The sequence below is a fragment of the Lutibacter sp. Hel_I_33_5 genome (assembly GCF_007827455.1).
Lineage (GTDB): Bacteria > Bacteroidota > Bacteroidia > Flavobacteriales > Flavobacteriaceae > Polaribacter.
On the sequence record NZ_VISM01000001.1, the window covers coordinates 3015686 to 3073356 of the forward strand.

Below are 57671 nucleotides of genomic sequence, written 5' to 3' on the forward strand. Positions count from 1 at the left end.
AAATTATTTTAAAGACTGTAATAACTTAAAAGAAGCTTAAAATGTTTATTATTTTTCAAAATTTTAAAAGACATTTATCGTCTCATTTTAATTGAAACTTTTATTGTTTTAAAACTTACTCTTTTTAGAAAAATAAAACATGTTGTATTTTCTTATCATGTTACTTTTTTGAATAAGAAAACAAAGGGCTACTAAATGAAGTTAAAATAAAATCTATTTCCCGATACAAAACGAAGAAAAAATATGCCCAAGAATATCCTTGTCAACATCATATTCTCCAGTAATGTTTCCTAAATGACGTAAACATTCTCTAATATCAATAGAAAATAAGTCGGTAGAGATTTCTAAGTCAATACCTTCCTGAACAGAAGAAATGGCTTGTAAAGCATTGTTTAAGGCTTCAAAATGACGAGAATTAGAAACAATGGTTTCATTATTACTTAATGCGCCAATATTTACTAAAGAAGTTAATTCGTTTTTCAATTCTTCTATACCTGTTTTTTGTTTTGCCGAGAGTAGTATTAAATCTTCAATTTCCGATTGTAAGATAGAAGAATCATGACAAGATAATGTATCTACTTTATTAGCAATAACAAGCAATCTTTTATTAGGGAAACGTTCTTTAATTGTTTCAATTTCTTGTGAAAAATCTTCACTAGAATGGATGTACGTGTTTGAGTCTATTAAAAAAATGATTAGTTGAGCATTGTCAGCTTTTTCATAGGCTTTTTTTATCCCAATACTTTCAATTACATCTTCTGTTTCTCTAATTCCAGCGGTATCAATAAATCTAAAAGCAACACCGTCTATAATAATTTCATCTTCTATTGCATCACGAGTCGTTCCAGCAATATCAGAAACTATGGCTTTTTCTTCATTTAATAGCGCGTTTAGCAAAGTAGATTTACCAACATTAGGTTCACCAATAATAGCAACAGGAATACCGTTTTTCATGGCGTTTCCAAATGAAAAAGAGTCAATTAAACGTTTTAAAACAAACGTTATTTTTGATACTAGTTCTTTAAACTTAGTTCTATCAGCAAATTCTACATCTTCACCAGAAAAATCAAGCTCTAGCTCAATTAAAGCAGCAAAATCTAATAATTGAGCGCGTAATTCTTTTAATTCGTTGGTAATACCGCCACGCATTTGCTGAATTGCCATTTGATGACTTGCAGCCGAATTCGAAGCAATTACATCTGCAACAGCTTCAGCTTGAGATAAATCCATCTTGCCATTTAGAAAAGCACGCATGGTAAATTCACCATTATCTGCCATTCTACATCCTTTTTGTAAAAATAACTGAATAATTTCTTGTTGAATAAAACTAGAACCATGGCATGATATTTCAACCACATTTTCTCCGGTATAAGAATTCGGATTTTTAAAAACAGAAACTAAAACTTCGTCTATAATTCGATCATTATCAATAATATGACCTAAATGAATCGTATGTGTTTTTTGCTTTAAAAGCGATTTTTTTGCTGAAACTGATTTAAAATTATGGCTTACAACATCAATAGCATTTTCACCAGAAAGTCTAATAATAGCAATGGCACCAACTCCAGAAGGAGTAGCCAAAGCAATAATGGTATCGTTAAAATTATCTTGCAAAATAATAGTATTTAAACACAGCAAATATACATAGTAAATTAAGTACTTAGAATTCATTTTTGTAACAAAACAAGAAATTAAGCGTCAAATTAATGTAGCTAAACAATAACAACACAGATGAAAGAAAATAAACAACTACTCGTTTTAACCCATTTAAGTCAACTTTTGGACTTTGTAACCGGAATTGGAGGATTTATAGTTCCATTAATTTTATGGATTACAAAAAAGGATGAAATTAGAAATATGGATCAACATGGAAAAGCAATTTTAAACTTTAGAATTTCAATGTTTATCTACGTATTATTATGTATTCCTGCGGTATTATTATTCGGATTAGGGCTTCTTGGGTTTTTAGTAATCGGAATTTTTTACTTAATATTTCCAATTATGAATGCTATAAAAGCAAGCAATAATGAAACACCTAGTTATCCGTTTAGTATCAATTTTATTCACTAAACATAACTTCTATATATTTGAATTAATGAATTATCGCTCTTTTTAAGGGCGATTTTTTTATGGCGTTTCCTTTCAGGTCAGGCTTTTCGCACTCGCTTTTTGTTCATGCTTCACAAAAGAGCTCAAACAAAGCTTCAATCCTTAACGCGGGCTTGTAAATAAAGGGTAGAGTAGTGGTGCTAATGAATTGCTTGTCTAATAAAGTCTTCGTATTCGTAGAAAAATAATTCTAGTTTCGGCATGGTATCAACATAGAATTCGTAACAATCTCTCCAAGTATTTTTATTGTGAATGCTAAATTTTTTATCAAAAGGAATATAAATTCTTTTGATAACTTTTCTATTATCTAGTTCATATGCTTCATTAAAAATTACTTCAGGAAGTTCGGTTTCTAATAATGCTTTTAAAGACAATAATTGATCGTACAGAAGTTCATTAGCGATTTCGTCAGGATGCTCTATATCTAAACACACCATTGCTTTTTTTCTATCAGCAACAAATTTAAAAGCAAAACCTTTAATTCTAGTGTGATAGAGTAGCCATTTTTTAGGAAACGACTTTCCAAAACTAGTCCAAAATTCTTTTCGTAGCTGTGCAGCTTCTTCTTTAGAGAACATCTACTCTTAGATTAAAAGGTTTTCATTTTTGATAACTGATAACTGATAACTGAAATCATCCGTGAATTTTAGCAGAATTTCCTCTTTCTTTCATCATTTCTGCTTCAAACTCTAAAAGAGCATTCCATTTTTCATCTACAATTGCTCTATCTTGATATTGTCTTGCAAATCCTAAAAATAACGTATAATGATTTGCTTCAGAAATCATTAAATCTTTATAGAATTTAGACAATTCTTGGTCTTCCATATTTTCTGAGAAAACTTTAAAACGCTCGCAACTTCTAGCTTCAATTAAAGCAGCTATTAATAATCGTTGTACTAAAGCATTAGTTCTGTCTTTTGTTTTTGTGAAGAATTTTTGAAGTCTTATAGCGTAATCATTTTTTTGCTCTCGACCTAAAACCATTCCGCGATTTGCCATAAAATCGTGTACCATTTTAAAATGCTGCATTTCTTCAATAGCAATTTCACTCATTGCTTTAACAAGCTCAGTTTCTTCAGAATAATTAATTATGATAGAAACTGCATTTGATGCTGCTTTTTGCTCTAAAAAAGCATGATCTGTTAATATTTGCTGTAAGTTATCTTTAGCAATATCTGCCCAAGAAGTTTTTGTTTCAAATTGTAATCCTAACATCTTTTATTTTTTTGTACTAATAGTCTTCGTTAAACGAACACCAAAATCTGCTAAAGATTTTATCTCTTTTACGCTAGCTAATCTTTCTTTACCAATGATTAAAAGCCCGTTATTAATAGCTTCTATATGATAGTATTGATTGCTTTCAAAAAATAAAACGAGCTCATCATTAAAAAATGATCTTATTTTTTCTTCATTTTTACCAGATAAGAAAAAGCGTTTAGAAAAATCGGGATGATTCTCAATATTAATGTCGTTATAACCTGCAAAATGATAAATGTATTCGAAAATACCTTCTTTATCTAACGTAAATTTAGGGATTTCCTCTTTCTGAATATCAATATAAAGCATGGTGGCTTTAATCACTTGTTTTGCAATCATCTCACCTTCAGAAAATTGAATATCAAAAAGAGAACAGTTTTCGTTTGATAAAATATTTGATACTTTATCTATTTTTCTTGTTTTAAAATAACCAAACTGTGGTAATTGGGTAACTTCTTCTAAAGGAAAAGCATCATAATTCCAATGCATTTCTTCACTAATTTTCTGAATAGATTTTTGTCGTTTTGTTAAAACTCCCTTAACAGGTATCATTTGTTTAGGTAAGGTTTTACGTAATGCAAAAGGATGCTCGCTTCCAGATTTAGAATCATCTAAACCAATAACTTCAAAATGACCACCTTTACGTTTAAAGCTCTCAGCATAATTACTCATGTTTTCCATTACAGAATGATCTACAAAATCACATAGAGAAAAATCAATTATTGCTTCTTCACTTTCCGGTATTTGATCCAATTTAGATTTTAGTTTTGTGTAGTTTAAAAAACTAGAAAAGTTCTTTACACTTACATAATATTTCTCGTCTTCTTTAAACATTAAAACATTCGGTTTTAAGGTATTCTTAAAAAAGAGTAATGCATTTTTATTAATGATGATATGAATGATAAATGTTATAAGTATACCTATAAGTATTCCTGTAATTAAACTAGTTGAAATGGTTGTAAATAAGGTGATTAAAAAAATAATTAACTGTTCTTTTCCTATTTTAAAAACCTTTCTTATATTTTCTGGAGAAGCTAATTTATAACCTGTATAAACTAATATTGCAGCTAAAGCAGGAAGTGGTATTTTTCTTAATTCTGATGCAAATAAAAGTATAAATAATATTAAGAAAGTTGCATGGAAAAAGTTAGCAGATCTATTGGATGCTTTGTTGTTTACATTCACCGAACTTCTTGCAATAACAGTAACAACATTTAGGCCTCCTAAGAAGCCGCTAATTACAGTTGCTAATCCTAAAGCTCTAATATCTTTATTTACGTTAGATCTTCGTTTTAAAGGGTCTAATTTATCAACAGCTTTAATGCTTAGTAAACTTTCTATACTTGCAATTAAAGTAATTGCAATGACAGCATTTATAAATTCCATTTGGTAAACTTTTCCAAAATCGGGAAAAGCAAAGTTTGATAAAATGTCATCTGGTAAATTAATTAATAAGCTTTTATCTATTGGATAATCGCTGGCTGAAAACATTTCAAAATAGTAATATAAACCCACACTTAGCACTACAATCCACATGGGTGCAGGTATTAGTTGAAAATATCTATTTCTTATCTTGCTATAAAAAACCATAATTAATAAACTAATAACACCTATTGAGCCTGCATAAAACATGCTTAAATCATCGGTTTTAAAAAAGTTTACAATTCCTTCTGGTACTTGAATTAATAAATCAATAATGCTCCCTTTTGCTTCTAGGTTTCCTAGCATTACGTGAATTTGTTTTGCGAAAATTCCAATACCAATTGCTGCTAACATCCCTTGAATGGCTGAGGCTGGAAAGAAATCACCTAAAGACCCTAATCTTAAAAACCCTAAAATTATCAACAAAGCGCCAGAAACAACAATGGCTGCAAGCGTAAAGAGAAAACCTTGGTGCATATCACCAGCTCCTAAAGTGGTAATAGCGGCAAGAATAACGACTACTAATCCGTTTCCTGGTCCCGTAATAGTTACGTTAGATCCACCTAGTAATGAAGCGACAATACCACCTACAATTGCGGCAATAACCCCAGAAATTGGCGGAGCACCAGAAGCAAGTGCTAACCCGAGTCCTAAGGGTAGTGCGATTAGTGAAACCACAAAACCAGAAAATAAGTTTTTTGGAATGTCGCCTACAAATGTTTTAAAGTTGCTTTCTTTTTTCATTATTTAACAATTAAAACATCGGTTGGTAATTCAGATAAAATGTGCTCAAGATCATGTGGGAAAATACGATCAATCAAACTTAATTTTGAAGGTGCATTCATAATTAGTAAATCTGCTCTTTTTACTTTTGCGTAATGTCCAATAGAGTATCCTCTTTTACCAAAAATACTTTGAGTTAGGATATTAATATTACTACAATCAATACCTTTAAGGATATTTTTAACTCTTAAATCTTCACGTTTTTTTAATCGTTCTTTTTCGATATTTACTTTTCTAAGAGATGTATCATCGTTGACTTTTGTATCAACTTCTGTTTGATTAATCTCTTCTACAATCGTAATTTTTTTACAACTTATTCGATTGGAAAATCGAAAAGCAAAATCAATTGTTTCTTTTGTTTTGTCATCTTTTAATCCATTAACTACTATGTGGTTACATTGTAGTTTGTTAACCGATGGTTTAATCATTAATAAGACAGAGCAAGGAGCTTTTCTGGTAAGTTTTCTAGCGATGGAACCTACATAATATTTTAATAAGTTTTCCTTCTGTAATGCACCTAAAATTAATAAGTCAATACTTTCTTCGGTGCAAGTATTTAAAATCACATCAACTGGATTTCCTTCTTTCCAAATGGTCTTAAAAGATGTATTTAATGTGTCAGCTTCTTCTAACAATAAAGATAGCTTATCTTGATTTTCTTTTGTTTTTTTTCCAACATGTACGCCAACCAATTCTGCATTTAGCATATTAGAAAGTCGAATTGCTTCAAATAAATTGGCTTTTAAATTAGGTGAAAAAGCAATCCCAATTAAAATTTTTTGAATCAAAATATTTTATATTTTTAAGATTCCGAATATAAAGGTTTATTATTGTTAAAAAAATATAATTATGATTGAATTAGCAGGTATTATAATTTTAGGGATTTTAGCGCAATGGGTAGCTTGGAAATTCAAAATTCCAGCAATTCTTCCATTAATATTAATTGGTCTTTTAGTAGGGCCAATTGCTGCTGAATTTTTTAGTGATGATGGTCAAAAATGGATAGAGCCAATTTGGAATGGAGAAAAAGGATTGTTTCCAAGAAATGGCTTGTACTACTTTGTTTCTCTAGCCATTAGTATTATTCTTTTTGAAGGTGGTTTGACCTTAAGAAAGAGTGAGATTGCTAATGTTGGTCCAGTTATTACTAAATTAATAACACTAGGTTCTGCGGTAACTTTTGTTATTTCTGCAATATTAGCTCATTATATATTTGATTTAGGTTGGGAAATCTCCATGCTTTTTTCAGCATTAATTATAGTTACAGGTCCAACGGTGATTTCACCTATACTAAGAAATGTTCCACTAAAGAAAGATGTAGCCACAGTATTAAAATGGGAAGGAATTTTAATCGACCCAATTGGAGCCTTGGTAGCCGTATTGGTTTTTGAATTTATAAGTGTTGGTGGTGGAAGTGGCTTTACTAAAACAGCATTAATGGAGTTTGGTAAAATTATTTTATTCGGAACTACCTTCGGATTTACCTTTGCACACGCACTGATATTTATTATCAATAAAAAGCTAGTCCCTCATTATTTATTAAATGTAGTTTCTTTATCTGCTGTATTGTTAGTTTTTGTGCTGTCAGATTTATTTGCTCACGAATCAGGTTTACTTGCGGTTGTAGTAATGGGAATGGTGATGGCAAATAGTAAGTTAAATAGCTTTGATGAGCTTCTATACTTTAAAGAATCGTTATCAATTTTATTAATATCAATCCTTTTTATTTTGCTAGCAGCAAACATGAATATAGATGAACTTTTATTAGTTTTTAATTGGAAGGCATTGCTACTATTTTCTTGTGTTGTCCTCGTTATACGACCGTTAGCAGTATTTTTAAGCACCTATAAATCAACCTTAAAACTAAACGAAAAACTATTTATAAGTTGGGTTGGGCCGCGTGGAATTGTTGCAGCTGGTATCGCTTCTTTATTTGGAACAAAATTAATGCAACAAGGAGTTCAAGGAGCAGAATATATTACGCCACTTGTATTTATGATTGTATTAGGAACTGTATTGTTAAATGCCACTACGGCAAGAATATTTGCAAAAATTGTAGGTGTTTTTCTTAAAAATTCTGATGCTATTGTTATCGTAGGTGCTTCAAAAGCATCGAGAGTGATTGCTGGTTATTTATTAAAAAATAATAGGAGAGTGGTGTTGTTAGATCAAAATAAAGAATATGTAAACAAAGCAAAATCAGAAGGAATAGAAGCGTTTAATATTGATATTTATAATGATAGTTTAGAAGGAAATATTGAGTTAAATGATGTTGGTTATTTAATCGCCATGACGGGAAGTGATGTAGTAAATGACTATGCAGTACATCAATTATCAGATATTTATGGAGAGCATGGAGCATTTCGATTAGCATCTTCCGTTGAGGTACGTACTAAGGAAGTTGAAAATAATGATATTTTGTTTACTCAGAAAGATGACTATATCAATTTAAATGAAAGTGCGCGTGATTTTCCTCAAATAAATGAAGTCCAAATAACTTCTGTAGAAGATTATACAACCAAACTTCAAAAAATAAATGATGAATTAAAGTCGATTCCATTATTTATTAAATCTGGAGATACTATTGATACTATTCCGAGAAAACCTATAAATAAAGTATCAGAAAATGATGTTATTGTTTATTTAGGAAAGAAATTAGAGATCTAATTCAAAAGATTGACGAAGTTTCTCCATTAATGGATTTTTCTCTTTCAATTTATTGTATTTTTCTAAAGGCGTATAGGCAAACTTTTTCTCAACGGTTTCACTTACTTTTGTAGAAATATCTAGACCGTAATTGTTTAGACTTTCCCTTAAGAACTGAATTAACTTAGGTTTTGCTCGTAACAATTGATCTTGCATTAACGAGTTGGGCAAGGTTAATTCGATACTAAAATTATCTAATAGTATGGGTTCTCCAGAAGCTAAAATAGACGCTAAACTTTTTTCTCCTTTTTCAGTTAGTTTTTCTTGATATTTAACCCAGTATTTTTCTAACTCTTTTTGTGTAAAAATATCTTTTGGGTGATTATCATAATTGATATCAATAGATTTTTTCTCTACATCTTTTTTAAGATGAACACTTTTTAAAGATAATGAAGACGTCCTTTTTGGAGCGTTCTTTAAAACAGGTTTTACAACAACTGGTTTCGGTTTTTCTAATATAGGTTTAGGTTCTTCAACAATAGAAGCTTTAGGTTTTAAAGATTTTGCTGCCGGAGAAAGAGACGTAAAAAAAGTTGCAGGAATTATGTAGTTAGCTGACTTTTTTTTTTCTCCATCAAAAGTGATAGAGGCAATTTGCATTAAAGTAAGTTCTACAAGTAGTCGTTGATTTTTACTCGCTTTGTATTTTAAATCGCACTCATTTGCTTTGTTGATGGCTTGTATTAAAAAGGTAATATTCGCCTTAGAAGATTGCTCTAAGTATCTCTTTTTTGCTGAATCTCCAACTTCTAGCAGTTCTGTGGTCAATTTATCTTTTGCAACCAATAAGTCTCTAAAATGACTTGCTAGTCCGTTTATAAAATGATGTCCTTCAAACCCTTTTGATAAGATTGAGTTGAATTCAACTAAAACATCCGGAATTTTATTAGTAAGTAATAAATCAGTCATCTTAAAAAAAGAATCATAATCTAACACATTTAAATTTTCTGTTACAGCTTCTCTTGTTAGATTATCACCAGAAAAACTAACCACTCTATCAAATATTGATAATGCATCACGCATTGCGCCATCTGCTTTTTGAGCAATAATATGCAGCGCATCATCTTCAGCAGTAATTTTCTCTTTCTCGCAAATAACTTTTAAATAGTTTTTTGCATCTAAAACACCAATTCTTTTGAAATCAAAAATTTGACAACGTGATAAAATTGTCGGTATTATTTTATGCTTTTCAGTAGTAGCTAAAATAAAGATAGCATGTGCTGGCGGTTCTTCTAAGGTCTTTAAAAAAGCATTAAAAGCTGCTTGAGATAACATGTGTACCTCATCAATGATATAAACCTTGTATTTTCCAACTTGTGGCGGAATACGTACCTGATCTGTTAAACTTCTAATATCATCCACAGAATTATTAGATGCAGCATCTAATTCAAAAATATTAAAAGCAAAATCATCATCGTTTGATGGATTGTCCTGCTGATTAATTTTTTTAGCTAAAATTCTAGCACATGATGTTTTTCCAACCCCACGTGGCCCTGTAAATAATAATGCTTGTGCTAAATGGTTGTTTTTTATAGCGTTTTCTAACGTATTTGTTATGGCTTGTTGCCCAACAACATCCTCAAAATTTTGAGGTCTGTATTTACGTGCAGAAACTATAAAATGCTCCATTTATTTTTTATAAAATTGAATAACAAATGTAGGTATCTACTTAATTTTTTACAAGAATGATTCTTAACAAAATACTAAAGTTGTAAACAATTGTATGAAGTTTTATATTATTACGACAAAGTGAATATAAGTTGTTTGTTAAACTTAAAAGTTCGAAAGTAGTATCAGGAATTTAAAACTCTTGATACTATTTTTATCATTTTAAATTACTTATTGATGAATTATATAAAACGTATTTTCCTTTGCTGTTTTGCAATTACCTTATTTTCTTGTTTTAGTTTTACTGAAAAGAAAGCTAAAAAACCGATTTCAGAATTCACGATTCAAAAAGATACAAAAGTCGCTTATTTTGCAAGTGGCTGTTTTTGGTGTGTAGAAGCGATTTTTGAAAGTGTAGCTGGTGTAGAAGAGGCAGTTTCTGGATATGCGGGAGGATTTACCAAAAAACCAACTTATAACACTATTGGTACAGGAGCAACTGGACATGCAGAAACTGTTGCCGTATATTACAATCCTAAAAAAGTATCTTTTAAAACCTTAGTGGCTGTGTTTTTTGGTTCACATGACCCTACTACAAAAAATGGACAGCATCCAGATTATGGATCACAATATAGATCGATTGCATTTTATGAAAATGAAGATGAAAAAGCAATCATAAATAATGCAATTACGTATTTAAACAAAGAGGTGTTTGATAATAAAATTGTTACCGAAGTAACAAAATTTAAGAAATTTCATAAAGCGGAAGAATATCATCAAGATTTTGAGCGTAGAAACCCAAATCAAGGATATGTAAGAGCGGTTTCTATTCCTAGGTTAAATCGATTTAAAAAAAAGTTTCCTGAGCTTTTGAAGAATAAGTAATATATTTTTTTTGGGGAGAGGTATTTCCTAAGATGGTGTTTAAAGTGGTTTTTACCTTTCAAATTCTGTTATAAATCCATCAGCAGCTAAGCCATTGTCAATTTTTAAACTAGTTGCACTTAATAATATTATAACACCTCTTTCCGTGTTGTTTATAAATAAAGTTTCTTGTTTATCATTTTGCTCAACTTGAATATCATATTTTCCACTATCAAGTCCAGAATAAATATCTTCTGGTCCAGTTGAAATAATATTATTTTCAACAATCAAAGTATTATTATTTAAATTAAAAATCCATTCAACTTCTCCATGGTTATAATCAATATTTATTCCTTGTAAGCCACCTCTTACATTTTTTAAAGTCCAGCTTCCACTAAGAGTTTCAGTTTGAGTTGAATTATCACTATTGCAGTTGGTAAAAAAAACTAAACTCAAAATCATTAATAAACTTAATTTTCTAATTCTCATATTTTTCAGGCTATATTTTATAGATGTTGAATTTCAAAAAAGGTTGCGTAAAATACTGCAAACAGTTATTAAATCAACTTTTATTAATTATAGGTAAAAGCAATGTTGCCAATACATAATAACATATTTAATAAAAATAAATGTTATTTGGTTATTAATAATTCTATTACTAAAATAAATTTAGCACAAAAAAAAGCGCCGATAAATCGGCGCTTCATATGTACCCTTAATACATGTTTATTTATAAATCCAAGATAGGTTTATAAACTACTAGAGAGTAGTGAGGGGAAATATTTTTATTGGTCTTCTAACAAAATGTATTGTACATTCATTGTATAAGACCCTGGTTCTGCATAACTTTTATTTCCAGAGTTCGGTAATCCACCCGCTAAAACAGAAGATGCATTTGCAGATGCTGTTACATTTTGTGCAACGGTAGCATCTTCATTATAGGCATTTGGAAATACTGCTGGATAGCTAGGTAAAATTCTATAATCTATTTCATAAGAAAAACTTCCATCAGAAAGATAGCTACCAGCTTCCATATAACTGTATTTATCTCCTTGAGCAACACCACTATGGCCTGCTAAATATTTTCCACTTTTTGATGGAGGAGAAGGTAAGCCGTCTTCAGAAACGTATAAGCTATTACTAGCACTCGTTCTAAATTCGTTTGAAAAGTTTCTGCTATAATCAGCATAAGGGCCAACACTTTTTTCAGCACCTTTGTTAACGTTACTTTGTTTAATTTCTAATAAACTTAAAGGAAGGTCTGCAACAGAATTTGTTGTTGGACCATAACTTTCTTGTTGATTCCAAAAAGTTTTTTCGTTTGTGTTTTTGTTGGTAGATCTTCCAACTGCATATAAATCCCACTTTACAGTAGAAGTTACTTTTAACACCGTTGCTTTGTTTTTCTCAATACCCTTGTAGTATTTAGATTTTTCATCAAAAACAAAGTTAATTTGTTCTGGTGCAGTCATGTCCATCTGTAAAACAGGTTGCATGTCTAGTACAAAAGAAACTCCGTTATTGTTGTTCTTTTGAGCGTTTGTAATAGCACATATGCTTAGGAAACATATAGTTACTATAAATTTAGTTACATTTTTCATAATAAATAATGATTAAGGATTACTAATTTTATTTACAGACAAAAGCCAATGCTTTCATCCATTTTATATTAAATTTTATAAATTGTTTGCTAACTCTTGTAGGGATTGAGTTAGTTAAAATTGCATACTGTAGGGATGATGCAATCTATGTTGTTGAACTTGGTTTAATCTTAACTAGAGGGTAGTTTTATATTTTTTCTATCCAGTTCAATATGGTGTCCGACGCTCGTTTATCTATATTGTATAACATAGAATTTGTTAAAGTTCCAGACGTTAGGTAATGATTCAAATTTGAGATTACCTTTACTGTAATGTAGGGGTTGTTGTAATTTTTTAAGCGCTTAACTTCTGCCAGCGGGTTAATATATTGATCGTTACTCCCAATAATATATATCGTTGGAATTTTTAGCGTTTTGTATGCTATTTCATAGTCTTCTTTAAATAAATTTATGTGTGTGTTACTCCAAAAATTGACATCATTTATATTAAATCCTTTTAATTTAATTGCATCTAAACCTTTGTTTCTAAGTTTGGTGTCTGTAATGTTTAGGTTTTTGTTCTGATGTGTGATGTATAATAAAGTATCTAGTAAATTAATGGTTTCTAGATATGTTTTGTTTTTTATTTGATATTGCTCAAGCGTTTTTATTTGATATTTAGAAGCATCTGCAAAATTCTTTACAGGTGATGCAATCTGAATTAAAAAGTCTACTTGAGATTTTGGTAAAATAGTATATGCTGTAACTGCCGCCATACCACCTAAACTGTGACCTAATAAGCCAATTTGCTTGTCTTGATACGTGTCTACAGATTTTAAATGATTGATAGCGAAAGCAACATCATGTGTTAAGTTTAATATGTTTGAGGTGAATTTTCCTTCAGATTTTCCAACACCACGTTCATCAAAGCGATACACAGCAATATTGTTTTTAAGGAGTTTTTTGGTGAGTTTATAATGTGAGTTTCGTGTATCTTTTCCAGATCCTGGAACAATAACAACTATTTTTTTATAATCAGTTTTTGGGGTGATAAGTGTGCCAGATAGCCAAAGATTATCGTGAGAATTGTGAAAATTAATTTCAGAAAAGCTGAAATCAATTTCAGGAGTGATTTCTTTTTCGTGAGAAAAAACATTTTGAGCGTTACTAGATAGTACACTAAAAATTAAAAAAAAGATTAAAAAAATGTTCCTATTTAAGGACATTACCTAAAAAATTTAAAACCATTAAAATATTAAACTAGGGGTTTAACTTTTAAGATAAAGAGGGTTCTATCTTGTACTATTTTAGGGAATTATGTTGATAGTTGTAGAGGATACTATCGTTTTTTAGGAGGTGAAATAAAATAAAAAATTTTAAATCTGGCGCAAAAGTACAAAAAAAGCATTGTATAACACAATGCTTTTTTAAATTTTATTTCAGTAAAAATTAATCGCAGTAAATCTTATCGTATAAATCTTGATAGATTTTTCTAATAGTTGCGCGTTTCATTTTCATGGTTGGCGTAAGGTGTCCAGCATCAATAGACCATTCTTCAGCAGTTAATTCAAACTTTTTAATGGTTTCCCATTTTCCAAATTTACTATTGCACACATTAACTTCTTTTTCAATTCTATCAATTACTTTCTTGTTGGTAATCAGGTCTTTATTGTCACCTAATTTGATATTTTGTCTTTTTGCCCAATCTCTTACAAATTCAAAATTTGGTTGTACAATTGCTGCAGCCATTTTCTGACCTTCACCAATCACCATAACTTGTTCTATAAAACGAGATTGTTTTAGTTCTCCTTCTAATAAAGGTGGAACAATATATTTTCCTCCAGAGGTTTTAAACATTTCTTTGGTTCTACCAGTAATTTTAAGGAAACCATCTTTATCAATTTCTCCTTTATCACCAGTATGAAAATAACCATTTTTAATAACCGAAGCTGTTTTTTCTGGATCTTTATAATAGCCTTGCATAATATTAGGTCCTTTCGCTAATATCTCACCATCTTCGGCAATTTTAACCTCAACACCATCAATAACTCTACCTACAGTTCCAATTCTAAATCCGCCATTTTCTTCACAGTTTACAGTAATTACAGGAGATGTTTCTGTTAATCCATATCCTTCCATAATTGGCATACCTGCTGCTGTAAAAACGCGAGTTAATCGCTGTTGAAGTGCTGCAGAGCCTGAAACCATTAATTTTAATTCGCCACCTAAAGCGGCTTGCCATTTAGAGAAGATTAATTTTTTAGCGATACTTAATCTTTTTTCATACCACCAACCATTGGCTCCATAAGGTTCATATTTTAAACCTAATTCAATTGCCCAGAAGAATAAACTCTTTTTTATACCAGTTAAATCAGCTCCCTTAGCGTAAATTTTATCATATATTTTTTCATATAATCTTGGAACTGCCGTCATTACCTGTGGCTTAATTTCTTGCGCATTTTCGCTTAATTTTTCTATCGATTCTGCGAAATATATTTCTACACCACAAGATTGATATATGTATAATATCATACGTTCAAAAATATGACAGACAGGTAAAAAACTTAACGCTTTAGAATCTCCTCTGTCTAAAGGGACACGTATTGTGCTACTTAGAACATTACTTACTATATTATTATGAGAAAGCATAACACCTTTTGGTCTTCCCGTAGTTCCGGAAGTATAAATTAAGGTTGCTAAATCTTCTGGTTGTACATTTTCTTTCCGTGCTTCAACATCATTTTGATTACTTTCATCTTTACCAGACTCTAATAATTCTTTCCAACTTTTTTCACCAGCAACATCATCAAAAGTATAAATTTCTTTTAGCTTGGTATTTCCTTTTATTTGATTCAACTTTTCTAAAATAGTAGTATCAGATACGAAACAATAAATAGCTTCAGAATGATTTAAAACATATTCATAATCTTCTTTAGAAATTGTAGGATATATTGGAACATTTTGAGCACCAACTTGTAAAATACCAATATCACAAATATTCCATTCTGTTCTGTTATTTGTTGAAATAACAGCGATTTTATCGTTAGGTTGTACACCTAAATTTAATAAAGCTCTACTTATAGCATTGGCTTTATCAATATACTCTTGTGTGGAAATGGATTCCCATTTTCCATTATATTTAGTGCTAAAAGCTTTAGATAAATTATAATTTTCTTGTTGATAATATGGAAAATCGAATAATCGTTTAATTTCTATTGGCATGTGTTAAAATTTGAAGTATTGCAAAGTATGAAATTTACCTTGATTTAACAAATGACAAAAAGTTAACTTGTTTATTATAGATTATATATTTTTTCGAAGAGTTTTTTATACTTTTCTTTAATAACTTTTCGTTTGACTTTTAAAGTAGGAGTGAGGTGCCCATCATCTATTGTCCATTCATCCGGAGTTATTTCAAATTTCTTTATTTGTTCCCATTTTCCAAAATGTGTATTGCAGCTATCTATTTCTTTCTGAATTCTTTGGATTAATTTCTCATCTGATGTATAATCATGTATAATATGATTATTTCGATTAGACCATTCTTCAACAAACTCAAAATTGATTTGAACTAATGCTGCTGGCATTTTTTGACCTTCGCCAATTACCATAACTTGTTCTATAAATCGAGATTGTTTTAATTGACTTTCTAAAGCCGTAGGCGCAATATATTTACCTCCTGATGTTTTAAATATTTGTTTTTTTCGATCCGTTATCGTTAAAAAACCATCATTATCAACTTTACCAATATCTCCTGTATGTAAATAACCATTGATGATAGTTTCTTTTGTCATCTCTTCATTTTTGTAATAACCCAACATAACATTATCACCTTTTATTAAAATTTCACCATCATCAGCAATTTTAATCTCAACATTATTTAATGGTTTTCCTACTGTGCCAATTTTTAAACCATTATTTCTTAAATCATTTAATGTTCCTGCTGGTGACGATTCAGTCATTCCGTAACCTTCAAAAACATCAATTCCTGCGGCTGTAAATATTCTAATTAATCGATGTTGTAAAGGCGCAGAACCCGAAACCATAAATTGTAAATTGCCTCCTAATGCTTCTTGCCATTTAGAAAAAATGAGCTTTCTAGCAATATTAAGTTTAAAATGATACCAAGCACCATTTTTATGATAAGGTTCATATTTTTCAGCCAATGCTAGTGCCCAAAAAAACAATCCTTTTTTGACACCTGTTAACTGACTTCCTTTGTCAACAATTTTATCAAATATTTTTTCTAATAACCTTGGTACCACTGCTAAATAATGTGGTTTTACCTCTCTTATTGTATCTCCAATTTTTTCGATACTTTCTGCAAAATAGACTTCAAAACCCATTTGCTGATTATAGTATGAGGCTGTTCTTTCAAAAATATGACAAATAGGTAAGTAGCTAATAATTCGTTTATTATTACCTCTTAAGTCTAAGGATAAGCTAGTTGTGTGAACTGCAAAAACAATGTTTTTATGACTTAACATAACTCCTTTTGGTGTTCCTGTAGTACCAGATGTGTAAATAATAGTTGCTAAGTCTTCTGGCTTTACATTGTCTTTTAATGTTGCTATTTTAGTTGAATAGTCTTCATTTTCTCCAATCTCTAAAAATTTGTTCCAACTATATTCATTATTAGATATTTCTAGAGAAAAAATATTTTTTAATTGTGTTTTGTCTACTATAGATTTTACTTTTTTATATAATTCATCATTAGAAACAAAACAATACGTAGCATCAGAATGATTTAAAATATACTCATAATCTTTTTCTGCTAAGGTTGCATATAACGGAACATTTTGTGCCCCAATTTGTAGAACTCCTATATCTAAACTATGCCAATTTGGGTTGTTGTTTGCAGAAATAACCGCTATTTTATCATTTGGTTTTACTCCTAGTTTCAATAAAGAACTACTTACTTTATTTATACTATTTATATATGCTTGCGTAGAAATTGATTTCCAGGTTTTATTTTCTAAGTAATTAAAACATTTTTCTTGTGGAAAGTTTTTTAATTGATGATAAGGAAAATCAAACAGGCGTGTAATTTTTGAAGACATAAATAAAATTTCTTAAATATAAGAAAAAGAAAAATGTTAGCCATTGGCTAACATTTTTATAATTTTATTAGAGGTGCTTTCTTAGTTGTTACTCATTAAGTGTTTGCTAAAACTTCTTCCATTTATTTTGGTGTATTTCGTATCAATATCATAGCCTACATTCATGTTTTTGATATTAAACTCGCCAGTAACCTGTGTATATTTAAGGTTTAAATCTTCTTCGAATTTTGTATTGTTGAAAGAAACACCATCAGAGAACTTTGTGTACTTAAAAGTTGTAGTTTCTTTAAAAATTGAATTTGCAAAACTCACATTCCTATTAAATTTAGCATATTTAAAAGTTGCTGGTTCATTAAAGGTTGTATTGCTAAAAGAAATATTTCTATCAAATTTCGCATATTTAAAAGTGTTGTCTCTTTCAAATTTAGAGCCAGAAAAATCCGTGTTTTTTTCGAATTTAGAGTATTTAAACATGGCTTTTTGTTCAAAAACACAATCTTTAAAAATTACTTCATCTTCAAAACTTGCTATAAATGTATACCCTGAATCTTCATCAGGTATATAGGCTAATACATCATCTTCAAATGTACAGTTTACAAAAGACACCTTAGATTCTATTAATTTTTTAATTTCATTGCTACCATTATTATTCCACCATCTTTTTCTTTTTGGTAGATTTGGTAAGGCTTCGTCCATATATGTTAAATCTAATACGCCAGTAATTGTTGCGTTTTGTAAAGAAACGTTTTTACCTTTTTTTAGATCCTGTAAAATACTAGATGCATCCACAGTTTTTTGTGCAAAAGCAAACGATGTTATTAAAAAGAAGCAAAAGCTTAAAAGTGTAATTTTATGTTTCATGTTTGTAAGTTTTTATTAATTCTATTGTAAAGACAAAACACTTTTTAAATTGTGACAGTTTTAAATGAAAATTAAAATAAATTATAAAAACCGTCACAAACTAAAATCACTTATGTCTTTTGTATAGAACTATACAAACAAACTAATTAAAAATAAATATTATGAAATTTAAAATGATTACTTTTTTGTTGTGCTTACTGTTTTTAAATAACAATATCAATGCACAGAAAACTATTAAACTCACAAATAAATTTGATAAAATTATTGTAAGTCCGCATATAGAAGCAGAGTTTATAAAAGGAAAAGAAACAAGTGTCCAGATTGAAGATATTAATGTTCCTGTAGAAAAGTTTAAATACGAGTTAAAAAATGGGACGCTTCAAGTATATTTAGAAGGTGCTAAAACTTATACAAAAAGTAAAAAGATAGTTTATAGAAATAGAGAACGAAAAGTACCATTATATAAAAATAGAGTTGCAAAAGTAATTATTACGTATGCAAATGTCGATACATTTTCATTGCGAGGAGAAGAGAAAAATACGTTTACTTCTGCATTAGATCAGGAAAAATGTACGTTGCGTATTTATGGAAAGTCAGAAGTAACTATTAATGAAATTGATGTGGAAAAATTAAATGTTTCTATTTACGGTGAAAGCTTTTTGAATATTGAAAAAGGGACAATTAATAGACAAAAAATAACTGCTTATGGAGCAAGTAAAGTAATGGCTTTTGATGTTGTTACAAACGACACTAAAATAACAGCTTACGGTGACGGAACATTTCAACTTAATGCTACCGATAGAATTAAAGTTAGTTCTTATGGAGAAGCAACCGTATTGTATAAAGGAGGGGCAGAACTAAAAAAAGGATTAATAATTGGTGAATCTAAAATTAGAAAATTATTATAGTCACTTTCTTTTACATTTAAAAACCACAAACTCCTGAATTTATTCAGGAGTTTGTGGTTTTATAAAGTGATTATTTTTTCTTCTCAATCCACAACCTAGCATTCTCAAATGCTTCTAACCAAGGTGAAACTTCGTCTTTTCTTCCTGCTGGATAATTTGCCCAATTCCATTGGAACGTAGAACGCTCAATATGTGGCATGGTTACTAAATGTCTTCCAGATGTATCACAAAGCATTGCTGTATTAAAATCAGAACCATTTGGATTATTTGGATATCCTTCATAGCCATATTTTGCAACAATATGATAGTTGTCTTCTTTTTCAGGAAGATTAAATTTTCCTTCGCCATGAGAAATCCAAACCCCTAATTCTGTTCCTGTTAACGTTGATAGCATTACCGAATTATTTTCTTGAATTTTAACCGAAGTAAACGAACTTTCGTGCTTTTTAGAATCGTTATGAATCAATTTTCCGTGAACCTTATGATCTGGATTTATTAAATCTAATTCCATCCATAATTGTGCACCATTACAAATACCAACAGATAAAGTATCTTCTCTTTTAAAGAAGTTTTTTAAGGCTGTATTTGCTTTTTCATTATATTTAAAAGCACCTGCCCAACCTTTAGCAGAACCTAAAACATCTGAGTTTGAAAAACCTCCAACAGCTCCAATAAATTGAATGTCTTCTAAGGTTTCTCTTCCAGAAATTAAATCGGTCATGTGCACATCTTTTACATCAAAACCTGCTAAATACATAGCGTTTGCCATTTCGCGTTCAGAATTTGATCCTTTTTCACGAATGATAGCCGCTTTTGGACGAGATTTCTCGACTGCGCTCGAAATGACAGGAAGTTTTCCTGTAAAATGTTTAGGAAACGTAAATTGTAAAGGTTGATTTTTATAGTTGTCAAAACGATCTTTCGCTAAACCGTTTGCCGTTTGTTTGTTATCTAATAAATATGAAGTTTTATACCAAACATCTCTTAATTCTGAAACATTAAAAGCGAATGAATCTTCATTATTTTTAATAGTTACTTTTCCAGAATCATTTGCCGTTCCTAAAGTAAAAAATTCAATATTATTTTCAGATAAAACAGATTCAATAGATGCATCACCTTGAAAAACAATTCCTGAGTTTTCAGCAAATAAAACTTTAATAGAATCGTCTTCATTTAAAGCTGAAATATCAAGATCAGCACCTAAATTAACATCAGCAAAGCACAACTCTAAAAGCGTTGTAATTAAACCTCCAGAAGCAACGTCGTGACCAGCCGAAATTTTATCAGCTTTTATTAATTCTTGTAGTGTATTAAATGTGTTTTTTACAAAAGCCGAATTTTTAACATCTGGAGCTTCATTTCCAATTGCATTTAAGGCTTGGTTAAACGAACTTCCACCAAGTTTAAAACCGTCTTGAGAAATATTAATATAGTAAATATTTTCGCCATTATTTTGTAAAACAGGCTCTACTACTTTAGAAATTGCATTACAATTTGCAGCTGCAGAAATAATAACAGTTCCAGGAGAAATTACATCTTCATTAGGATATTTTTGCTTCATTGAAAGCGAATCTTTTCCTGTAGGAACATTGATGCCTAAATCAATAGAAAATTCAGAAATAGCTTGTACAGCTTTATACAGTCTCGCATCTTCACCTTCATTTTTACAAGGCCACATCCAGTTTGCCGACAAAGAAACGCTTGCTAAACTATCTTTTAAAGGCGCCCAAATAATATTTGTTAATGCTTCGGTAATCGAATTTCTACTTCCAGCTTCTGGATGAATTAACCCAGAAATAGGCGAGTGGCCAATAGATGTTGCAATCCCTTCTTTTCCATTATAATCTAGCGCCATAACACCTACATTATTTAACGGAATTTGTAACGGGCCAGCACATTGTTGTTTGGCAACTTTACCACCTACACAACGGTCTACTTTATTTGTTAACCAATCTTTACAAGCAACAGCTTCTAGCTGTAAAACTTGTTCTAGATAGATTTGTAAATTTTTAGTTTTATATCTCGGATTCTTGTAATTTCTAACAACCGTTTTATCGGTTAAAATTGTTTTTGGCGAACTACCAAACATATCTTCCAAAGCTAAATCCATCGGTTTGTCGCCTTTGGTTTCCGATTCGAATGTGAATCTGTCGTTTTCGGTAACATCACCAACAGTATACATTGGAGAGCGCTCACGTTCTGCAATTTTTTGTAATGTTTCGGTATGCTTTTCAGCAATCACTAATCCCATACGTTCCTGAGATTCGTTACCAATAATTTCTTTTGCAGATAATGTTGGATCTCCAACAGGTAATTTATCCAAGTTTATTTTTCCACCAGTATCTTCAACAAGTTCTGATAAGCAATTTAAATGTCCACCAGCACCATGATCGTGAATAGAAACAATAAAGTTTTCTTCACTTTCTACCATACCACGAACGGCATTCGCTGCACGCTTTTGCATTTCTGGATTAGAACGTTGTACCGCGTTTAATTCGATGCCTGAAGCAAATTCTCCAGTATCGGCAGATGAAACTGCTGCGCCACCCATTCCGATTCTATAATTTTCGCCACCAAGAATTACAATTTTATCGCCTTCTTTTGGCGTGTCTTTTAATGCTTGTTCTGCTTTTCCGTATCCAATACCTCCAGCTTGCATAATCACTTTATCGTACCCTAACTTTCTTGGATTAGAATCGCTTGATGCCGAATTTTCTTCATGCTCAAAAGTTAATACAGATCCTGTAATTAAAGGTTGTCCAAATTTGTTACCAAAATCCGAAGCACCGTTTGAAGCTTTTATTAAAATATCCATTGGTGTTTGGTACAACCAATCTCTAGCTTCAAATTTTTGTTCCCAAGGTCTGTTTTCTTCTAATCGTGAATATGAAGTCATATAAACTGCTGTTCCTGCTAAAGGTAAAGAACCTTTTCCGCCAGCAAGTCGATCTCTAATTTCTCCTCCAGATCCTGTGGCAGCACCGTTAAAAGGTTCGACCGTAGTAGGGAAATTGTGCGTTTCTGCTTTTAATGAAATTACAGAATTATAATCTTCGGTTTGATAATAGTCTGGTTTGTCTGCCGTTTTAGGAGCAAACTGTTCCACTTTTGGGCCTTTTATAAACGCCACATTATCTTTGTATGCAGAAACAATATCGTTAGGAAATTGTTTCGACGTTTCTTTTATCATTTTAAATAGGGAAGTGGGTTGCTCTTCGCCATCGATAACAAAAGTTCCATTAAATATTTTATGTCTACAGTGTTCTGAGTTAACTTGACTAAATCCAAATACCTCAGAGTCTGTTAGTTTTCTTCCTATTTTTGTAGCAACACTTTCTAGGTACTCAACTTCTTCATCACTTAATGATAAACCTTCTTGTTTATTATATGTAGCAATATCATCAATATCTAAAATAGGTTCTGGCTGAATATCAATCGCAAATGATTCTTGATGAAGTCCATTAAATTTTTCAGAAATCATCGGATCAAAATCAGAAAAATCTTCTGTCGTTGCTTCAAACTCTTCAATTCTAATGATATCAGAAATTCCCATGTTTTGAGTAATTTCTACTGCATTAGTACTCCAAGGCGTAATCATTGCTGCTCTTGGTCCAATAAAAAAAGCGTCTAAAGACGCTGCGTTTATTTTTGGTTGATCGCCAAAAAGCCAATTTAATTTTGAAATAGTGTCTGCTGTTAATTCTTTTGTTGCTTGAACAGCAAATATTGTACTGTTTTGGTTTCCGAAGAAGTGAATCATGCTCTTTTAGTTTGCGTGTTGTTTAAAGATGCAAATTTACTTTTTTTCATTCTAAAATAGATGAATTATTACTGGTAAATTTTAGAGTTATTCACGTGTTTATTAACCAAAAAAAAACGATTCTTAAAGAATCGTTAGTTGAATTAATTTATTTCTTTTCTATGAGCGCCATATAAAATCCGTCAAAACCAGAAATGTGAGACAGTACTTTTTTATCGGATACAAAAGAAAACTCTTTTCCTGCTTCAGAAGCTAAGAACTCTTCCACTTGTAATTGGTTCTCAGATGGCAAAACAGAACAGGTTGCGTATACTAGTTTTCCGCCTGGTTTTACCATTTTTGAATAGCTCTGTAAAATTTCTTGTTGTATTTTTTTAATGTTATCGATAAATTCTGGTTGTAATTTCCATTTAGAATCTGGATTTCTACGAATAACACCTAAACCAGAACACGGAGCATCAATTAAAACTCTATCAGCTTTTCCGTGTAATTTTTTGATTGGTTTTGTAGAATCAATCACACGCATATCAATATTATGCGCTTTATTTCTTTTTGCTCTTACTTTTAATTTACGCAATTTACTTTCGTAAATATCCATCGCAATAACTTGCCCTTTATTTTCCATTAAAGCTGAAAGATGTAATGTTTTTCCTCCCGCACCAGCACAGGTATCTACAACTTTCATTCCTGGTTTTACGTCTAAATAAGCTGCAACAAGTTGCGATGAAGCATCTTGAACTTCAAAAAAACCGTTATGAAATGCTTCTGTTCTAAAAACATTGGCTCTCTCTTCTAAAATTAATGCATCTGGATGATTTGGAACTGGTAATGTATTTACATTCTCAGTTTTTAATTTCTTTTGAAGGAGTTCTCTACTGATATTTAATGTATTAGTTCTTAGAATTACACTAGCTTGTTTGTTTAAAGCGGCTATTTCTTTTGTCCAAATATCTTCACCTAATTCTGAAACACATAACTCATCCATCCAATCTGGAATAGATTCTCTATATTTTCTAGTTTTAGAAAGTTCAGCAAAACGACCTTTAATTCTTCTTTCTGGAACATCACCAATCTGATTCCAATCGGGTAGGGCAATACCTCTTAAAATACACCATACAGAAAATAAGCGCCAAATATTATCTCTATCATAAGGTGCTTTTACTTCTGCAATTTCTGCGTATAACCTATTCCAACGAACAATTTCGTAAATAGTTTCTGCCACAAACTTTCTGTCTCTGCTTCCCCAGCGTTTATCTCTTTTTAACGCTTTTTCTACTGCCTTATCTGCATAAACTCCTTCATTAAAAATATCTCGGATACTATCTATTACTGCAAAAGTTAAGTTTCTATGTAATCTCATTCGTTTGTTTTCTTACAAAGTGCAAAGCTACGAATATATGTGAGTTGTAAAAGGATTAATTTTTCTTTGTAAAGTCTTTAAAAATAACCTTTCTCCGTTTTTCAACAACATAGAAGGAAATATAAACGCCATCTTGAGAATTTTTGAGTTTCATTGGGATGTTATTTCTTGAGATTTTAAAACGTTCTCCTAAGATTTGTTCGTCCATAGTGACCGTATAATCTCCAAAAGGTAAATAGAATTCGAATCGTCCTTTCTTGTTTGTAAGTGTGCTATAAGCGTTGGTGTTTTTTATTGCGGTAATTTTTATTCTTGATAAATCGATAGCTGCTTTATCGGCTACCGCAATTTTCTGACGGTCTAAAATGACGTCTCCATAAACTTTAACACCTCTTACAAAGGGAATGTGAGTTATTCCGTCATCAATAATAAAAATTGAATCTTTTACATTCGGAAACCACCCATTTAGTTTTTCTAATGAAAATGTTTCTAGCTTGTATTTATTTTTCTGAAGATTTTTAACGATTGCTTCTCCATTAGCATCCGTTAGTACTTCATTTTTATTCAATTTAACAACAACATTTTCTAAAGCACTTTCGTTAGCATCTTTTATACTATTTCCATTAATATCAAGAAAAGCAACTATTTTTTTAGTGGCATTTACTTTTTTAGCAAAAGGAATCGGAATTCCGAAATCTTTTCTTAGGCTAAAATTCAAATTAAAATTACTGTTTATTATTGGCCCCGAAGTACCGAAGGTGTTATTGTTTTGTTGATCTACATTGTCGAAAACAGAACTGAAATCTGATGAGCTAAATGTATAATTTGCACTTAAACCAAAACGCCAACCTGTATCTGTAAAGTAATAGACATTAGGAAATATTCCTGCGGTATGATTATTAAATACGTTATTAAAACTATAGATAAGATTAGATTCTAAGACTAATCTTCTATTAGGAAATTGATATTGATTTTGCAACGAAAGTCGTATAGATTGAGGCGTTAAAAAGTCGTTTGTACTTGCTTGTGAAGTAATGGAAGAAAAAGAACCTAGACTATATAAAGCATTAAAGTTCCAGGTTTTATATCTAATTAAGCCTGTAACTTGTAAGTTAAAATAGTCTTTTGCATCTATAATATCTTTTGCTCTAGCATACCCAACTCTTGTAAAAACAGAGGCTAAAAAGTTATTCAAGAAATTAAATTTAGAGTATCTAAAGGTTGCTCCTCTGTTTAATAATGAATTATTGGGTATATTTCTATTTTCGTAATATAAACCTGTTTGATAGGAGCCACTATCATTTTTTGTAGAAAATACAAGGTTAGAGAATACTAAATCTTGTTTATATAATTGATTATTATTGATATCGTATGACGTTAAATCTTGATAGTTTGTAGATAAAAACGAACTCCAATTATTGTTAATTTTATACTGTACTCTATTGTTTGCAACAAATCTTTCAAAATTTGAAAAACTAAAGTTTTTATCATTTACTCTAAAACTTGTATTTACTTTTAATCTCTTTTTTAGAAAGGAGGCATTATAACTACCGCCAAACATAAAGCCTTTTCTAGTTTCTGAAGTGTTTAAAATTTCTTTATTAGAAAATACAGTATTAATATTAATACCATGCTTGTTAAATATTTTTGCGTTCGCACTTAAAGAAGCAATGGTTATGTTTCTATTTGAAATATTATTTATATTTCTACCAACACTTGCGGTAATTTCATAGCCATTATAAGGTCTAAATCGATACCAACCACCAAAAGTTCTATTGTTTTTAGAATCAAAAAATCCATTTGAGTTTACAAAAAATGCACCAGCTGCATGTTTTTCAGAAAATAAATAGGACGCTTTTACACCTGTACCAGCATTGGCAATTCCAATTAAATTTCCGCTTACTTGCCCAACTTCAATGCTCTTTTTTTCATCAAAATAACCAACATACCACGGCATGTTATTAAAAACATTGTTGGTGAAAAAAGCATTACTATAATTTATTTGAGTAGAGTAAATAATATTAGCTTTGGAATTAAGCTGTTTAAAGCCTCGTAAACTTAATGCAAGAAAAGAACGATCATCTAGAACGTTTTGTGCGTTTAATTCTACTGTTAATGGTAAATAAGGGTATCCGTAAGGATTAGCCTCTAATTCATTAGGCAGTTTTACAAAATTTAATTTTGTTCTTTTCCTTGAAAAATTACTTTCAAATTTTGGTTCACTACTATTAATAATCAACGAATGTGTTTTTCGCTTCTTATTTTTATTTGGTAAATAGGTGTTTAAAGAAATTCGTTTATGGTTTCTTTTTAGCAAATTATTAATATTAGCAACATAACTAAACTCTTTTTGAGCTCTTGGTTCTAAACTAATTGTTGTATTAATGTTCTTTAAACGATTAAATAAAGTATCCGTAAGAAATAAGTCTTTTTTAGGAATGTTAAAGTTGATAAACAAATCTTGATTGTTGTTTCCAGTATTTATTACAGAAAAGTCAAATCGTTTCGTTGTTTCACCATTTTTAAAATAAATATTTGTGTTATTTGGAGCGCTTAATGCCCAAGAAATTCTTTTTTTAGTTTTTAAAGAAAAGAAATTATTTGCTAATTGCTGGTCTTCTTCACCAACTAAAAAGGTATTAACTATTATTTCTGTATTTCCATTAATTAATTTTCTTGGGCTTATAATTATCGGTACATATAAGGTATCGTTAGCTTTTACAGTATATGTTTTTGTGGCATCATCAATTCGTGTCCAGCCACCAGGATAAATTAAATCTGTTTTAAAACGTATTTCTTTTTTACCAATATTTACAATATGCAAAACGTTAGAAACTACTTCTCCAGGTTTTAAATTAATAATTTTTCTAGCATACTTTGTCAGTAAATTTCCGCTTCTTAAAAACTCATTATCTTCATCTTCTTCGATAAAATTCCTTTTCCCAGGAGCAACTAAAGTTTTAGAAATACTTTGTGTTATGGTGTCTTTTGGAATTATTGATTCACTTATTTGTTTTTTTTCTTCTGCTTTATTTACGATATCTTCTAAAATTGTAAAATCACCTTCTTTTGAGTTGATTTTCTTCTCTTCTTTATTGGTTGGAGTGGTAGTAACTATTTCAGGTAATTCAGCAACTGTCTTCTTTTGTGGTGCGCTAACTATTGTAGATTCATTTTCTTTTGAGTTAATTTTCTCCGTTTCTTTTTTTGTTGGCGTAGTAGTAACTATTTCAGGTAATTCAGCAACTGTCTTCTTTTGTGGTGCGCTAACTATTGTAGATTCATTTTCTTTTGAGTTAATTTTCTCCGTTTCTTTTTTGGTTGGAGTGGTAGTAACTATTTCTGGTGATTCAGCAATAGTCTTTTTTTGAGGTGCATTTATTATTGTAGATTCATTTTCTTTTGAGTTAATTTTCTCCGTTTCTTTTTTGGTTGGAGTGGTAGTAACTATTTCTGTTGATTCAGCAATAGTCTTTTTTTGAGGTGCATTTACTATTGTAGATTCACTTCCTTTTGAGTTAATTTTCTCCGTTTCTTTATTGGTTGGATTGTTAACAGCTACTTCTGACGATTCAGCAAGTATCTTCTTTTTATTCAGTACAACTTCTTGAGCTGGATTAATATCTTCTTTAATTACTATTTTGCTTTTTGCATTTTCTTTTTTCTTCAGAACAGTTTTTTCAAGAGCTTTTGTTATTTCTTTTGTTGCTGATGCAATTGATTCTTTTTTCTCTTTTACTTCAGTATTAGGACTTTCTGATGTTGTCTTTTTCTGATTTAATGCAACTTCCTCTTTTGATTCTGTTACACTATTTTTTTCAATAGAAGGATCTTCTTTAAGATGTATGATTTCTTTTAAAGTAATTGGATCGATTATTTTTTTTGGTGGAGGTTTTACTTCAGTAAAAACTACTTCTTTATTTTCGTCTTTAATTTTTTGCTTAACGTTCTTTGCAAGTCGCTCTAGTTCTAAATTATTTTTAAGTGTTTTTAAAGAGTCTAATTTCTTTTTTCTTTGAAGTAAAGCATAACGTTTTTGTTTAAGCTTATCTAAATCTCTTGCTTTTTTTTCTGCAATTCTAATTTTCCTAGCCTCTTGTCTTACCTTTAATCGTGCTTTTTTAATAGAATCTTTTTTTCTTTTTTGGGCAATTTTTGCAGCTCTTATTTTTTTTAATATAGTAGCTCTAGATTCTTTTTTTACAGGAATTGTATCGTTTTCTTGAGAAAAACTTGATTGCGAGCATAGAAGAGCACAAATGAATAAAAGTTTATAAAGAAATTTTAATAAAGAAGAATTATTGGTTTTCAAATCTTTATAAGTTTTCTGATAATAGGAATCTAATATTTAATTTGAATATTCCTGGATTAAAAGAAAAGTCTGGTTTAAACCTAATATCAACATTAAAATTAAACTCATTATAATTTGTTAAATAACTTCCTGCACCATTTATATTATCTGTACAGCTTCCGGCTGGAGTAACTGGTAACATCTGTTCTATGATATCTAAAATATCATTTGCATCTGTAAACGATCTATAAATTCCATCTGAAGGTGATGTAGTACAAGAATTCCTTACTCTAATTTCTAAAGAATTTATTAAAGGGTTTTGACCATTTCCATTACCATAAGTAGTAATTTCTTCCCATTCTGTAGGTGGAGTTCCAGCACCAGAATTATTATCAATAAACATACGCAAACTCCAAGAACATAATGGATCTGGTGTGTTTTTATCTTCTACGGTTACTCTAATTCTTGTAACACTATTAATTGTAATACCAGATTGGTAATTCGTAAAATTATCAAAAACCATTAAAGAGTTTACAGTTGTATCTGGCGTTATAGAAACATCGCCACAATGAATTTGAGCATTGCTTGTTGTAGTTGCCCAAAATAACACGACTACTATTAGAAAATTTAATACTTTAGATAGTTTTAAAATCATTCTTATTATAAAAAGGATGTAACTAAGTAATTAAGTTACATCCTTTTTTAATTACATTTTTATTTTTTTTATTGGTCTTCTAGTAAAACATATTGTACATACATTGTATATACTCCAGGTTCTGCATAGTTACCCGCAGCATTTGCAGTTACAATATCTTCTGCAGCAGCTGTTGTTTGATTAAATGCATTTGGGAATACAGCCGGTAAACTTGGTAAAATTCTATAATCCATTACATAGTAAAAGTTAGAAGATGTACCAGTTTGGTTTAAATAACTACCACCAGCCATAAAATCTCCAGTACCAGTTGTACCATCGTGTCCAGCAATATATTTGTTATTTAAGTCTGGTGCGTTAGAACCACCATCATCATTTACAAATACACTATTAGATCCAGAAGGAGTACTTGCATTTGGAAAACGTGCACTATAATCTCTAAAAGGACCAGTACTTGCTCCACCACCAGTATTTGCTTGACTCTGTCTAAGCTCTAATAAACTGATAGGTAAGTCTGATATAGAATTTGAAGAACTTCCGTAAGATACTTGTTGATCCCAAAATCTATTTCCTCTTTGCGATCTACCTACTGCATATAAATCCCAGTTTACTGTAGAACTTACTTTTAATATAGTACCACCATGTTGGGTAATACCTGCATTGTACTCATTCACCTCATCAAAAACGAATTCGATTTGATTCGGAGTAGTCATTTCTAATTGCAACACCGGTTGCATGTCTAATGTGATTGACACATCTTTTTCGTCAATCAATTGTGCGTTGGCAGATGAAAATACACCTACTAGTAGCACTGCTGTAATTACTAAATTTAGTTTTCTCATAATAAATAAAATTTAAGGGAGTTTTTGTTAATATTAATTTTTTATAATTTATTTGATTTCAAATTCCATTTTTGCTGCTTGTATTTCATCAGAACTTTCGTAATCTAATACTCCTACAGCCAAATATTTTCCACTAGGGAGTTTATCTGGTAATGTAAAAGAGAAGTTTCTTTCTAGTTCTGGTATGATAGTAAACTTTTTCACTTTTAATCTTTCTTGTTGCCCAGTACTTAAATTTGTTAAATCTATATAAGAAGTACAATACGCAATTCCGTCTCCAGTATTTTGAACTTTTAAAAATAAAGAGGCAGTATCTTCTGACTGATCAAACTGAAAATCAGTGAACTCTACTTTATTAGATAATACATTTGGCGGATTTTGATAAGCAAAAATTCCAAATGCAAAAGTTGGTATTACTCCTAAGGCAACTGTACCATTACTTTTACGTGTATTTGCTAAAGAGGTTCTTGGAGCTTCTTGTTCTACCATTAAGATAGACCAAGCTGCTTTTCTACCAGAATCATCATTAGGAACACTAACGGTAACTTTTACTAATCTTTTTTCGAAAGGCTTTAATTCTACAAAAGTAGGAGAGACGCTTAACCATTTAGATAATGAATATTTTCCTTTTCCAGGAGGTAAAAAACTACTCTTACCTCTGCTATTCATATCAAAGTCATACATGTTTACATTAAACTGCATGTTACTATTCGTACTATTATTAATAGTAATATTATAGGTTTTTACTTCTCCTTGTTTTTGATTGAAATGGAAATGTGCAGGTGAGACCGAAACTCCAGTGGATTTACGAGCAGGTTTGTTTTGACTATTGACATTCTGAGTGTTTAAACAAACAGAAAAAACCAACATAATCATCAAAACTGAATATAGGGGAATTCTAGTTTTTAGGGGCATTAAATTTGGTTTACTGAGTCAAATAAACAAATTTAGAATTTAATAAACAAATCCAAAGCCTATTAATTTTGTTTTGTTTTCTTTAATTTCGTCAAATAGAAGGAATAAAAAATTTAATCTTTTTTAGTTGATTTCGCTACAAAAACCAATTACATATATAAAAGGTGTTAGCCTTAATAAAGCAGCACTATACTACAAGGAGCTAGGTATAAAAACATGTAATGATCTATTGCATTTCTTTCCTTTTAGATATATTGATAAAACTAATTTTTATGCTATTAAAGATTTACAAATTAATAGTTCAGAAGTACAGGTTGTAGGTAAAATAACTCATATTAAGTCTGTTACGCAAAAAAGAGGGAGTCGATTAGTGGCAACTTTTGTTGATACTTCGGGTACGATAGAGCTTATTTGGTTTAAAGGGCAAAAGTGGATTAAAGATTCTTTAAAGGTTAATGAACCTTATGTTGTCTATGGTAAATTGAATCATTATAAAGGAAGTTTTAGTATTCCGCATCCAGAAATGGAACTTGTTTCAGAATATAAAAAGAAGTTGCAACCAAAAATGCAACCAGTGTATCCTTCCACAGAAATGTTGGCTAATAAAGGGATCAGCAATAAAGTTACACAAACAAGTATGCTACATCTTTTTACAGAGATTTATGATGGCATTCAAGAAAATTTACCAGACTACCTTATAAAAGAACATAACTTACTGAATAAAAAGGATGCTTTACTGAATATCCATTTCCCTAAAAGTCAGGAATTATTAGCAAAAGCATCGTATCGATTAAAGTTTGAAGAGTTGTTTTTTATTCAATTACAATTAATTCAGAAAAAATTGATTCGTAAACAAAAAAATAAAGGATTTGTTTTTGAGCAAGTAGGTGAGCATTTCAATACTTTTTATACAAACTACTTACCGTTTAGTTTAACCAACGCTCAGAAAAGAGTATTAAAAGAGGTAAGAAAAGATGTTGCTTCCAATGCACATATGAACCGATTATTACAAGGCGATGTTGGGTCTGGAAAAACCATTGTTGCATTATTATCTATGTTATTAGCAATAGATAATGGTTTTCAAACGGCTATTATGGCTCCAACAGAAATCTTAGCAACTCAACATTATACAGGTATTATTGAGTTATTATCTGAAATGGACATCAATGTTGCTTTATTAACAGGTTCAACCAAAGTAAAAAAACGAAGAGAAATTCATGAAAGCCTAGAAAACGGAACGTTACATATATTAATAGGTACACACGCTTTATTAGAAGATAAAGTACAATTCAAAAATTTAGGAATCGCAATTATTGATGAACAACATCGATTTGGTGTTGCGCAACGTTCAAAATTGTGGTTGAAAAATAAAATCCCACCACATATTTTAGTAATGACAGCAACGCCAATTCCGAGAACTTTAGCGATGTCAGTTTATGGGGATTTAGATATTTCTGTGATTGACGAATTACCACCCGGTAGAAAAGAAGTGAAAACAGTACATCGATATGATAGTAATCGCTTGTCAGTTTTTAAATTTATGAAAGATGAAGTTGCAAAAGGAAGACAAGTATATGTTGTTTATCCATTAATTCAGGAATCTGAAGCCATGGATTATAAAGATTTGAAGGATGGTTATGAAAGTATATCACGAGAATTTCCTAATCCGAAATATCAAATAAGTATTGTTCATGGAAAAATGAAACCTGCGGATAAAGAATTTGAAATGAATCGTTTTGTTAAGGGCGAAACTCAAATAATGGTAGCAACAACTGTTATAGAAGTAGGTGTTAATGTACCAAATGCTTCGGTAATGATTATAGAGAGTGCCGAGCGATTTGGATTAAGTCAGTTACATCAATTACGAGGTAGGGTTGGACGAGGAGCAGACCAAAGTTATTGTATATTATTATCTAGTTTTAAATTGTCTTCGGAAGCCAAAACACGTTTAAAAACCATGGTTGAAACTTCAGACGGATTCAAAATTGCAGAAGTAGATTTAAAATTACGAGGTCCAGGAAATATGATGGGAACACAACAAAGTGGTGTATTAAATTTAAAAATTGCTGATGTTGTTAAAGATACTCCTATTCTGGTAAAAGCTAGAAATACAGCTATAGAACTATTACAAAACGATCCAAGTTTATCTAAACCAGAAAATACCGTATTGCAAAAAGCTTTTTTAGAACTTCAAAAAACTAGTGGTTTGTGGGGTAATATTAGTTAACAAAAAAACTCGCAACATATGTTACGAGTTTTACTATTTTTTAAAAGCTAATCTTACTTAAAACTGCTCTCTTCCAGAAAAATGAAAGTTTCCTTCAATTTGTGCATTCTCATCAGAATCAGAACCATGAACTGCATTTTCTCCCATAGAAGTTGCGTATAATTTTCTAATTGTTCCTTCAGCTGCATCTGCAGGGTTTGTAGCTCCAATTAAAGTTCTAAAATCTTCTACTGCATTTTCCTTTTCTAAGATAGCCGAAATAATTGGACCGCGCGTCATAAACGCAACTAATTCACCAAAAAACGGACGCTCATTATGCACAGCATAAAAAGTTTCAGCATCTGCTAACGTCATTTGTGTTTTTTTAAGCGCTACAATTCTAAATCCAGCTGCATTAATTTTTTCTAGGATAGCACCAGTATGTCCGTTTTCTACGCCATCTGGTTTAATCATTGTAAATGTTCTATTTGTTGCCATTATAATAAATATTTCTTTTGTTAAATTAATTAGTACGATTAACGTACAAAATCGGCGCGAAATTACGCAATTTTTTTAATTAAATTGTATCTTCGCAACTTATGATTTTGAAAGGCTTTGAAGATTTAAAAACTTTTTTGGATACTCCAAAAAATATGACAATTATCGGACATAGAAACCCGGACGGAGATGCTATGGGTTCTACCTTGGCATTATATCATTATTTTAAAAAGAAAGGCCACAATCCTACGGTTGTTGTACCCAATGAGTATCCAGAATTTTTACATTGGCTACCAGGTTCTAAAACCACGTATCGATTTGATTGGCAGAATTCGCAATCTCAAAGAGCTATAAATAGTTCTGATATTATATTTTTACTAGATTTTAATGCATTGCATAGAGTAGGATATGATATGCAAAATACTTTGGAAAAATACCCAAATGATTTTGCGATGATTGATCATCATCAGCAACCAGACGATGTAAGATATATGTATTCTGATGTAGATATTTGTTCAACCTGTCAAATGGTATATCAATATATTGAAATGAATAATGATCTTGATTTAATTGATGCAGATATTGCTACCTGTTTGTATACTGGAATTATGACAGATACGGGGTCATTTAGATTTAGATCTACTACGAGTAAGACACATAGAATTATAGCCGATTTAATTGATAAAGGAGCAGAAAACGATAAAATTCATACTAATGTGTATGATGCAAATTCTTACGGAAGACTTTTATTGTTAGGACAAGCGTTAAGTAATTTACAGATGTTACCCGAATACAATACAGCATTTATCACATTAACAGAAGAGGAAAAAAAGAAGTTCGATTTTCAAAAAGGAGATACAGAAGGTGTGGTTAATTATGCACTTTCTTTAAAAGGAATTGTGTTTGCAGCAATTTTTATTGAAGATAAAGAACAAAATATTATCAAAATGTCATTACGTTCCAAAGGAACTTTTTCCGTAAATCAATTTGCGAGAAAACACTATAGTGGAGGAGGACATGATAATGCAGCAGGAGGAAAATCATTAAAAACAATGGAAGAAACTATAGTAGAATTTAAAAAAATAGTTCCGCAATACCAACAAGAATTAGCAACATCTTATGAGGTTTAGTATTTTTCTTTTACTTTTTCTGATGCTTTTTATTTCTTGCAATGAACCGATAGCAAGAAGACCAATCAGTACAAAAAAATCTACTATTCTTAAAGCTTCGATAGAAGAAAACAAAGCACTAAATAAAATAGAAGAAGATAAAATAACTGCTTTTATAAAAAAAGATAGTTTGCAAACCTATTATAATTCGTCAATGGGATTTTGGTATGCGTATCATACAAAAGTTGAAACTGAAACACCTACACCAAAATTTGGAGAAGAAGTAACTATATCCTTCGATATTAAAGATTTAAGTGGAAATAGTATGTATCCACAACAAGAAAAAAAATACACAATAGATAAAGAAGATTTTATTACAGGTTTACAACATGGAATAAAGTTGATGAAAGTTGGTGAAACCATTACATTTGTAATTCCGTCTTATAATGCTTTTGGAGTTGCTGGAGATGGAAATAAAATAGGAATTAATCAATCAATAAAAAGTACCTTAACATTAATACATATAAATAACAAACAATGAAAACGATAAAAATTGTAGCATTCACAGTGTTCTTAGGAACATTAATCTCTTGTAATAATCAGAAAGCTGATGTAAAATCTTTAGAAACAGAAGTGGATTCTGCTAGTTATGCGCTAGGTTTAAATTTAGCAAACTACATTAAAACAAATTTCACACAAGCAAATAAAGAATTGTTTTTACAAGGATTTAGAAATGGATCAGATTCTTTAAATCTTTTGATTGAAGATAAAGATGTAAATAAAGTCTTATCTGCTTTTTTCCAAAAAGAGCAAAAAAGAAAGTTGGCAGAACAATTTAAAGATGTAAAAGATGAAGGAATTGCTTTTTTAGAGAAAAATAAAACTGCTAAAGGAGTAAAAACTACAGCAAGTGGTTTACAATACAAGGTTATAAATGAAGGAAAAGGTAAAAATGCCGTAGCCTCTGATAAAGTAAAAATTCATTATCATGGAACATTAATTGACGGAACTGTATTTGATAGTTCAGTAGATAAGAAAACACCAATAGAAATGGGTGCAAGTCAGTTTGTAAAAGGGTTTAGCGAAGGATTATATTTAATGAATGAAGGTGCGAAATATAAATTTTTCATTCCGCAAGAGTTAGGATATGGAGAAAACCCAAGAAGAGGAGGACCAATTAAACCTTTTGCAGCATTAGTTTTTGAAGTTGAATTAATAGAGATTAAATAAAATGAAATATTTTAAAGTATTAGTAGTCTTTTTAATAGTATTTTCTTCTTGTAGATCTGCAAAATATAAAGGTTTAGAAGACGGAATCTATGCAGAGTTAAAAACAAATAAAGGGGAGATTTTTATGCAATTACATGCAAAAGAAACTCCAATGACGGTTGCAAACTTTGTGTCTTTAGCAAACGGAACCAATCCTAAATTAGTAGATTCTATTAAAGGGAAAAAGTTTTTTGACGGAATAAAATTCCATAGAGTTATAAAAGATTTTATGGTTCAAGGTGGAGATCCAACGGGAACGGGGAGAGGAAATGCTGGATATAGATTTCATGATGAATTCCCAAGAGATACCGCTAAAGTATTATTGTTTACTCATAACGATGCAGGTATTTTGTCGATGGCAAATTCTGGACCAGGAACAAACAGTAGTCAGTTTTTTATCACACATAAAGAAACCCCTTGGTTAGATGGAAAACATACCGTTTTTGGTAAAGTTTTATCATTGCCAACTGAGGTTGATAAAATAAAAGCTATCGTAAAAGATTCTACAAAACTAGCATTAGCATTAGATTCATTAAAATTAACGGTTTTAAATTCGATTGAAAAAAATGATACTATTCAATCTATAGAAATTGTAAGGTTAGGGAATGCAGCAAAAAGCTTTGATGAAGTAAAGATATTTACAGAAGAGATTGCCAAATTTGATGAAAAAACTAAAGAAGGAAAAGCAAGACAAGAAGAAGCAGATAAAGTTAGGTATGAGAAGTTTTTAAAAGATCAGAAAACTTATGAAGCAACTATAGATGTTGCTAAAGCAACAAAGACATCTTCTGGTTTAAAAATCTTAATGACAAAAAGTAATCCTAATGGTAAAAAAGTTGTTGACAACGTACCATTGGATGTAAATTACGGATTAAGTCTTGCAGACGGTACAGTTGTACAATCTACTTTTGGGCAGAATAGACCTTTAACGTGTCAATTAAATGATACTAAAAGACCTATGATTGCTGGATTTAAAGAAGGTGTACTAATGATGCGAGAAGGTGAAAGAGCACGTTTATTTATACCTTATTATTTAGCGTATGGTGAGCGTGGTGGAGGTCCATTTCCTCCAAAAGCAGATATTGTTTTTGATGTAGAAATTTTAAAAGTAGGTAAATAATTGTTGGAATCTTTATTACATAAAGACGAACAGCTTTTAATTTATCTAAATAATTTAGGAACAGAACAATGGGATTCATTTTGGTTCGCAATTACCAATCAGTTTAATTGGGTTCCATTGTTTTTATTGGTTTTTGCACTATTTTTTAAAAAATTTGGATTTATAAAAGGACTTTTTATTATTCTCTTCACTGTTGTTTTAGTAGTTTTTACAGACCAGTTTACAAACTTTATAAAAAACCTAACCGAGCGTTTAAGACCTTGTAATGTGGAAAGCTTACAGGATAGTTTACGTCAGTTTTCATATAAACCAAGAGGGTTTAGTTTCTTTTCTGGTCATGCTTGTTTATCAACAACATTTACAGTTTTTTCAATTTTATTATTAAAAAAACACTTTAAGTTAATCTTTATAATGATATTATTTCCAATCCTTTTTGGATATAGTAGAATCTATTTAGGCGTTCATTATCCGATTGATGTAACTTCGGGTTATTTAATGGGAACCTTATTAGGAATACTTTTCTTCAAATTACTTTCTTATTTTTATTTAAAAATATTTAAAAAAATAATTTAATCTTTTTGTAAACTATACATTTTACTAAGTCTTGTTAAATGTAACTTGGGGTTGTTTTTTCCAATTATTTGAATATATTCTGCTTTATTGACCAAAGAAATAGTTCTTTTAGGTATTTTTATTGTGGTGTTAACAAGATTTTTTTCTTCAATTTTTAAAATTTTATCATTGATTGATAATGGAATTGTAAATAAATCAAAATCACTTATTTTATACTTCTTTGCTTTTTTTCCATTTAAAAATAAGAGATGTTTGTTTTTATCAAAAAGAACTAGATAAAAATCGAAATCATTTATAGAAAAATTATTTTTAGATGTATTTATCATATCAATCGATATAGTGTTATCATTGGAAGTTTTTACATTATTAATGTTTATTTTTAACAAGTTTGGTGCTTTAAAACCATTTATATAAGAAACATAGAGGGAATCTTTATTTTTTCTTTTAATTCCGAAATTACTATACCCATAATCCTTATTCGTAATATAATAGACATCTTCATTAAAAACGGTATTATTTATATTTAATAAATCAAAATGATTTTTTCTATCATTAAAATAATTATATGAAGCAATTGGGTCTTTACTATAGAATAGGTATGTTGAAGCTCTTTGATAAGAATTAAAAAAAACCTTCTTTTTCCCTTTTGTTTTTTTTTGTAACTCAGAAACCCACTGTTTATGGCCATGCATATCTAACTGAAAAGGAAGAATACTTTCAAAAGCCATTACAATTCTTATTAAAATAATAAGCGCAATATTTATAAATGCTAAACGCTTAAATAGTGTTATTTTATGTTGATTGTTAACCAAATAATGAAACACGATTATCATTAACGGAATACTAATAGGAACAATCCACTGCGCCTGAACATGTCCTTTAAAAGACATTAAAAAAAAGAATACAAGAAAACCACCAACGATATAGTTTAATCCTTTTTGGAATTGATTTTTAGTTTTTAAATTTTTAAAAAAAGCTTTGTAAAAGAATATAAAAGTTACTCCAATAATCGCAAACATATTTACAAAATGGAGTAAGGAATTTTCAATTTTATAACTTGATTTAGCCGTTCTTTCAAAAAGGTGATATCTAAAAGTTGGATAATCATTTGCATACTGCCAGTAGAGATGCGGAAAAAATAGGAGTAGAGCAACAAAGCCAGTAATCCAAATTTTATAATCTTTAAGGACTTTTATATTAGATAACAATACAAAAAACACAATTAGTACCCCTTGATATTTACTATATAATAAACCTGCAACGGCTAATGAAATGATAAGATAACTTAGATTAGATTTGTCTTTTAAATACTTTTTATAGCCTAATAAAAAGATGCTCATAAAAAATAGCAGTGGAGTGTCGGGCACGGTAATAAATCCGTATGCATTAAATAAAGTAGTAGATAAAACGATGAGTAAAAATAGCCAAGTATAGTTTGATTTTTTAGGAAAGTCAATCAGTTTCCAAATAAAAAAGATGTTTAGAGAAAGTGTAATAGCTGATAAAATACGCACACCTAATTCGCCATTTTCAAAAAAGAAACTAGAAATAGTTATCCAAATAGCTACCATAGGAGGATGATCGAAATATCCCCAATCTAAAAATTGACTATATACCCAATAATAGGCTTCGTCGTCTAATAATTCTGTAAAATAACCTTGTAATATATTTACTATACAGAGTAAGAAAAGTGTGATAAAAAGTAATTTATTCGGGTTTTTCAATAATTTCATTACTGCAAATCTAATAGGTTTTTGGCTGCAGAAAAAGGAGTTGTTAACCCATTTTCAATTTTTTTAAGTTCTTCTTCTAATAATTGTTTTATATCACTTTGATTATAAAACTTAGTTTTTAATTGATTCTCAATGGTAGAAAACAACCAGTTTTTATTCTGTTCGTTTCTTTTTTGCTGAAAATAACCGTTTTCAATACTAAGTTTATAATATCCTGAAATCAGATCATAGACTTCTTTAATTCCTTTATTTTGTAGTGAACTAGCGGTTAATACTTTTGGCTGCCAAGTACTTTCTTTTATCGGATATAAATGCAAAGCTCTTTGAAAAGCTATTTTAGCAATCTGTGCATTTTTTTCATTTCCAGTATCCGCTTTATTTATAACAATCGCATCTGCCATTTCTATAATTCCGCGTTTAATACCTTGTAATTCGTCACCAGCACCTGCGAGTTTTAATAATAAAAAGAAATCAGTCATGGCATGAACAGCGGTTTCAGATTGTCCAACACCAACAGTTTCAATAATAATGGTATCAAAACCAGCCGCTTCACATAGTATAATACTTTCTCTTGTTTTTTGAGCAACACCACCTAAAGAAGTCCCTGAAGGAGAAGGACGAATAAATGCATTTTTATCGGTAACCAATTCTTCCATTCTTGTTTTATCACCTAAAATACTTCCTTTATTTATAGAACTAGAAGGGTCTACAGCAAGAACAGCGACTTTTTTTCCTAAGGATGTTAAGTATTTTCCGAATACTTCTATAAACGTACTTTTTCCAACTCCAGGAACACCAGTAATACCAATTCGAATAGATTTATTGGCATGTGGCAAACAAGCTTCAATAATCTTATTCGCTTTTTGTTGATGTTTTTCGTTGTTGCTTTCTACCAATGTAATGGCTCTACTTAATGATGAAATATCACCTTGTAAAATTGTTTTCACTAAATCATCCGAAGAAACTTCTTTTCTTCTATTTATTTTAATTTTTTCAGCAGAAGCATCACTTGTTGTATTAGGTTGTAATACACCATCTCTTTCGGTAAGCGCAAATTTGTTTTTATCAATCATTTAACTTTTGTGAGATAAAATAATAAGTAAATTTAGAAATAAATTTTTTGACAAAATGCAACGCGGTTAAAAAACAATCGTCTATAAAGTAAGAATTCGTAAATGAGCCATACCAAACAGCTTCATCACGCTATTATTAGCAAGTGTAAATGCAATGATGCAAAAGCGCAAATGCAATTGTATAAATTGTATTGTAATGGGATGTTTTTGGTTGCTAAACGATATGTAAAGGAAACTGCAATTGCGGAGGACGTTATGCAAGATGCGTTTATTAAAGCATTTAAAAATATACATTCTTATAAAGGTGAAGTTTCTATTGGAGCATGGATTAAAAGGATTGTCATTAATCAAAGTATTGATGAATTAAAAAAGAAGAAGTTAGAGATTGTTGCTATTAATGACGAAGTTCATACAGTAGAGGATGAAAAATGGACAATAAATGATGGAATTTCTATGCAACAAATAATTGATTCAATACAAGCGTTAAAAGAAAAATACCGAGTGGTTTTGTCCTTGTATTTGTTAGAAGGATATGATCATAAAGAAATTTCAGAAATATTGGGAATTACAGAAGTAACATCTAGAACTCATTTAATGAGAGGGAAAAAAATAGTCAAAGAAAGTTTAAAAGCAATTCGATATGCCTAAAGACATTAGAGAAGTATTAGAAAATTATAAAGAGGAAACTATAGAACTTTCATCAAATCATTCAAAGAAATTTGAAACTAAATTGTTGAAAGAATTACATCCAAAAACAACAAAAAAGAGATCCTATAAATGGTTATCTATTGCTGCTTCAATTGTTTTACTAATTAGTTTAGGAATACAATTTTATCCTACAGATATAGAAGAAAATCCTGTTATAGAAAGTGAAATTCCAACGAAAAACATCAGTTTAGAAACTATTTCTCCAGAATTAAACACCATAGAATCTTACTATGCCAATAGTATTAACTACGAGTTAAGTCAAATAAACATGACAAAAGAGAATAAGGAAATGGTAGATGGATATTTGGCAAGAGTAGGAGAATTAACAAAAGAGTATAAATCATTAACACTAGAGCTCAATACAAACGGTGTTAATGATGCTACGATAGATGCATTAATAAATAATTTGCAATTAAGATTACAGCTGTTACAACGTTTAAAAAAACAATTAAAAAATTTAAAAAAAATAAACACAAAACAATATGAAACTCAACAAGTATAATAAACATCTAGTTTTTGCTTTTGCTGTTTTTGTTACAATAGTACATGCGCAAAAATTTGATAAAAAATTTACAGAAAGGTTCAATACAAATAAGGACGTAACCATAGAAATTAATGCAAGTAATACGGATATTGATGTTACTACTTGGAATAAAAACGAAGTATTAGTAGAAGCCTGTTTTGAAGTAGAAGGAATTGATAAAAAAGAAGCTGAAAAGTACTTTAAAAACTGGAATTTTGAAGCATTGGGAAATAAGGGGAAAGTGAAAATAAAATCTGGTAGAAGTAATCATTTATTTGGTAATTCTAACGATTTTGTAATTTTTAATAATGATAATTTTGTGATGCCAGAGATGCCAGAGATGCCAGAAATGCCTGAGTTTCCTGAAATTCCTGATTTTGATTTTGAAACTATTGTAATTCCTGAAATGGATTATGAAAAAATGTTTTCTGGACTTAGACATTTAGAGTTCGATTTTGATAAGTATTTCGAAGATGGTGATAATTATTTTTTCTCTTGGAAAGATGATGCGCATAATATCACTATAAAATCTAAAAAAGAGTGGGAGAAATTTAAAAAGACTGAGGAATACAGAGATTTTGTTAAAGAAATGAAACGCAATAAACTAAAACTTAAGAAAAAACTTTTAGAAAAAGAAAAAAAGTTAAAACGTAGTAAAATTAAATTGAAAAAACAGCTATTAGAATCTAAAAAACGATTTAAAAAAATAGATAGAAAAAAAATTAAAGAAGCATTAGAAAAGGCAAGTAAAAAATTAAAAAATAGTAAGTTTAGTTATTTCTTTAATTCAGATTCTAACGATATTACGATTAATGGAAAAAAAGTAAAAATTAAAAAGCGTTTGGTTATTAAAGTACCAAAAGGAGCTAAATTCGATTTAAATACACGTCATTGTAAAGTAAAATTACCAAATACAAAAGCTTCAGGTAAGGTTAGTTACGGAACCTTTAATGCTAATAATTTACAAGGAGGAAAATTAAACATCTCTTATTCTCCAGTAACTATAAATGATTTAAACGCTTGTACTTTATTTTTAAATAATGTAACCGATGCTAAAATAGCGTCGGTTACAAATACAACCATGAGTAATAACTCATCTGGTGTTGTTATTAATACAATCAATCAAGATGTTGATGTAACAAATAAATATGGAGAGCTCACTATTGATAATATTGCTCCAAATTTTAATACATTTAAATTGTTGCTAAATTCTTCTGAAGCTGATATTAATTTAACAAAATTAAAAGATCAACTTGTATATAGAGTAGGTAGTAATTCTACATTTTATCTAGATAAGCCTGCTGTTTTTAGTAAGTTGTCAAAAAGTCAAAATAAAGCCTTAAATGGAGATTTTATTATTATTTCAAATGATAAAAAACTTAATATTAAAGGTAAATACAGTAAATTAATCTTAAAAAAGAAAATTTAATTGATAAAAAACTACTCTAATTTTTTATCAAACTTCTAACAAATTCCATTTCTCAGTTCTTTATAAAGTACCTATATTTATCATCTGTAAATAGTTACTTTTTTAATGGAATTATACAAAGAAAATCAACTTAAAATATATAACTCTTTAACCAAAACTAAAGAGAACTTTAAACCAGTCATAGAAGGCAGAATTGGTATGTATGTTTGTGGACCAACTGTGTATAGCAATGCGCATTTAGGAAACGTACGAACATTTATGTTTTTTGATGTTGTCTACAGGTATCTCTTACATTTAGGTTATAAAGTACGTTATGTTCGTAATATTACGGATGCTGGTCACTTAGAAAATGATGCAGATGCTGGTGAAGATAGAATTTCTAAACGTGCTCGTTTAGAAGAAATTGAACCAATGGAGGTTGTGCAACGTTATACCGTTGATTTTCATGATGTCTTAAAAAAGTACAATTTTTTGCCACCAAGTATAGAGCCAACAGCAACAGGTCATATTGTTGAGCAAATCGAAATGATTAAAGAAATCATAGAAAAAGGTTTTGCATATGAAGTAAATGGTTCGGTATATTTTGATGTTTTAGAATACAATAAAAAAGAAAATTACGGAATTCTTTCAGGAAGAAAAGTAGAAGACTTAATTCACAATACACGTACTCTAGACGGACAGTCGGATAAGAAGAATCCACAAGATTTTGCACTTTGGAAAAAAGCTGATGAGCGTCATATTATGCGTTGGCCTTCTCCTTGGAGCGATGGTTTTCCAGGGTGGCACTTAGAATGTTCTGTAATGAGTTCTAAATATTTAGGATCTCAATTTGATATTCATGGTGGTGGAATGGATTTAAAATTTCCACATCACGAATGTGAAATAGCTCAATCAAAAACTTGTAGTGGTGTGACTCCAGTAAATTATTGGATGCATACAAATATGTTATTGTTAAATAGTCAGAAAATGGCTAAATCGACTGGAAATTATATTTTACCTGATGAGATTTTAACAGGAGATAATAAGGTCTTACCAAAAGCATTTTCAGCAAGTGTTGTTCGTTTTTTTAACTTACAAGCCAATTATAGGAGTGTCTTAGATTTTTCTGGAGATGCTTTATTAGCTTCAGAAAAAGGACATTCAAAATTAATGGAAGCAATTAGCTTTTTAGATAAAATTGAAGCTAGTAATTCATCAACTTTTGATGTGAAAAAATGGAAAGGTGATTGTTATAATGCAATGAATGACGATTTTAATACACCTATATTGATATCACATTTATTTGAGGCTGTTAAAGTTATTAATCAAATTAAAGATGATAAAGCGACTATAACAACTGAAGATTTATCAACTTTAAAAATAACTTTAAACGCATTAGTTTTTGATGTATTAGGGTTAATGAATGAAACTTCAGAAAGTAGCTCAGACAAGATAAATGGAGTAGTAGAACTACTAATAAAATTGCGTAAAGAAGCAAGAGAAAATAAAGATTGGGCATTATCCGATCAAATTAGGGATGAATTAATTGCGTTAGGAATTCAATTAAAAGACGGTAGAGAAGGAACAACGTTTTCTATAAGTTAATTACGAATTGTAAATTATGAAATACGAATGTCATTTCGAACGGAGTCGAGAATGTTATTTATTTTTAAATAATTAATTATTGAATAAATTTTTGACATACCCATTTGTAATATTAGTTCGTTTTTATCAAACAGCAATTTCACCTTTTACGCCATCAACATGTAGATATAGTCCAACATGTTCACATTATACCATAGAAGCTTTACAAAAGCATGGATTGTTTTCTGGAGGCTGGTTATCGTTAAAAAGAATATTTAGTTGTCACCCTTGGGGAGGAAGTGGTTATGATCCAGTCCCTGAGAAGAAAAAATAATATTTGTCACCTCGAGCGCAGTCGAGAGGTTTAAAAGTAATTATATTAAAAGGTCTCGACTGCGCTCGACCAGACATAAAATAAAATAAATGAGATTATTATCCATCGTTTGGGATCCATCAGTAGGAATCGATTTAGGTTTTTTTACTATTAGATGGTATAGTTTAATGTTTGTTGCTGCCTTTCTTTTAGGCTTACATTTAATGAAAAAAATATATGTAGCAGATAATGTTCCTAAAGAAAAATTAGATCCATTGTTTATGTACGTCTTTATATCAATGTTAATTGGTATGCGTTTAGGTGATGTGTTTTTTTATAGTTGGGATTATTATCAAAACCATTTATTAGAAATATTTTTACCAATAAAAGAAAGTCCAAACGATACATTGTTTGGTTTTATAAAAGGCTGGAAATTCTCTGGATTTATGGGGTTTGCAAGTCATGGTGCTGCTATAGGAATTCCAATTGCAATGTATTTTTATGCTAAAAAGCATTTACAAAAACCATGGTTGTTTATTTTAGATAGATTAGCCATTATGGTTGCTTTAGCTGGTTTTTTTATTAGAACAGGGAACTTTTTTAATTCTGAAATTTACGGTAAACCTACAGGAACTGATTTTGGTGTCATTTTCACTAAAGCTGGAGAAATTGTCCCAAGACATCCGACACAATTATATGAAGCCCTTGGTTATTTAGCAATATTCTTTATGATGTGGTACTTATACTGGAAAACAGATAAAAAGAATCAAACTGGATTCTTATTTGGGTTATTTTTAGTGGTTTTATGGTCTTTACGTTTCTTTATAGAATTCTTAAAAGAAGCACAAGTTGATGGAAGAGAAGATTGGGTGTTTAATTCGTTAAATACAGGTCAGGTTTTAAGCATACCACTTGTTTTATTAGGCTTTTGGTTGATGTTTAGAAAGAAATAAATAAGATATAAGAATAAAAAAAAGCCCAAGTTTTAAACTTGGGCTTTTTTTTATTCAATTTTAAAGAATTTAAGGACTTTGGAATTTTGATTAGAGTAGACTTTAATAAAGTAAACACCAACTTTTAAACGCTCGACATCTAATTGTATATCTTTAGATTGATGATTTCTAAATTGTAGTTCTTTACCATTTATATCGTAAACTATCGTTTTTGTAATCTTAGAATGGTTACTAATAGTTATTCTTTTTGATACAGGATTTGGAAAGAGTTTTAAATTTTGAAATACAACATCTTCTACTGATAAAATAGTTTCTGTTTTAAATTTCCATGAAGTTTTACTTGTTAAACCAGACCAATTATTATTAAATTGACCTTTTATAATTCCATTAGGAATATCAATATAGATATCAGTATTTTGTGGTAAATAGGTAATGGGATAAATTACTAAAGTATTATTATAAATAACGGTATTTATTACATCAATAGTATTTATTATACTGTTGTCACTAACTTTTCTGATAAATAGTGAACCTTCCCCTTTTTGAATAAATCTGTCGAAATTAATTTCTAAGTTTTTATTGATTTTAACATTGGTTGCATTATTAATTGGAGAAAACGTTGTAGTTAAAGGTTCTTCTGCCTCTGTATGGAAATTCTCTACACCACCATATAAAACATTGTTTTGAATTCTACCATTGTTATTACCAAGAATAATATAAGTTTGAAAATAATATTGAGTAGCTACTGATAAATTATTGATGGTAATTGTGAATTCACCAGTAAAAACATCATCTACAACTTTGATTACATCTGCACCTCCAATTTTAGGGCTCATATTTGTAGATGAATATACAACACCACGTTCTATTACATTTACGTCAGTTGCTTCTCCAGTAATAGTTACAGAAACCGAAGAAACAGCACTTGTTTGTAAAGTTTGCACAAGGGTAATTGAAAAATCACTAGAAACAAAAGTTTCGTTATAATTATCTCCATAGGTTAAGGTTCCTTTATTTATAGAATAAGTTCCAACAGTTTCACCATTAGTTCTTTCTAACATTCCAGAAGCATTATCATTATTTACAGCAGAACTAGCAGTTATAGAATATGTTAATATTGGGTCATTTTCTCCTTCAATTTTAAATTGATTATGATTAACTGTAATTGTAATAGCTCTTTTAGTAACAGTAAATGTTCCTTTAGTTTGTATGATGTTGTAATTAACATCTGTAGCATTAGTAACATTAATATCATACGTTCCCACATCTGATAAAGTTGTAGCTATAGAATTAATAGATGGCGCAGTATCTAAAGAACTAGCATCATCCGAATTTTTAAATCCGCTAAACATCACTGTAAAAGTTGGGTTCGTATCCCCATATTCACGTGTTTTATTATCCGCAGTAATGGTAAGATTCGCTTTAGAAATAGTTAATGTTCCTTTAGTTTGAGTAATATTATAATTAACATCAGCCCCACCAGATAAATTAATATCATGATTTCCTACATTAGAACTCTCTGTTGCCGTAGAACTCACAGAAGGAGCATTGTCTAAACTAGCAAAAGTATCCGAGTTTTTAAATCCGCTGTAAACAATTGTAAAAGCAGGATTCGCATCACCATATTCACGTGCTTTATTTTCAGCTGTTGCAGTAACAGTTGCTTTAGTTATTGTTAAGGTTCCTTTGGTTTCAGTAATGTTATAATTAACATCAGCCCCACCAGATACATTTATATCATGATTTCCTACATTAGAAGCATTTGTTGCCGCAGAACTCGCAGTAGAAGCAGTGTCTAGACTAGCAAAAGTATCCGAGTTTTTAAATCCACTGTAAGCAATTGTAAATGCAGGATTTGCATCACCATATTCACGTGATTTATCATCAGCAGTAGCAGTAATTGTAGCTTTACTAATAGATAACTTTCCTTTTGTTTGTGTGATGTTATAATTAGCATCTACAGCACCAGCAACAGTAATATCATGATTTCCAACATTCGATGAAGTATCAGCAGTAGAACTAGCCGTAGGTTTGGTATCTAAACTATCAGAAGTATCAGCGTTTTTAAATCCACTATAAGAAATTGTAAATGTTGGATTTGCATCTCCATATTCACGAGTTTTGTTATCAGCAGTAGCAGTAATTGTAGCTTTACTAATAGTTAACGTTCCTTTTGTTTGTGTGATGTCATAATTAGCATCTACAGCACCAGCAACAGTAATATCATGATTTCCAACATTCGATGAAGTATCAGCAATAGAACTTGCAGTAGGTTTGGTATCTAAACTATCAGAAGTATCAGCGTTTTTAAATCCACTATAAGCAATTGTAAATGCAGGATTTGCATCTCCATATTCACGAGATTTATTATCAGCTGTCGCTGTAATAGTTGCTTTAGAAATAGTTAACGTTCCTTTTGTTTGTGTGATGTCATAATTAGCATCTACAGCACCAGCAACAGTAATATCATGATTTCCAACATTCGATGAAGTATCAGCAGTAGAACTTGCATTAGGTTTGGTATCTAAACTATCAGAAGTATCTGAGTTTTTAAATCCACTATAAGCAATTGTAAATGCAGGATTTGCATCTCCATATTCACGAGTTTTGTTATCTGCAGTAGCCGTAACAGTTGCTTTAGAAATAGTTAAGGTTCCTTTTGTATTTGTTATATCATAATTGTTGTCACTTCCACCATTAACGGTAATATCATGAGTTCCTGCATTTGTATTGGCATCGGCAACAGAACTAGCAGTAGGAGCAGTATCTAAAACTGTATTGGTTTCACCATTTTTAAATCCTGCATAAATAATTGTAAATGTTGGATTTGCATCTCCATATTCACGAGTTTTGTTATCTGCTGTAGCCGTAACAGTTGCTTTAGAAATGGTTAAAGTTCCATTAGCAGGAGTGATGTTATAATTGTTATCGCTTCCTCCATTAACGGTAATATCATAAGTTCCTGCATTTGTATTTGCATTGGTAATTGAACTAGCAGTAGGCTCTGTATCTAACACCGCATTCGTTTCACTATTTTTAAATCCTGCATAAGTTATTGTAAATGTTGGATTTACATCCCCATATTCACGAGATTTATCATCCGCTGTAGCGGTAATAGTTGCTTTAGAAATAGTTAAAGTTCCGTTTGCAGGAGTGATGTTATAATTGGTATCGCTTCCACCACTAACTGTAATATCATGAGTTCCTGCATTGGTTGTTGTATCTGCTGTAGAGCTTACTGTTGGTAAGGTATCTATATCAGTACTAGTCTCTGAATTTTTAAATCCACTATAATTAATTGTGAAAGTAGGATTTGCATCCGCATACTCGCGAGATTTATCATCCGCTGTAGCGGTAATAATTGCTTTGTTAATAGTAAGAGTAATATCTTTAGTTGCTGCTTTATAATTTGCATCCTCAGCTAATGTTGCTCTAACGGTAACGCTAGCTGCATTACCTACAGTTACAGTTTTTTTATTAGTACCAGATAAACTGGTTCCGTTTTTAGTTCCAATAATTGAATATGAAATTACTCCTGTTGAATTTGATGTAGCTGCTAAATCAAAATTTGCATCACCATAGGTCTTAGTTATATTTTCAAAAGTAATAGTAGGATCTAATTTTGTGGTAGTAAAAACTCCTGTAAATCCATAGGTAGTACCTATAGCATTCGATGAATATGCCTTAAAATGATATTCAGTGTTAGGGGATAAGCTAGTTATGGATTTAGAAAAGGTTCCAAAACCAGCACCATTGACATCTTTTGATACTCCTGTACCATCAATAAAAGGATCTGCATTAATGGATTTAATTGAATATACTACACCTCTTTCGGTAATATTTATACCTCCAGTTGTTAAAGCTTCTCCTGCAAGAGTTACAGATGTACTAGCAATATTACTTGCTGCTTGGGTACTTGTTGTTGGTAGTTTGGTATTAATAGCAATATTTGTATTGCTTTGAAGGTCGGTAAAACCACCTACATAAAAATTTGTATTTGCAGGATTATTACCAGAGTCTATTATAGTTCCAGAATTTAGATCTAGATAAGGACTATGATGAATTAATAAATCCGTATTTGCTTCATCACCAGCTTGAACGGTATAAAGAAAACGTAGGGTATCTGAATCATTACCACTAGTATAATTAATAGTTCTATCTACTGTACCTGTTTCTAAAGTCATTTGTGGAGTGCCCGTTACAAATACTTTTTCAGAAAATTTTACATCTATGTATATTTCTTCACCTATAGAATAAGTACCATCAGGTGTTGTAGAATCTACACTTAAAATTGTTGGAGCAACTAAGTCTTTTATAATGGTATAAGTGAGTTCTGGACCTGGATTTTCATTATTTACATCTGCTACTCTAAATTTAAAAGTTATTTCCCCGTCCAATAATGTGTTTAAGCTACCGATAATAAAGTTAGTATAGCTTCCAGAATAGTATGTGCTGCCCAAAGTAGGGCCGCCAGCACTACTTGTTACAGACCAAGTCATAGGGAATTGTTTAGATGGATGATTTACACCTTCAAAATTTAATGTAGTGCTGCTTACATTATTACTAATATTTATAGCTGCCACATCTACATTAAAACTATACCCAATGGGTGTAGTAACAGCATCAATATTTAAGGCTTTTATAAAACCTAATGAATTACTCGCTCCAGGCGTAGCTAGAGTTAAAGCTGCATCATTATTTAAATTATCTTTAATTGTACCTCCATTTAATGTTAAAGAATTGGTTGCTTTATAATCTAAGTCACTATTTAAATCGCCAGCTTGTACTGTATAGTTAAATGTTAAGGTGTTTGTATCGCTTCCAGATACATAATCAATTAACCTATCTGTAGTTCCTGTTTCTAATTCTAATTGAGGAGTTCCTGTAACGGTAACATTTTTGTTAAATTGAATGGTGATGGGGATTAATTCTCCCGTATTATAATTACCATCTGTTTTAGTACTTGATACTAATGATACAATTGGAGTAGAAGTATCTATAGTAATATTTTTGTTTGCTCCTAAAGAATTTGCAGCCCCTGGTGAGGGTAAAGTTAGTGTAGCGTTTTTAGCATTCGCATGTTTTATTGTTCCTCCATTTAATGTTAATGAACTTGTAGCTTTATAATCTAAATCGCTAATATTATCTGTAGGTTGTACTGTATAATTAAATAATAACGTATTTGTTCCAGTACCAGAGACATAATCAATTTCTCTATCAGTTATACCAGTATTTAATTCTAATTTCGGAGTACCAGTAACATTTACAGGTTCCGAAAATGTAATAGTAATAGGAATTACATTTGATAAAACATAAGTTCCATCTGAAACAGAACTGGTAACGTTGGTTACAGTTGGTGTAACGGTAGATATTACTAAATTTTTATTAGCACCTAAAGAACCTGCTGCTCCAGGACTCGGCAAAGTTAATATTGCATTGCCACCTGAATTAACGTGTTTTATAGTGCCTCCATTTAATGTTAAAGAAGTTGTTGCTTTATAATCTAAATCGGCACTTTCATCGCCATTTTGTATTGTATATGTAAAAGTTAAAGTATTGGTTCCTGTTCCAGTGCTATAGGTTGCTATTTTATCTGTTGAACCCGTTTCTAATTCTAATTGAGGAATTCCTGTTACATTTACTGAATGAGAAAAAGTAACTGTAATAGGCATTGGTGTACTTATATCATTATAAGTACCATCAGGAACGGAAGTAGTAATATTGGTTACAGTAGGATTTACTATTGGTATTATATCTGCTTCAAAGATTAAATCATATCCTGAGGTTGGACTATTTGAAGAAAAATAAGCTTGTCCACCACTATAAATATTAGACCCATTACTTTCGTAAAACAAATTTGCACCATTACGAATATCAAATGTGTATTTCTGACCGTTAGTTACAGAGATATTTAATGAAGAAACATCAATTTCAGAATAGTCTGTATTAGTAGTCTTTGTGCTTATATTTGCAGTTGATAAATTCCCTAAATTAGATCCTAAATATCCTTCACCTTCATAAATAGTAATGGTTGCTCCAGATTTGTCAGCTCCACCTAAAACTTTAATTTTAGATAAAACACCTGATTGACAAGCGGTGAAACTTTGTCCAAAATAATCATATTGAGCATTTGTTATTGTACCACTAGTTGCACTTTCTGTACATTGAGCGTTACTTTGGATTGATGTAAAAAAAATAAATACAAGTATTACTACTAAAGCATATTTTTTATTCATAGTATAAGTTTTTAAGATTGGTTATTGGGGTTAATTCAAAGTTATTAATTATATATTAATTTTATTATTAAGTTTTAAAAAGAAGTAATCTTAGCAATATCATACTCTAGTCCAATAAAGAAACTATACCGTAGATCTTTTCTTTTTAAATCTGTTCTTTTTGTATATTGATTGATAGCTGAAATTCTAATTCTATCATATATTTTATAGCCAATTTCTATGGAAGCTGCCCAACTAAAAGTGTTTTTTCTTCTTCTTTTAATCTTTCCAAAACTTATTGCAGGAGTAACTTCAAACCTTTTATATTCTGAGCTAGGTGTGTTTTTCCAACCAAAATTATTAATGGTATACCCGAAAACTCCACTAATTCTAGAAAACATTTTTGTAAGGTTGGCTTGTTCGTATTCAATCATAAAATTGCAGAAACCTATATAATTTTGAGAAGTTTGAAGTTTTGCCCTAGCTAAGATATTTAGAGTACCTGCCATGTTACCTAAATTATCTCCTAAAGCAAGAAGTTTTAAATCTTGATGTATAGACATACTAACTCTATCTTGAGCATTTAAAAAAGATATAGCTAACAAAAAGTAAAGTAATAATGTTTTGGGGACATTAATTTTCATAACAATTCTTATAAAATTGTTAGGGGTACAACAAATATAGGTAAAATTATAAAACCCTTACTAGTTTACTAGTAAGGGTTTATACCTGAAAAAAAAGCTAGGTGTTTATCCTTTTACTTTTTCTTTAAACTTATCAAATTTAGTTTCCTTTTTCTTTGGCCAGCTGTTGTTAGACCTATCTACATCAGCAGTTTCTAAATCTGGATCTATTTTAAAGCTTTTAATTTCTTTAGCAGATCTAAATACTTTAGATACTTCAGTATCATTTTTCATCCAAATTTGAGCTGGATACGTAATTCTTTCTTTTTGTCCATCTGCATATTCAACTTCAACAATAATTGGCATTACTAATCCTCCTGGTTTCTCAAACGTTACTTCATAAAAATAATTTGGAGCATCTTTTAAATCAGCTTTTTCATCATCAGTCATTTTAGCAATGTGATTTTTAATCACATCAAAATCCATTGCTTTTTTAGCGCCAGTCTTAGGTTCACCTTCTTTTTCTTCAGCAAAATAGACCAATTTACCTTCATAATCGGCTAAATTCATTTTGTAAAGTTCTGCTAGTTTCTTAGCTTTTTCGGTAGGTTGATCTGTTAAATAGTATTTCTTAACACCTTTAATTCCGATATCAGAATAATCTGTGGTATAAAACCAGCCTCTCCAAAACCAATCTAAATCCATTGCAGAAGCATCTTCCATAGTTCTAAAGAAATCTGCTGGTGTTGGGTGTTTAAACATCCAACGTTTAGAATAGGTTCTAAATGCATAATCAAATAATTCTGGTCCCATAATAGTTTGACGCAATAGATATAAACCAGCAGCTGGTTTTGTATATGCATTTGGTCCGAATTGTTTTACATAGTCTCCTTGAGACATAATAGGAGAGAGGTTACTTTGATCTCCGCCCATATATCCAACAATATCTTTAGGCAAGTTTCCTGTAAAGAAATTAGGATCATAATCTAATTCTGATAAGGTTTCTACAAATGAATTTAATCCTTCATCCATCCAAGTCCATTGACGTTCATCTGAATTTACAATCATTGGGAAAAAGTTATGACCAACTTCGTGCGTAATTACACCAATCATTCCTCTTTTTAATCTTGCTGAGTAAGTTCCGTCTGGTTTTGGACGTCCATAATTAAAGCAAATCATTGGATATTCCATACCCATTTGTGCATGTACGGAAATCGCTTTACTATATGGATAATCGAAGGTTAATTTAGAATATTCTTCTAAAGTGTTAGCAACAACTCTTGTAGAATGTTCTTCCCATAAAGGGTTTCCTTCTTTAGCATATAATGATTCTGCCATTACGGTTCTACCACCAATATTAACTGCCATTGCATCCCAAATAAATTTTCTTGAGGTTGCAAATGCATAATCTCTTACATTTTTAGTTTTAAAATGCCATGTCTTCGTTTTATTAGAGCGTTTTTTCTCTGCAGCTTCTGCTTCCGCTTGCGTAACAATAAAAACAGGGTCTTTAAACGATTTTCTAGCTTGCTCCATTCTTTTACGTTGCTCTCTAGTTAAAACGTCTTTTTCGTTTTGTAGTTCACCAGTAGCTTCTAATTTATGATCTGCTGGTACTGTAATTTTTACATCAAAATCTCCAAATTCTAATGCCCATTCGCTACGTCCCCAGAATTGCATGTTTTGCCATCCTTCAACATTATCATACACGGCTAAACGTGGGTAAAATTGTGCAATTACATAATCTTTATTTCCATCAGGAAATTCTTCGTATCCAGAACGTCCTCCATCTTTTCTATGGTTATTGATTAAATAGTCCCATTTAATGCTAAACTTAAAAGTATCACCAGGAGCAAGAGGAGTTGTAAGATTAATACGCATCATTGTTCTGTTTATCATATGTGATAAATTAGAACCATCAGCGTTTTTTACTGCTTCAATATTGAATCCTCCTTGAAAAGGTTTTTTTAAATTTCCACCTGTAAAAGTAATTGGACCATTAAAAGCAGCGTTTCCTAAATTTTCTGCTTTTGCTAAAGGAGTTTTAGAATCTGGCGCACGCATATTCTGATCTAATTGCACCCACAAATATTCTAAATGATCTTTAGAATTATTATGATAGGTAATTTTTTCATTTCCATAAAGACGATTTGTGTTTTCATCTAAACGGATATCCATAACATAATCCACTTTTTGTTGTGTGTATGCATGTCCTGGTGCTCCCGAAGCTGTTCTACGATTACTTGGGGTTGGCAAAACATCTTTCATTTGCCTAAATTTATTTTGATCTGTATGACCTTGTTGGCGCTTTTTTGGTGCATCTTGTGCAAAAACTCCAGCAGAAACAAAAAGTACAGATAAAAACAGTACAGATAATTTTTTCATTTTATTTTGAATTGATTTAAAAAAGTAGCGTAAAGTAAGAATATGTGATGAAATAAGTTAAATAATGTTAAAACTTTAACAAACCTTTATAATAAAAGAAGGCATTATGAATCATAATGCCTTCTTTTTAAAATGTAAACTTATTTTCTATCCTTTTATTTTGTTTTTGAATTTCTCAAATTTATTAGTTTTTTGTTTAGGAAAACTATTGTTAGAAGTATCTACATCTGCAGTTTCTAAATCTGGATCTATAACTATACTTTCGATTTCTTTTTCAGAAGAGAAGACTTTAGTTACTTCTTTATCATTGTACCTCCAAATTTGTGCAGGATATGTTTTTCTTTGAGTTGTTCCATCTTTGTACTTGAATTCTACAATAATTGGCATGACTAAACCACCTGGTTTATCATACGTAATTTCATAATGATATTTAGAATCGGTACTCTTTTTTGAACCAAAACCTAAACCATCAGTCGTATCTTCATTGAAATTAACAGAACCATCATCATTTTTGGAAGTAGTAAATTTTTTAACACCTTTAATTCCTATATCAGTAACATCTGTTGTGTAAAACCATCCTCTCCAAAACCAATCTAAATCCATTGCAGATGCATCTTCCATAGATCTAAAGAAATCTGCCGGAGTTGGGTGCTTAAATTTCCATCTTTTTGCATACGTTTTAAAGGCATGGTCAAATAATTCATGTCCCATTATTGTTTCACGAAGAATCCATAAAGCAGTTGCTGGCTTACCATAGGCATTATTTCCAAAACTATATACATTATCTCCTTTAGACATAATTGGAGCAATTTTAGATTGATCTCCAGCCATATACTTAACAATGTTCTTAGGTAAACCTCTTCTTAAAGGGAAATTTGGATCATAATCTAACTCGGCTAACATTTCCATGTAAGAGTTTAACCCTTCATCCATCCAAGTCCATTGACGTTCATCAGAATTTACAATCATCGGAAAGAAATTATGACCAACTTCATGAATAGTTACTTTAATCATAATATTTTTAATTCTTTCAGAATAGGTTCCGTCTGCATTTGGTCTTCCTGGATTGAATGCCATTTGCGGGTATTCCATTCCCATTTGTCCATCAACTGAAACAGCTTTGTGGTATGGGTAGTCAAATGTATATCTAGAATATGTTTTTAAAGTTTGTGCAGTTGCCCTTGTTGAATGCTCTCCATATAAAGGATTTGCTTCTTTAGAATATAAAGATTCTGCCATTACAGTTCTACCATTAATATCAACAGCCATAGCATCAAAAATAAATTTTCTTGATGTTGCAAATGCATAATCTCGTACATTTTTAGCTTTAAACCTCCAAGTCTTAGTTTTTTTAGAACGACTCAGTTCAATTTTTTCAGCTTCTTTTTGAGTTCTAATAATTACTGGATTATCGTATGTTTTTCTAGCTTTCTCTATTCTTTTTAATTCTTTTTTTGAAAATACATCTTTTGGATTTTGTAAAACTCCAGTTGCACCTAACATATGATCAGCTGGTACTGTAATATTTACATTAAAATCTCCAAACTCCAAAGCAAATTCACTTCGTCCCCAAAATTGATCGTTTTGCCAACCTTCTACATTATCATATACACACATTCTTGGATAAAACTGTGCAATTTTATAACTGTTATTCCCATCTTTTGGAAAATGTTCATAACCAGATCTACCACCTTGTGTTCTATTATTATTGATATTATACCACCAAGAAATATTAAATTTAAATGTTTCTCCTGCAGCTAAAGATTTTGGTAAATTAATACGCATCATAGTTTGATTAATGGTATAGGATAATTTACTACCATTTATATTTGTAACGCTTGTTATATTAAAACCACCTTCGAAAGCTTTGTCTGGAAAAGCTCGATTAAACCATCTTTTGCTTAATTTTTTTCTAATTTTATTTGGTTGAATATCTGGAGTTTTAGAATCTGAAGCTCTTACATTTTGATCTAATTGAACCCATAAATAAGGCAATTCATCTGCAGAATTATTATGATATGTTATGGTTTCTGAACCTGTAATTTTTTTGTTATCATCATCTAAAACAATATCCATTGTATAATCAACCTGTTGTTGTGTATACTCCTTTCCTGGTGCACCAGAAGCAGTATGTTGATTGTTAGGCGTTGCTAAAACGTCTTTTAATTGTCTAAACTTATTCTGGTTTGTATGTCCTTCTTTTGTTATTTTCTTGTCTTGTGCTAAAGAACTAGCAGCAACAAAAAAAACACAAAATACTAGTTGTGTAATTTTTTTCATTTGTAAGTAAATTTGGATGATATAAAATATCTTTAAGATTTTTTAAAATTATAATTTCCATTGAAATGGAGTTCTAAATTAAGAATATGTGATGTAATAAGTTAAATAATGTTAAAACTTT

42 protein-coding genes (1 of these 42 cut by a window edge) are annotated in these 57671 nt (G+C 30.5%); 16 read left to right on the plus strand and 26 right to left on the minus strand.

Translation table 11 applies throughout. The annotated features are described in order from the left end of the window. Positions 1-213: 213 nt before the first annotated feature. A complete protein-coding gene (gene mnmE, locus OD91_RS13070) occupies positions 214-1614 on the minus strand; it encodes a tRNA uridine-5-carboxymethylaminomethyl(34) synthesis GTPase MnmE (protein ID WP_370511748.1) in 1401 nt (466 codons plus the stop codon). Between the two features lie 117 nt (positions 1615-1731). On the opposite strand from mnmE, the gene OD91_RS13075 reads away from it, so the two are divergent. Beyond that, on the plus strand, positions 1732-2070 hold the full coding sequence (locus OD91_RS13075) for a DUF4870 domain-containing protein (RefSeq protein ID WP_144896819.1): 339 nt from the start codon (positions 1732-1734) through the stop codon (positions 2068-2070). 179 nt (positions 2071-2249) lie between these two features. Here the strand turns inward: OD91_RS13075 and OD91_RS13080 are convergent, their stop codons facing one another. Genes OD91_RS13080 through OD91_RS13095 form a run of 4 tightly spaced genes read right to left on the minus strand, consistent with a single transcriptional unit; the run spans position 2250 to position 6359 of the window. After that, on the minus strand, positions 2250-2687 hold the full coding sequence (locus OD91_RS13080; RefSeq protein WP_144896820.1) for a DUF4268 domain-containing protein: 438 nt from the start codon (positions 2685-2687) through the stop codon (positions 2250-2252). Between the two features lie 55 nt (positions 2688-2742). Next, a complete protein-coding gene (locus tag OD91_RS13085) occupies positions 2743-3324 on the minus strand; it encodes a tRNA-(ms[2]io[6]A)-hydroxylase (protein ID WP_144896821.1) in 582 nt (193 codons plus the stop codon). Positions 3325-3327: 3 nt separating this feature from the next. Then, on the minus strand, positions 3328-5532 hold the full coding sequence (locus OD91_RS13090; protein ID WP_144896822.1) for a SulP family inorganic anion transporter: 2205 nt from the start codon (positions 5530-5532) through the stop codon (positions 3328-3330). After that, the gene (locus OD91_RS13095) at positions 5532-6359 is read right to left on the minus strand and encodes a universal stress protein (RefSeq protein WP_255513267.1); all 828 of its coding nucleotides are present in this window, start codon (positions 6357-6359) and stop codon (positions 5532-5534) included. Before OD91_RS13095 ends, OD91_RS13090 begins: the two co-directional genes overlap by 1 nt. Positions 6360-6420: 61 nt before the next feature. On the opposite strand from OD91_RS13095, the gene OD91_RS13100 reads away from it, so the two are divergent. Continuing rightward, a complete protein-coding gene (locus OD91_RS13100; protein ID WP_144896823.1) occupies positions 6421-8238 on the plus strand; it encodes a sodium:proton antiporter in 1818 nt (605 codons plus the stop codon). On the opposite strand, the gene dnaX is transcribed toward OD91_RS13100, so the two are convergent. Next, positions 8227-9906 carry a DNA polymerase III subunit gamma/tau gene (gene dnaX / locus OD91_RS13105; protein WP_144896824.1) on the minus strand — a complete coding sequence of 560 codons (1680 nt, stop codon included), beginning with the start codon at positions 9904-9906 and terminating at the stop codon, positions 8227-8229. The genes OD91_RS13100 and dnaX overlap by 12 nt on opposite strands. A gap of 216 nt (positions 9907-10122) precedes the next feature. Between dnaX and msrA the strand changes: the two genes are divergently transcribed. Next, positions 10123-10770 (plus strand): peptide-methionine (S)-S-oxide reductase MsrA, encoded by a 648-nt coding sequence (gene msrA, locus OD91_RS13110; protein WP_144896825.1) that lies wholly within the window; start codon positions 10123-10125, stop codon positions 10768-10770. A 51-nt stretch (positions 10771-10821) separates the two neighbouring features. Here msrA and OD91_RS13115 read toward each other — a convergent pair whose 3' ends face one another. From OD91_RS13115 to OD91_RS13140, 6 genes are all read right to left on the minus strand, one after another. After that, on the minus strand, positions 10822-11238 hold the full coding sequence (locus tag OD91_RS13115) for a hypothetical protein (RefSeq protein ID WP_144896826.1): 417 nt from the start codon (positions 11236-11238) through the stop codon (positions 10822-10824). A gap of 296 nt (positions 11239-11534) precedes the next feature. After that, a complete protein-coding gene (locus OD91_RS13120) occupies positions 11535-12350 on the minus strand; it encodes a hypothetical protein (protein WP_144896827.1) in 816 nt (271 codons plus the stop codon). A 187-nt stretch (positions 12351-12537) separates the two neighbouring features. Beyond that, the gene (locus tag OD91_RS13125) at positions 12538-13554 is read right to left on the minus strand and encodes an alpha/beta hydrolase (RefSeq protein ID WP_144896828.1); all 1017 of its coding nucleotides are present in this window, start codon (positions 13552-13554) and stop codon (positions 12538-12540) included. 223 nt (positions 13555-13777) lie between these two features. Next, positions 13778-15550, minus strand: coding sequence for a long-chain fatty acid--CoA ligase (locus OD91_RS13130; RefSeq protein ID WP_144896829.1), 1773 nt, complete (start codon positions 15548-15550; stop codon positions 13778-13780). Between the two features lie 74 nt (positions 15551-15624). Continuing rightward, the gene (locus OD91_RS13135) at positions 15625-17388 is read right to left on the minus strand and encodes a long-chain fatty acid--CoA ligase (RefSeq protein WP_144896830.1); all 1764 of its coding nucleotides are present in this window, start codon (positions 17386-17388) and stop codon (positions 15625-15627) included. Positions 17389-17469: 81 nt separating this feature from the next. Then, positions 17470-18249 (minus strand): pentapeptide repeat-containing protein, encoded by a 780-nt coding sequence (locus OD91_RS13140; protein ID WP_144896831.1) that lies wholly within the window; start codon positions 18247-18249, stop codon positions 17470-17472. 161 nt (positions 18250-18410) lie between these two features. Between OD91_RS13140 and OD91_RS13145 the strand changes: the two genes are divergently transcribed. After that, positions 18411-19157, plus strand: coding sequence for a head GIN domain-containing protein (locus tag OD91_RS13145; protein ID WP_144896832.1), 747 nt, complete (start codon positions 18411-18413; stop codon positions 19155-19157). Between the two features lie 70 nt (positions 19158-19227). Here the strand turns inward: OD91_RS13145 and purL are convergent, their stop codons facing one another. From purL to OD91_RS13175, 6 genes are all read right to left on the minus strand, one after another. After that, positions 19228-22917: a phosphoribosylformylglycinamidine synthase gene (gene purL / locus OD91_RS13150; protein WP_144896833.1), complete on the minus strand. Its 3690-nt coding sequence runs from the start codon at positions 22915-22917 to the stop codon at positions 19228-19230. Between the two features lie 148 nt (positions 22918-23065). Beyond that, positions 23066-24277, minus strand: a complete 1212-nt coding sequence (locus tag OD91_RS13155) for an RsmB/NOP family class I SAM-dependent RNA methyltransferase (protein ID WP_144896834.1) — start codon at positions 24275-24277, stop codon at positions 23066-23068. Positions 24278-24332: 55 nt separating this feature from the next. Further along, positions 24333-28589, minus strand: a complete 4257-nt coding sequence (locus OD91_RS13160) for a hypothetical protein (RefSeq protein ID WP_144896835.1) — start codon at positions 28587-28589, stop codon at positions 24333-24335. Positions 28590-28593: 4 nt separating this feature from the next. Continuing rightward, on the minus strand, positions 28594-29223 hold the full coding sequence (locus OD91_RS13165; RefSeq protein ID WP_144896836.1) for a hypothetical protein: 630 nt from the start codon (positions 29221-29223) through the stop codon (positions 28594-28596). A 68-nt stretch (positions 29224-29291) separates the two neighbouring features. Further along, positions 29292-30062: a hypothetical protein gene (locus OD91_RS13170; protein ID WP_144896837.1), complete on the minus strand. Its 771-nt coding sequence runs from the start codon at positions 30060-30062 to the stop codon at positions 29292-29294. Between the two features lie 48 nt (positions 30063-30110). Continuing rightward, the gene (locus OD91_RS13175) at positions 30111-30977 is read right to left on the minus strand and encodes a hypothetical protein (RefSeq protein WP_144896838.1); all 867 of its coding nucleotides are present in this window, start codon (positions 30975-30977) and stop codon (positions 30111-30113) included. A 130-nt stretch (positions 30978-31107) separates the two neighbouring features. Here OD91_RS13175 and recG point away from each other — a divergent pair, with 130 nt between their 5' ends. Beyond that, positions 31108-33204 carry an ATP-dependent DNA helicase RecG gene (gene recG / locus OD91_RS13180; RefSeq protein WP_144896979.1) on the plus strand — a complete coding sequence of 699 codons (2097 nt, stop codon included), beginning with the start codon at positions 31108-31110 and terminating at the stop codon, positions 33202-33204. Positions 33205-33261: 57 nt separating this feature from the next. On the opposite strand, the gene OD91_RS13185 is transcribed toward recG, so the two are convergent. Beyond that, positions 33262-33681 carry a nucleoside-diphosphate kinase gene (locus OD91_RS13185; protein ID WP_144896839.1) on the minus strand — a complete coding sequence of 140 codons (420 nt, stop codon included), beginning with the start codon at positions 33679-33681 and terminating at the stop codon, positions 33262-33264. 101 nt (positions 33682-33782) lie between these two features. Between OD91_RS13185 and OD91_RS13190 the strand changes: the two genes are divergently transcribed. The 5 genes from OD91_RS13190 to OD91_RS13210 are packed head-to-tail and all read left to right on the plus strand — an operon-like array spanning position 33783 to position 37752. Then, positions 33783-34811 (plus strand): bifunctional oligoribonuclease/PAP phosphatase NrnA, encoded by a 1029-nt coding sequence (locus tag OD91_RS13190; RefSeq protein WP_144896840.1) that lies wholly within the window; start codon positions 33783-33785, stop codon positions 34809-34811. Positions 34812-34833: 22 nt separating this feature from the next. After that, positions 34834-35331 (plus strand): gliding motility-associated peptidyl-prolyl isomerase GldI, encoded by a 498-nt coding sequence (gldI, locus tag OD91_RS13195; RefSeq protein ID WP_255513268.1) that lies wholly within the window; start codon positions 34834-34836, stop codon positions 35329-35331. After that, complete coding sequence (locus OD91_RS13200; protein WP_144896842.1) at positions 35328-36020, plus strand: FKBP-type peptidyl-prolyl cis-trans isomerase; 693 nt, start codon at positions 35328-35330, stop codon at positions 36018-36020. Before gldI ends, OD91_RS13200 begins: the two co-directional genes overlap by 4 nt. Position 36021: 1 nt before the next feature. Further along, on the plus strand, positions 36022-37179 hold the full coding sequence (locus OD91_RS13205; RefSeq protein WP_144896843.1) for a peptidylprolyl isomerase: 1158 nt from the start codon (positions 36022-36024) through the stop codon (positions 37177-37179). Positions 37180-37182: 3 nt separating this feature from the next. Next, positions 37183-37752 carry a phosphatase PAP2 family protein gene (locus tag OD91_RS13210; RefSeq protein WP_144896844.1) on the plus strand — a complete coding sequence of 190 codons (570 nt, stop codon included), beginning with the start codon at positions 37183-37185 and terminating at the stop codon, positions 37750-37752. Here OD91_RS13210 and OD91_RS13215 read toward each other — a convergent pair. Both OD91_RS13215 and meaB read right to left on the minus strand, forming a co-directional pair. After that, positions 37749-39485 carry a glycosyltransferase family 39 protein gene (locus tag OD91_RS13215; protein ID WP_144896845.1) on the minus strand — a complete coding sequence of 579 codons (1737 nt, stop codon included), beginning with the start codon at positions 39483-39485 and terminating at the stop codon, positions 37749-37751. The genes OD91_RS13210 and OD91_RS13215 overlap by 4 nt on opposite strands. Then, positions 39485-40558: a methylmalonyl Co-A mutase-associated GTPase MeaB gene (meaB, locus tag OD91_RS13220; protein ID WP_186434458.1), complete on the minus strand. Its 1074-nt coding sequence runs from the start codon at positions 40556-40558 to the stop codon at positions 39485-39487. The genes OD91_RS13215 and meaB overlap by 1 nt, the downstream gene beginning before the upstream one ends. Positions 40559-40660: 102 nt before the next feature. Between meaB and OD91_RS13225 the strand changes: the two genes are divergently transcribed. The 6 genes from OD91_RS13225 (at position 40661) to lgt (ending at position 46047) form a co-directional block, all read left to right on the plus strand. Beyond that, a complete protein-coding gene (locus tag OD91_RS13225) occupies positions 40661-41206 on the plus strand; it encodes an RNA polymerase sigma factor (RefSeq protein WP_144896846.1) in 546 nt (181 codons plus the stop codon). Beyond that, positions 41199-41768: a hypothetical protein gene (locus tag OD91_RS13230; protein ID WP_144896847.1), complete on the plus strand. Its 570-nt coding sequence runs from the start codon at positions 41199-41201 to the stop codon at positions 41766-41768. Before OD91_RS13225 ends, OD91_RS13230 begins: the two co-directional genes overlap by 8 nt. Further along, positions 41749-43218 carry a hypothetical protein gene (locus OD91_RS13235; RefSeq protein ID WP_144896848.1) on the plus strand — a complete coding sequence of 490 codons (1470 nt, stop codon included), beginning with the start codon at positions 41749-41751 and terminating at the stop codon, positions 43216-43218. Before OD91_RS13230 ends, OD91_RS13235 begins: the two co-directional genes overlap by 20 nt. A 105-nt stretch (positions 43219-43323) precedes the next feature. Continuing rightward, positions 43324-44802, plus strand: coding sequence for a cysteine--tRNA ligase (gene cysS / locus OD91_RS13240; protein WP_144896849.1), 1479 nt, complete (start codon positions 43324-43326; stop codon positions 44800-44802). A 79-nt stretch (positions 44803-44881) separates the two neighbouring features. Beyond that, positions 44882-45115, plus strand: a complete 234-nt coding sequence (gene yidD / locus OD91_RS13245) for a membrane protein insertion efficiency factor YidD (protein WP_144896850.1) — start codon at positions 44882-44884, stop codon at positions 45113-45115. 89 nt (positions 45116-45204) lie between these two features. Next, positions 45205-46047 carry a prolipoprotein diacylglyceryl transferase gene (lgt, locus tag OD91_RS13250; protein ID WP_144896851.1) on the plus strand — a complete coding sequence of 281 codons (843 nt, stop codon included), beginning with the start codon at positions 45205-45207 and terminating at the stop codon, positions 46045-46047. Between the two features lie 50 nt (positions 46048-46097). Here the strand turns inward: lgt and OD91_RS13255 are convergent, their stop codons facing one another. The 5 genes from OD91_RS13255 to OD91_RS13275 form a co-directional block, all read right to left on the minus strand. Then, the gene (locus tag OD91_RS13255; RefSeq protein WP_144896852.1) at positions 46098-52283 is read right to left on the minus strand and encodes an MBG domain-containing protein; all 6186 of its coding nucleotides are present in this window, start codon (positions 52281-52283) and stop codon (positions 46098-46100) included. Positions 52284-52357: 74 nt separating this feature from the next. Continuing rightward, positions 52358-52906 carry a hypothetical protein gene (locus tag OD91_RS13260; RefSeq protein ID WP_144896853.1) on the minus strand — a complete coding sequence of 183 codons (549 nt, stop codon included), beginning with the start codon at positions 52904-52906 and terminating at the stop codon, positions 52358-52360. 105 nt (positions 52907-53011) lie between these two features. Further along, positions 53012-55270: a M1 family metallopeptidase gene (locus tag OD91_RS13265; protein WP_144896854.1), complete on the minus strand. Its 2259-nt coding sequence runs from the start codon at positions 55268-55270 to the stop codon at positions 53012-53014. A gap of 147 nt (positions 55271-55417) precedes the next feature. Continuing rightward, positions 55418-57550 (minus strand): M1 family metallopeptidase, encoded by a 2133-nt coding sequence (locus tag OD91_RS13270; protein ID WP_144896855.1) that lies wholly within the window; start codon positions 57548-57550, stop codon positions 55418-55420. Positions 57551-57661: 111 nt separating this feature from the next. Continuing rightward, positions 57662-57671, minus strand: the 3' end of a protein-coding gene (locus OD91_RS13275) for a DUF6702 family protein (RefSeq protein WP_144896856.1). The gene runs 488 nt beyond the window's last position; the window shows 10 of its 498 coding nt (coding positions 489-498); the start codon falls outside the window, past its right edge; its stop codon occupies positions 57662-57664.

Excerpts from the sequence above, each read along its gene's own strand:
- OD91_RS13075 (WP_144896819.1), top strand. The coding sequence starts at position 1,732 with ATGAAAGAAAATAAACAACTACTCGTTTTAACCCATTTAAGTCAACTT.
- gldI (WP_255513268.1), top strand. The coding sequence starts at position 34,834 with ATGCTTTTTATTTCTTGCAATGAACCGATAGCAAGAAGACCAATCAGT.
- meaB (WP_186434458.1), bottom strand. The coding sequence starts at position 40,558 with ATGATTGATAAAAACAAATTTGCGCTTACCGAAAGAGATGGTGTATTA.
- OD91_RS13205 (WP_144896843.1), top strand. The coding sequence starts at position 36,022 with ATGAAATATTTTAAAGTATTAGTAGTCTTTTTAATAGTATTTTCTTCT.
- OD91_RS13230 (WP_144896847.1), top strand. The coding sequence starts at position 41,199 with ATGCCTAAAGACATTAGAGAAGTATTAGAAAATTATAAAGAGGAAACT.
- dnaX (WP_144896824.1), bottom strand. The coding sequence starts at position 9,906 with ATGGAGCATTTTATAGTTTCTGCACGTAAATACAGACCTCAAAATTTT.
- OD91_RS13115 (WP_144896826.1), bottom strand. The coding sequence starts at position 11,238 with ATGAGAATTAGAAAATTAAGTTTATTAATGATTTTGAGTTTAGTTTTT.
- OD91_RS13140 (WP_144896831.1), bottom strand. The coding sequence starts at position 18,249 with ATGAAACATAAAATTACACTTTTAAGCTTTTGCTTCTTTTTAATAACA.
- OD91_RS13120 (WP_144896827.1), bottom strand. The coding sequence starts at position 12,350 with ATGAAAAATGTAACTAAATTTATAGTAACTATATGTTTCCTAAGCATA.
- OD91_RS13255 (WP_144896852.1), bottom strand. The coding sequence starts at position 52,283 with ATGAATAAAAAATATGCTTTAGTAGTAATACTTGTATTTATTTTTTTT.
- OD91_RS13165 (WP_144896836.1), bottom strand. The coding sequence starts at position 29,223 with ATGATTTTAAAACTATCTAAAGTATTAAATTTTCTAATAGTAGTCGTG.
- OD91_RS13125 (WP_144896828.1), bottom strand. The coding sequence starts at position 13,554 with ATGTCCTTAAATAGGAACATTTTTTTAATCTTTTTTTTAATTTTTAGT.
- OD91_RS13185 (WP_144896839.1), bottom strand. The coding sequence starts at position 33,681 with ATGGCAACAAATAGAACATTTACAATGATTAAACCAGATGGCGTAGAA.
- OD91_RS13265 (WP_144896854.1), bottom strand. The coding sequence starts at position 55,270 with ATGAAAAAATTATCTGTACTGTTTTTATCTGTACTTTTTGTTTCTGCT.
- OD91_RS13130 (WP_144896829.1), bottom strand. The coding sequence starts at position 15,550 with ATGCCAATAGAAATTAAACGATTATTCGATTTTCCATATTATCAACAA.
- lgt (WP_144896851.1), top strand. The coding sequence starts at position 45,205 with ATGAGATTATTATCCATCGTTTGGGATCCATCAGTAGGAATCGATTTA.
- OD91_RS13200 (WP_144896842.1), top strand. The coding sequence starts at position 35,328 with ATGAAAACGATAAAAATTGTAGCATTCACAGTGTTCTTAGGAACATTA.
- OD91_RS13225 (WP_144896846.1), top strand. The coding sequence starts at position 40,661 with ATGAGCCATACCAAACAGCTTCATCACGCTATTATTAGCAAGTGTAAA.
- OD91_RS13080 (WP_144896820.1), bottom strand. The coding sequence starts at position 2,687 with ATGTTCTCTAAAGAAGAAGCTGCACAGCTACGAAAAGAATTTTGGACT.
- OD91_RS13145 (WP_144896832.1), top strand. The coding sequence starts at position 18,411 with ATGAAATTTAAAATGATTACTTTTTTGTTGTGCTTACTGTTTTTAAAT.
- OD91_RS13085 (WP_144896821.1), bottom strand. The coding sequence starts at position 3,324 with ATGTTAGGATTACAATTTGAAACAAAAACTTCTTGGGCAGATATTGCT.
- OD91_RS13235 (WP_144896848.1), top strand. The coding sequence starts at position 41,749 with ATGAAACTCAACAAGTATAATAAACATCTAGTTTTTGCTTTTGCTGTT.
- OD91_RS13090 (WP_144896822.1), bottom strand. The coding sequence starts at position 5,532 with ATGAAAAAAGAAAGCAACTTTAAAACATTTGTAGGCGACATTCCAAAA.
- OD91_RS13190 (WP_144896840.1), top strand. The coding sequence starts at position 33,783 with ATGATTTTGAAAGGCTTTGAAGATTTAAAAACTTTTTTGGATACTCCA.
- OD91_RS13215 (WP_144896845.1), bottom strand. The coding sequence starts at position 39,485 with ATGAAATTATTGAAAAACCCGAATAAATTACTTTTTATCACACTTTTC.
- OD91_RS13100 (WP_144896823.1), top strand. The coding sequence starts at position 6,421 with ATGATTGAATTAGCAGGTATTATAATTTTAGGGATTTTAGCGCAATGG.
- OD91_RS13260 (WP_144896853.1), bottom strand. The coding sequence starts at position 52,906 with ATGAAAATTAATGTCCCCAAAACATTATTACTTTACTTTTTGTTAGCT.
- cysS (WP_144896849.1), top strand. The coding sequence starts at position 43,324 with ATGGAATTATACAAAGAAAATCAACTTAAAATATATAACTCTTTAACC.
- OD91_RS13175 (WP_144896838.1), bottom strand. The coding sequence starts at position 30,977 with ATGCCCCTAAAAACTAGAATTCCCCTATATTCAGTTTTGATGATTATG.
- OD91_RS13155 (WP_144896834.1), bottom strand. The coding sequence starts at position 24,277 with ATGAGATTACATAGAAACTTAACTTTTGCAGTAATAGATAGTATCCGA.
- OD91_RS13270 (WP_144896855.1), bottom strand. The coding sequence starts at position 57,550 with ATGAAAAAAATTACACAACTAGTATTTTGTGTTTTTTTTGTTGCTGCT.
- OD91_RS13170 (WP_144896837.1), bottom strand. The coding sequence starts at position 30,062 with ATGAGAAAACTAAATTTAGTAATTACAGCAGTGCTACTAGTAGGTGTA.
- purL (WP_144896833.1), bottom strand. The coding sequence starts at position 22,917 with ATGATTCACTTCTTCGGAAACCAAAACAGTACAATATTTGCTGTTCAA.
- msrA (WP_144896825.1), top strand. The coding sequence starts at position 10,123 with ATGAATTATATAAAACGTATTTTCCTTTGCTGTTTTGCAATTACCTTA.
- OD91_RS13135 (WP_144896830.1), bottom strand. The coding sequence starts at position 17,388 with ATGTCTTCAAAAATTACACGCCTGTTTGATTTTCCTTATCATCAATTA.